General features: G+C 71.2%; 57 protein-coding genes, 2 tRNA genes and 1 pseudogene (2 of these 60 running past the window's edge). 30 read left to right on the top strand and 30 right to left on the bottom strand.

The features are described from left to right. Together mutS and AC6RUA_RS13300 are read left to right on the top strand one after the other, a co-directional pair. A protein-coding gene (mutS, locus tag AC6RUA_RS13305) for a DNA mismatch repair protein MutS (protein WP_499813486.1) crosses the window boundary here: on the top strand, positions 1-1435 show its 3' portion. It extends 1322 nt beyond the left edge of the window; the window shows 1435 of its 2757 coding nt (coding positions 1323-2757); the start codon falls outside the window, past its left edge; the stop codon is at positions 1433-1435. Then, a complete protein-coding gene (locus tag AC6RUA_RS13300) occupies positions 1428-1841 on the top strand; it encodes an NUDIX hydrolase (protein ID WP_499813485.1) in 414 nt (137 codons plus the stop codon). Before mutS ends, AC6RUA_RS13300 begins: the two co-directional genes overlap by 8 nt. A 73-nt stretch (positions 1842-1914) precedes the next feature. Here AC6RUA_RS13300 and AC6RUA_RS13295 read toward each other — a convergent pair whose 3' ends face one another. Beyond that, the gene (locus AC6RUA_RS13295) at positions 1915-2865 is read right to left on the bottom strand and encodes a TSUP family transporter (RefSeq protein WP_499813484.1); all 951 of its coding nucleotides are present in this window, start codon (positions 2863-2865) and stop codon (positions 1915-1917) included. Positions 2866-3098: 233 nt separating this feature from the next. Between AC6RUA_RS13295 and mutL the strand changes: the two genes are divergently transcribed. The 4 genes and pseudogenes from mutL to AC6RUA_RS13275 all read left to right on the top strand — a co-directional run bounded on the left by mutL (position 3099) and on the right by AC6RUA_RS13275 (position 7934). Further along, positions 3099-4874 carry a DNA mismatch repair endonuclease MutL gene (gene mutL, locus AC6RUA_RS13290; protein ID WP_499813483.1) on the top strand — a complete coding sequence of 592 codons (1776 nt, stop codon included), beginning with the start codon at positions 3099-3101 and terminating at the stop codon, positions 4872-4874. After that, positions 4765-5427, top strand: a pseudogene (locus tag AC6RUA_RS13285) (DNA mismatch repair MutL family protein); the annotation flags it as partial. The gene mutL and the pseudogene AC6RUA_RS13285, both read left to right, overlap by 110 nt. Before the next feature lie 82 nt (positions 5428-5509). Next, entirely contained in the window at positions 5510-6463 is a 954-nt protein-coding gene (kdgK1, locus tag AC6RUA_RS13280; protein WP_499813482.1) for a bifunctional 2-dehydro-3-deoxygluconokinase/2-dehydro-3-deoxygalactonokinase, read from the top strand. Between the two features lie 151 nt (positions 6464-6614). Further along, positions 6615-7934 (top strand): hypothetical protein, encoded by a 1320-nt coding sequence (locus tag AC6RUA_RS13275; RefSeq protein ID WP_499813481.1) that lies wholly within the window; start codon positions 6615-6617, stop codon positions 7932-7934. On the opposite strand, the gene AC6RUA_RS13270 is transcribed toward AC6RUA_RS13275, so the two are convergent. Beyond that, positions 7817-8431 carry a J domain-containing protein gene (locus AC6RUA_RS13270; protein ID WP_499813480.1) on the bottom strand — a complete coding sequence of 205 codons (615 nt, stop codon included), beginning with the start codon at positions 8429-8431 and terminating at the stop codon, positions 7817-7819. The two genes, AC6RUA_RS13275 and AC6RUA_RS13270, sit on opposite strands and share 118 nt — an antisense overlap. Positions 8432-8507: 76 nt before the next feature. On the opposite strand from AC6RUA_RS13270, the gene AC6RUA_RS13265 reads away from it, so the two are divergent. Next, the gene (locus AC6RUA_RS13265; RefSeq protein ID WP_499813479.1) at positions 8508-8756 is read left to right on the top strand and encodes a DUF8075 family protein; all 249 of its coding nucleotides are present in this window, start codon (positions 8508-8510) and stop codon (positions 8754-8756) included. 128 nt (positions 8757-8884) lie between these two features. Here AC6RUA_RS13265 and AC6RUA_RS13260 read toward each other — a convergent pair whose 3' ends face one another. Beyond that, a complete protein-coding gene (locus AC6RUA_RS13260) occupies positions 8885-9148 on the bottom strand; it encodes an MTH865 family protein (protein WP_499813478.1) in 264 nt (87 codons plus the stop codon). Between the two features lie 143 nt (positions 9149-9291). Between AC6RUA_RS13260 and AC6RUA_RS13255 the strand changes: the two genes are divergently transcribed. The 3 genes from AC6RUA_RS13255 (at position 9292) to AC6RUA_RS13245 (ending at position 12414) form a co-directional block, all read left to right on the top strand. Beyond that, positions 9292-10347 carry a M42 family metallopeptidase gene (locus tag AC6RUA_RS13255; protein ID WP_499813477.1) on the top strand — a complete coding sequence of 352 codons (1056 nt, stop codon included), beginning with the start codon at positions 9292-9294 and terminating at the stop codon, positions 10345-10347. A gap of 519 nt (positions 10348-10866) precedes the next feature. Further along, positions 10867-11226 (top strand): plastocyanin/azurin family copper-binding protein, encoded by a 360-nt coding sequence (locus AC6RUA_RS13250; RefSeq protein WP_499813476.1) that lies wholly within the window; start codon positions 10867-10869, stop codon positions 11224-11226. 225 nt (positions 11227-11451) lie between these two features. Next, positions 11452-12414, top strand: a complete 963-nt coding sequence (locus tag AC6RUA_RS13245; RefSeq protein ID WP_499813475.1) for a patatin-like phospholipase family protein — start codon at positions 11452-11454, stop codon at positions 12412-12414. A 431-nt stretch (positions 12415-12845) separates the two neighbouring features. Here the strand turns inward: AC6RUA_RS13245 and AC6RUA_RS13240 are convergent, their stop codons facing one another. Continuing rightward, positions 12846-13907: a glycosyltransferase gene (locus AC6RUA_RS13240; RefSeq protein ID WP_499813474.1), complete on the bottom strand. Its 1062-nt coding sequence runs from the start codon at positions 13905-13907 to the stop codon at positions 12846-12848. Positions 13908-14027: 120 nt separating this feature from the next. Between AC6RUA_RS13240 and AC6RUA_RS13235 the strand changes: the two genes are divergently transcribed. After that, a complete protein-coding gene (locus AC6RUA_RS13235; RefSeq protein WP_499813473.1) occupies positions 14028-15851 on the top strand; it encodes a S9 family peptidase in 1824 nt (607 codons plus the stop codon). 118 nt (positions 15852-15969) lie between these two features. Continuing rightward, positions 15970-17196, top strand: a complete 1227-nt coding sequence (locus tag AC6RUA_RS13230; RefSeq protein WP_499813472.1) for a GAF domain-containing protein — start codon at positions 15970-15972, stop codon at positions 17194-17196. 102 nt (positions 17197-17298) lie between these two features. On the opposite strand, the gene AC6RUA_RS13225 is transcribed toward AC6RUA_RS13230, so the two are convergent. After that, positions 17299-17793, bottom strand: coding sequence for an RDD family protein (locus AC6RUA_RS13225; protein WP_499813471.1), 495 nt, complete (start codon positions 17791-17793; stop codon positions 17299-17301). A 59-nt stretch (positions 17794-17852) separates the two neighbouring features. After that, on the bottom strand, positions 17853-18311 hold the full coding sequence (locus AC6RUA_RS13220; protein WP_499813470.1) for an RDD family protein: 459 nt from the start codon (positions 18309-18311) through the stop codon (positions 17853-17855). A gap of 193 nt (positions 18312-18504) precedes the next feature. On the opposite strand from AC6RUA_RS13220, the gene AC6RUA_RS13215 reads away from it, so the two are divergent. The 3 genes from AC6RUA_RS13215 to AC6RUA_RS13205 all read left to right on the top strand — a co-directional run bounded on the left by AC6RUA_RS13215 (position 18505) and on the right by AC6RUA_RS13205 (position 21154). Continuing rightward, on the top strand, positions 18505-18927 hold the full coding sequence (locus AC6RUA_RS13215) for a cobalamin B12-binding domain-containing protein (RefSeq protein ID WP_499813469.1): 423 nt from the start codon (positions 18505-18507) through the stop codon (positions 18925-18927). Beyond that, positions 18924-20039, top strand: a complete 1116-nt coding sequence (gene meaB, locus AC6RUA_RS13210; protein WP_499813468.1) for a methylmalonyl Co-A mutase-associated GTPase MeaB — start codon at positions 18924-18926, stop codon at positions 20037-20039. Before AC6RUA_RS13215 ends, meaB begins: the two co-directional genes overlap by 4 nt. A 146-nt stretch (positions 20040-20185) precedes the next feature. After that, positions 20186-21154 carry an alpha/beta fold hydrolase gene (locus AC6RUA_RS13205; protein ID WP_499813467.1) on the top strand — a complete coding sequence of 323 codons (969 nt, stop codon included), beginning with the start codon at positions 20186-20188 and terminating at the stop codon, positions 21152-21154. A 90-nt stretch (positions 21155-21244) separates the two neighbouring features. Here the strand turns inward: AC6RUA_RS13205 and AC6RUA_RS13200 are convergent, their stop codons facing one another. The 6 genes from AC6RUA_RS13200 to AC6RUA_RS13175 form a co-directional block, all read right to left on the bottom strand. Beyond that, positions 21245-21655 carry a Zn-ribbon domain-containing OB-fold protein gene (locus AC6RUA_RS13200; RefSeq protein ID WP_499813466.1) on the bottom strand — a complete coding sequence of 137 codons (411 nt, stop codon included), beginning with the start codon at positions 21653-21655 and terminating at the stop codon, positions 21245-21247. Then, positions 21652-22818: a thiolase domain-containing protein gene (locus AC6RUA_RS13195; protein ID WP_499813465.1), complete on the bottom strand. Its 1167-nt coding sequence runs from the start codon at positions 22816-22818 to the stop codon at positions 21652-21654. The genes AC6RUA_RS13200 and AC6RUA_RS13195 overlap by 4 nt, the downstream gene beginning before the upstream one ends. An 88-nt stretch (positions 22819-22906) precedes the next feature. After that, a complete protein-coding gene (locus AC6RUA_RS13190) occupies positions 22907-23437 on the bottom strand; it encodes a 50S ribosomal protein L16 (protein ID WP_499813464.1) in 531 nt (176 codons plus the stop codon). Positions 23438-23499: 62 nt separating this feature from the next. After that, positions 23500-24273, bottom strand: a complete 774-nt coding sequence (nucS, locus tag AC6RUA_RS13185; RefSeq protein ID WP_499813463.1) for an endonuclease NucS — start codon at positions 24271-24273, stop codon at positions 23500-23502. 176 nt (positions 24274-24449) lie between these two features. Next, the gene (locus AC6RUA_RS13180) at positions 24450-24644 is read right to left on the bottom strand and encodes a cold-shock protein (protein ID WP_499813462.1); all 195 of its coding nucleotides are present in this window, start codon (positions 24642-24644) and stop codon (positions 24450-24452) included. Between the two features lie 152 nt (positions 24645-24796). Beyond that, positions 24797-25060, bottom strand: coding sequence for a hypothetical protein (locus AC6RUA_RS13175; protein ID WP_499813461.1), 264 nt, complete (start codon positions 25058-25060; stop codon positions 24797-24799). 312 nt (positions 25061-25372) lie between these two features. On the opposite strand from AC6RUA_RS13175, the gene AC6RUA_RS13170 reads away from it, so the two are divergent. Next, positions 25373-26881 carry an eCIS core domain-containing protein gene (locus AC6RUA_RS13170; protein ID WP_499813460.1) on the top strand — a complete coding sequence of 503 codons (1509 nt, stop codon included), beginning with the start codon at positions 25373-25375 and terminating at the stop codon, positions 26879-26881. 188 nt (positions 26882-27069) lie between these two features. Here AC6RUA_RS13170 and AC6RUA_RS13165 read toward each other — a convergent pair. Continuing rightward, positions 27070-27143: transfer RNA gene (locus AC6RUA_RS13165), tRNA-Phe, on the bottom strand. A gap of 53 nt (positions 27144-27196) precedes the next feature. Continuing rightward, on the bottom strand, positions 27197-27799 hold the full coding sequence (locus AC6RUA_RS13160; protein WP_499813459.1) for a hypothetical protein: 603 nt from the start codon (positions 27797-27799) through the stop codon (positions 27197-27199). Between the two features lie 136 nt (positions 27800-27935). Here AC6RUA_RS13160 and AC6RUA_RS13155 point away from each other — a divergent pair, with 136 nt between their 5' ends. Continuing rightward, positions 27936-28895 (top strand): DUF7351 domain-containing protein, encoded by a 960-nt coding sequence (locus AC6RUA_RS13155; RefSeq protein WP_499813458.1) that lies wholly within the window; start codon positions 27936-27938, stop codon positions 28893-28895. A 160-nt stretch (positions 28896-29055) separates the two neighbouring features. Here AC6RUA_RS13155 and AC6RUA_RS13150 read toward each other — a convergent pair. Continuing rightward, positions 29056-29128: transfer RNA gene (locus tag AC6RUA_RS13150), tRNA-Val, on the bottom strand. 95 nt (positions 29129-29223) lie between these two features. Here AC6RUA_RS13150 and AC6RUA_RS13145 point away from each other — a divergent pair. From AC6RUA_RS13145 to AC6RUA_RS13130, 4 genes are all read left to right on the top strand, one after another. Beyond that, on the top strand, positions 29224-29709 hold the full coding sequence (locus AC6RUA_RS13145) for a DUF192 domain-containing protein (protein ID WP_499813457.1): 486 nt from the start codon (positions 29224-29226) through the stop codon (positions 29707-29709). A 99-nt stretch (positions 29710-29808) separates the two neighbouring features. Next, entirely contained in the window at positions 29809-31767 is a 1959-nt protein-coding gene (locus AC6RUA_RS13140) for an ABC transporter ATP-binding protein (protein WP_499813456.1), read from the top strand. A 56-nt stretch (positions 31768-31823) separates the two neighbouring features. Then, complete coding sequence (locus AC6RUA_RS13135) at positions 31824-33059, top strand: phosphoglycerate kinase (protein ID WP_499813455.1); 1236 nt, start codon at positions 31824-31826, stop codon at positions 33057-33059. 232 nt (positions 33060-33291) lie between these two features. After that, positions 33292-33750 carry a hypothetical protein gene (locus tag AC6RUA_RS13130; RefSeq protein ID WP_499813454.1) on the top strand — a complete coding sequence of 153 codons (459 nt, stop codon included), beginning with the start codon at positions 33292-33294 and terminating at the stop codon, positions 33748-33750. Positions 33751-33797: 47 nt separating this feature from the next. Here the strand turns inward: AC6RUA_RS13130 and AC6RUA_RS13125 are convergent, their stop codons facing one another. Continuing rightward, complete coding sequence (locus AC6RUA_RS13125) at positions 33798-34589, bottom strand: YihY/virulence factor BrkB family protein (protein WP_499813453.1); 792 nt, start codon at positions 34587-34589, stop codon at positions 33798-33800. A gap of 180 nt (positions 34590-34769) precedes the next feature. Between AC6RUA_RS13125 and AC6RUA_RS13120 the strand changes: the two genes are divergently transcribed. Beyond that, the gene (locus AC6RUA_RS13120) at positions 34770-35258 is read left to right on the top strand and encodes a metallophosphoesterase (protein WP_499813452.1); all 489 of its coding nucleotides are present in this window, start codon (positions 34770-34772) and stop codon (positions 35256-35258) included. Between the two features lie 45 nt (positions 35259-35303). Here AC6RUA_RS13120 and AC6RUA_RS13115 read toward each other — a convergent pair whose 3' ends face one another. Further along, entirely contained in the window at positions 35304-36377 is a 1074-nt protein-coding gene (locus AC6RUA_RS13115) for a type II glyceraldehyde-3-phosphate dehydrogenase (protein WP_499813451.1), read from the bottom strand. A gap of 143 nt (positions 36378-36520) precedes the next feature. Between AC6RUA_RS13115 and AC6RUA_RS13110 the strand changes: the two genes are divergently transcribed. Continuing rightward, entirely contained in the window at positions 36521-37468 is a 948-nt protein-coding gene (locus AC6RUA_RS13110; RefSeq protein ID WP_499813450.1) for an aminopeptidase, read from the top strand. A gap of 145 nt (positions 37469-37613) precedes the next feature. Here AC6RUA_RS13110 and AC6RUA_RS13105 read toward each other — a convergent pair whose 3' ends face one another. From AC6RUA_RS13105 to AC6RUA_RS13095, 3 genes are all read right to left on the bottom strand, one after another. Continuing rightward, positions 37614-38081: a DUF6653 family protein gene (locus tag AC6RUA_RS13105; protein ID WP_499813449.1), complete on the bottom strand. Its 468-nt coding sequence runs from the start codon at positions 38079-38081 to the stop codon at positions 37614-37616. A 76-nt stretch (positions 38082-38157) separates the two neighbouring features. Continuing rightward, the gene (locus tag AC6RUA_RS13100; RefSeq protein WP_499813448.1) at positions 38158-38793 is read right to left on the bottom strand and encodes a hypothetical protein; all 636 of its coding nucleotides are present in this window, start codon (positions 38791-38793) and stop codon (positions 38158-38160) included. Continuing rightward, entirely contained in the window at positions 38790-39512 is a 723-nt protein-coding gene (locus AC6RUA_RS13095; RefSeq protein WP_499813447.1) for a DsbA family protein, read from the bottom strand. Before AC6RUA_RS13095 ends, AC6RUA_RS13100 begins: the two co-directional genes overlap by 4 nt. A gap of 135 nt (positions 39513-39647) precedes the next feature. On the opposite strand from AC6RUA_RS13095, the gene AC6RUA_RS13090 reads away from it, so the two are divergent. Further along, positions 39648-40454, top strand: a complete 807-nt coding sequence (locus AC6RUA_RS13090; RefSeq protein ID WP_499813446.1) for a sugar phosphate isomerase/epimerase family protein — start codon at positions 39648-39650, stop codon at positions 40452-40454. Here the strand turns inward: AC6RUA_RS13090 and AC6RUA_RS13085 are convergent. From AC6RUA_RS13085 to AC6RUA_RS13070, 4 genes are all read right to left on the bottom strand, one after another. After that, the gene (locus tag AC6RUA_RS13085) at positions 40445-41380 is read right to left on the bottom strand and encodes a branched-chain amino acid transaminase (protein WP_499813445.1); all 936 of its coding nucleotides are present in this window, start codon (positions 41378-41380) and stop codon (positions 40445-40447) included. The genes AC6RUA_RS13090 and AC6RUA_RS13085 overlap by 10 nt on opposite strands. A gap of 99 nt (positions 41381-41479) precedes the next feature. Then, complete coding sequence (locus AC6RUA_RS13080) at positions 41480-42001, bottom strand: hypothetical protein (protein WP_499813444.1); 522 nt, start codon at positions 41999-42001, stop codon at positions 41480-41482. A gap of 168 nt (positions 42002-42169) precedes the next feature. After that, a complete protein-coding gene (gene ribB / locus AC6RUA_RS13075; RefSeq protein ID WP_499813443.1) occupies positions 42170-42850 on the bottom strand; it encodes a 3,4-dihydroxy-2-butanone-4-phosphate synthase in 681 nt (226 codons plus the stop codon). Continuing rightward, complete coding sequence (locus tag AC6RUA_RS13070) at positions 42847-43584, bottom strand: DUF120 domain-containing protein (protein WP_499813442.1); 738 nt, start codon at positions 43582-43584, stop codon at positions 42847-42849. The genes ribB and AC6RUA_RS13070 overlap by 4 nt, the downstream gene beginning before the upstream one ends. Positions 43585-43827: 243 nt before the next feature. Here AC6RUA_RS13070 and AC6RUA_RS13065 point away from each other — a divergent pair, with 243 nt between their 5' ends. Next, complete coding sequence (locus AC6RUA_RS13065) at positions 43828-44313, top strand: hypothetical protein (RefSeq protein ID WP_499813441.1); 486 nt, start codon at positions 43828-43830, stop codon at positions 44311-44313. Between the two features lie 135 nt (positions 44314-44448). Then, entirely contained in the window at positions 44449-46212 is a 1764-nt protein-coding gene (gene argS / locus AC6RUA_RS13060) for an arginine--tRNA ligase (RefSeq protein ID WP_499813440.1), read from the top strand. A 27-nt stretch (positions 46213-46239) separates the two neighbouring features. On the opposite strand, the gene AC6RUA_RS13055 is transcribed toward argS, so the two are convergent. Both AC6RUA_RS13055 and AC6RUA_RS13050 read right to left on the bottom strand, forming a co-directional pair. Continuing rightward, positions 46240-46386 carry a hypothetical protein gene (locus AC6RUA_RS13055; protein WP_499813439.1) on the bottom strand — a complete coding sequence of 49 codons (147 nt, stop codon included), beginning with the start codon at positions 46384-46386 and terminating at the stop codon, positions 46240-46242. A 73-nt stretch (positions 46387-46459) separates the two neighbouring features. Further along, complete coding sequence (locus AC6RUA_RS13050; RefSeq protein ID WP_499813438.1) at positions 46460-47671, bottom strand: P-loop NTPase; 1212 nt, start codon at positions 47669-47671, stop codon at positions 46460-46462. A 159-nt stretch (positions 47672-47830) separates the two neighbouring features. Here AC6RUA_RS13050 and prf1 point away from each other — a divergent pair, with 159 nt between their 5' ends. Continuing rightward, on the top strand, positions 47831-49087 hold the full coding sequence (gene prf1 / locus AC6RUA_RS13045) for a peptide chain release factor aRF-1 (RefSeq protein ID WP_499813437.1): 1257 nt from the start codon (positions 47831-47833) through the stop codon (positions 49085-49087). Positions 49088-49172: 85 nt separating this feature from the next. Then, entirely contained in the window at positions 49173-49646 is a 474-nt protein-coding gene (locus AC6RUA_RS13040) for an SHOCT domain-containing protein (RefSeq protein WP_499813436.1), read from the top strand. Positions 49647-49683: 37 nt separating this feature from the next. Here the strand turns inward: AC6RUA_RS13040 and AC6RUA_RS13035 are convergent, their stop codons facing one another. Together AC6RUA_RS13035 and AC6RUA_RS13030 are read right to left on the bottom strand one after the other, a co-directional pair. Beyond that, complete coding sequence (locus tag AC6RUA_RS13035; protein WP_499813435.1) at positions 49684-50568, bottom strand: DMT family transporter; 885 nt, start codon at positions 50566-50568, stop codon at positions 49684-49686. A 129-nt stretch (positions 50569-50697) separates the two neighbouring features. Next, positions 50698-51114 carry a DUF6276 family protein gene (locus AC6RUA_RS13030; protein WP_499813434.1) on the bottom strand — a complete coding sequence of 139 codons (417 nt, stop codon included), beginning with the start codon at positions 51112-51114 and terminating at the stop codon, positions 50698-50700. 162 nt (positions 51115-51276) lie between these two features. Between AC6RUA_RS13030 and AC6RUA_RS13025 the strand changes: the two genes are divergently transcribed. Further along, on the top strand, positions 51277-52140 hold the full coding sequence (locus AC6RUA_RS13025; RefSeq protein WP_499813433.1) for a GNAT family N-acetyltransferase: 864 nt from the start codon (positions 51277-51279) through the stop codon (positions 52138-52140). Between the two features lie 80 nt (positions 52141-52220). On the opposite strand, the gene AC6RUA_RS13020 is transcribed toward AC6RUA_RS13025, so the two are convergent. Beyond that, positions 52221-52922, bottom strand: coding sequence for a V-type ATP synthase subunit D (locus AC6RUA_RS13020; RefSeq protein WP_499813432.1), 702 nt, complete (start codon positions 52920-52922; stop codon positions 52221-52223). A gap of 114 nt (positions 52923-53036) precedes the next feature. On the opposite strand from AC6RUA_RS13020, the gene AC6RUA_RS13015 reads away from it, so the two are divergent. After that, a complete protein-coding gene (locus AC6RUA_RS13015; RefSeq protein WP_499813431.1) occupies positions 53037-54284 on the top strand; it encodes a bifunctional metallophosphatase/5'-nucleotidase in 1248 nt (415 codons plus the stop codon). 128 nt (positions 54285-54412) lie between these two features. On the opposite strand, the gene AC6RUA_RS13010 is transcribed toward AC6RUA_RS13015, so the two are convergent. Next, on the bottom strand, positions 54413-54488 hold the 3' portion of the coding sequence (locus AC6RUA_RS13010) for an ATP synthase subunit B (protein WP_499813430.1). The gene runs 1370 nt beyond the window's last position; the window shows 76 of its 1446 coding nt (coding positions 1371-1446); its start codon lies beyond the right edge, outside the window — the gene reads right to left on this strand; it ends in the stop codon at positions 54413-54415.

Here is a 54488-nt window from a genome sequence, read left to right as displayed (position 1 = left end):
GCGCGAGTGGCTGGACACGCTCGCCGAACGGGAGAAGCGCCGCCACGGTCTCTCGCACGTCACTGTCGACCGGAACAAGACCGACGGCTACTACGTGCAGGTGGGCAAGTCCGCCGCCGACGGCGTCCCCGAGGGCTACCGCGAGATAAAGACGCTGAAGAACTCCAAGCGGTTCGTCACCGACGAACTCCAGGAGCGCGAGCGGCAGGTGTTGCGACTGGAGGAGTCGCGCGGCGAACTGGAGTCCGAACTGTTCCGCGACCTGCGCGAGGCGGTCGCCGACCGGTCGGAACTCCTCCAGGACGTGGGACGGGCGCTCGCGGAACTCGACGCGCTCGCGTCGCTCGCCGACCACGCCGCCGCCAACGACTGGGTCCGGCCCGAGGTGGTCGAGGAGGGCGACCTCTCCATCGAGGCGGGCCGCCACCCGGTCGTCGAGCGCACGACCGACTTCGTGCCGAACGACCTCCGGATGGACGACGAGCGGGGGTTCCTGCTCGTCACCGGCCCGAACATGAGCGGGAAGTCGACGTACATGCGCCAGTGCGCGCTCGTGGTCCTGCTGGCGCAGGCGGGGAGTTTCGTCCCCGCGGACGCCGCGACCGTCCCCCTCGTCGACGGCATCTACACCCGCGTCGGCGCGCTCGACGAACTCGCGCAGGGCCGCTCCACGTTCATGGTCGAGATGCAGGAGTTGAGCAACATCCTCCACTCCGCGACGGAGGACTCGCTCGTCATCCTCGACGAGGTGGGGCGGGGGACGGCGACGTACGACGGCATCTCCATCGCGTGGGCGGCGACGGAGTACGTCCACAACGAGGTGCGCGCGCGGACGCTCTTCGCGACGCACTACCACGAACTCACGGCGCTCGCGGACCACCTCCCGCGGGTCGCCAACGTCCACGTCGCCGCGGAGGAACGCGACGGCGAGGTGACGTTCCTCCGGCGGGTCCGCGACGGCCCGACCGACCGCTCGTACGGCGTCCACGTCGCCGACCTCGCCGGGGTTCCCCGCCCCGTCGTCGACCGGGCGGGCGAGGTACTCGACCGCCTGCGCGACGAGAAGGCCATCGAGGCGCGCGGGGCGCGCGGCGGGGCGAGCAGCGGCGGGGGAACCACGCAGGCCGTGTTCGACCTCTCGGCGGGCGAGTTCGCCGCCGGCACCGGCGACGGTTCGACCCCTTCGAACGGCGCTCGACGAACCGGTAACGGCGACACTGACCGGGGCGAACGCGCGGGCACCGACGCGGGCGCGGCGACGGTCGAGCGGGAGCGCGAGGAGGGACCCCCGTCCGCCGCGGACGACGCGCTCCCGCCCGCCGTCGAGGCGGTGGTAGCGGAGGTACGGGAGGCGGACGTGAACGGCACTTCGCCGCTGGAACTCGCCGGGAAGGTGCGCGAGTGGCAGGAGCGGCTGGAGGCCGACGATGACTGACCGGCCGCTCCGCGCGACGGTGAGCCAGCGGGGCGTCCTGTTCGGCCCGCGCGGGGAGGTGCTCGTCGTCCGCCGCGCGACCGACGGCGGGTGGGAACTCCCCGGAGGCCGCCTCGGCGCCGAGGAGAACGCGGTCGTCGGTCTCCGCCGAGAGGTCGAAGAGGAGACGGGGCTGGTCCCCGAGGTCGCCGGCGCGGTCCACGCGTTCGCGTGGCGAAACGACGACGACGACGGCCGGTTCGCGGTGTACTACGCCTGCTGGGCCGACAGCCGGTCGGTGGCGCTGAGCCACGAACACACCGAGTACGAGTGGCTCCCCGCCGACACCGCCGTCGAGCGGTTGAGCGGCCCGCAGGGCGACGCGGTCGAACGCGCGCTCGACGACGACCCCGCGCCCGGTCCCTGAGTCGGGTGAGAACGGGGAAGAGCGGGGGGAGAAGAGAGAAGCGCGGGTCGGGGGCGAGCGCGACCCCGCCGTCTCAGTGCGCCGTGCCGAACAGGAGCGTCCGCGCGACGACGAACAGTCCGACGAGGAGGTACGCGCTCATCAGCATCTTCATCACCGCCCCTTCGGAGAGCCGGCTGTTGAGGAACGCGCCCATCTGCCCGCCGAACAGGCAGCCCACGGCGACGAAGATTCCGACCCCGAACGGGACGGTGAACCCCTCGCCCGCGACGGCCGGCGCGAACCGGAGCAGCGCGAGGTTCGCCACCAGCGCCGCGACGATGGTGAGGTGGAGGACGAACGCGCTGGTCCCGGTCGAGACGCGGATGGAGACCTGCTTGCGCACGGTGAGCATCGTCTGCGTGAGTTCGCCGACCGCGATACCGACGAGACCGGCGAGCAGACCGCCGACGCCCGCGAGCGCGGTGTCGAGCGGTTCGAGGTCGAACTCGCGGGTCCCGGCGCCAGGCTCGCCACCGTCCGCGAGGAGGCGCGTCCGCGGTTCGTACTCGTCGGGGAGCGCGTCGACCAGTCCGAGCACGGGCTTCTCGCCGAGCGTCTCGACGAGCGAGGGTCCGTGTTCGTGCGACTCGTAGAGTACGAGCGAGAGCGCCACGAGCAGACCCCCGAACGCCAGCATCAGGACGTTCGAGGGGACGTAGTACGACCCCGCGCGGGCGACGACGGCGACCGGGACGGTGACGGCGAGCACCTGCTTCGCGACGTGGAAGTCGATCTGGTGGCGGAACCAGTAGGCGGCGACGCTGGAGGAGTACCCGAACAGTTCCACGAACAGCGCCAGGCCGATTGCGGCGTTCACCCCGACGGCGGGGAACCCGGGGACCACCCGGGGGAACACGAACAGGAACGCGGGCGTGAACAGCACGGCCGCCTCCATGGCGAACGTGTTGACCGTCGTGGCGATGGTGAACCCGAGCAGGACGAGCAACACCAACCCGAGCGGCGGGACCCCCGTGCCGAACATCAGTGGTCCCTCCCGGACCGGGCGAACGGTACACGGTCGGCTCTCGTCGTGCGGTCTCCGGAGAACGGGTGTGGCACGCTACGTGCACCGAGTCCGGACTCGACGGTTGAAAATCCTGCCGCCTTCGGGTGATTCCGACGAAAGTTCGTCCACGATTCCCCGGCAGCGGTCCCGGCTCCCGCGGGACGCGGGATTGATACATTGATACGACCGGCCGCCGTGCGTACGCACAGATGACCGACGGGCGCCGCGACATCCGCTCGCTGGACGACCGGACCGTCCGCGAAATCGCCGCGGGCGAGGTGGTCGAACGGCCCGCGAGCGTGGTGAAGGAACTGGTAGAGAACGCGTTCGACGCCGACGCCTCCCGCGTGGCCGTCGCCGTCGAACGCGGCGGCATCGACGGGGTACGGGTGCGCGACGACGGCCACGGGATGACCCCGGACCAACTGCCCCGAGCGGTGGCGAGACACGCGACGAGCAAACTCGACGGGATGGCCGACCTCGACGCGGGCGTCGGGACGCTCGGCTTCCGCGGGGAGGCGCTCCACACGGTGGGCGCGGTGGCCGAACTCACGCTCCGCTCGCGGCCCGCGGGCGCGGAGACGGGCGCGGAGTTGACCGTCGACCACGGCGCGGAGGGGTCGGTCCGACGGGTGGGCTGTCCGACGGGGACGACAGTCACCGTCCGCGACCTGTTCGGCGAGACGCCGGCGCGCCGGAAGTTCCTCAAGACGCCCGCGACCGAGTTCGACCGCGTCAACGCGGTGGTCTCGGCGTACGCGCTCGCCAATCCGGGCGTGGCCGTCTCGCTGGAACACGACGGCAGGGAGGTGTTCGCCTCGAACGGCGACGGCGACCTGCGCTCGGCCGTCCTCGCGGTGTACGGCCGGGAGGTGGCCGAGTCGATGGTGACCGTCGGAGCGACCGGGGAGAGCGCCGACGCGAGCGGGAGTGTCGAGAGCGTCGAGAGCACTCCGAGCACGACCGCGGACAGTGACGGCGAGTCGGACGGGGGTTCGGGCGACAGGACGGAGGTCGAGAGCGACGACGCGGACGAGGTGTCGGTCTCCGGGCTGGTCTCGCACCCCGAGACGACGCGCGCGGGTCGGGAGTACCTCACCACGTTCGTGAACGGCCGGTGGGTGCGCGACGGCGACCTGCGTTCGGCGGTCGTGTCGGCGTACGACGGACAACTCGCGCCCGACCGCTACCCGTTCGCGGTCCTGTTCGTCGACGTGCCCGCCGGCGCGGTCGACGTGAACGTCCACCCCCGAAAGACCGAGGTCCGGTTCGACGACGACGCCGGAGTCGTCGGGACGGTCCGGGAGTCGGTCCGGACCGCGCTGCTCGACCACGGACTCGTCCGCTCGTCGGCCCCGCGGGGCCGCTCCGCGCCCGCGGAGACGGACGTCGACCCCGAAGTCGTCGGCGGCGCGGGTACTGACCACGAACGCGCCGCGAGCGCCCGACGGGGTACCGGCGGGGAAGACGCCGCGAACGACGGCGCGACGGCGGAGAACGAGACCACCGCTTCCGTCCTCGACGCGTGGAGTGGGTCGGTGGCGTCCGACCCCGAGTCGACCGGGTCGCCCGCCGCGGGCACGGGAGCGTCCGACGGCTCCGAGACGAGCGACGGAGCGGCGGGAGCCGACGACACGGGGGGACAGGCGACTCGGACCCGGCGGACGCCGGAGCCGAGAGAGCGAGACGGTGGGCGCGGCGACGCCGGACGAGTCGGCCCCGGCGGAGGACGACGACCGGCCGACGGACCACCCGCCGCGGCGTGGCGCGCACAGCGACGCGTGGAGCGGTCGGCCGTCGCCCCGCGGCTGGCAGGTCGACGGGTCGGACGCGAGCGAGGAGCGCGAGGGGACGAGTCGCTGGAGCGCGCCCGCCCAGTCCACGCTCTCGGGCGGGGCGACAGACGAGCGGACCGAGCGGGCGTCGCTCCCGGCGATGCGCGTACTCGGTCAGTACGACGAGACGTACGTGGTCTGCGAGACTGACGCGGGGCTGGTGCTGGTCGACCAGCACGCGGCCGACGAGCGGGTGAACTACGAGCGCCTCCGGGGAGCGGTCGGCCGCGACGCACCAGTCCAGACGCTCGCCGCGCCGGTCGACATCGAACTCACGGCGCGGGAAGCGGCGCTGTTCGACTCGTTCCGCGAGGCGCTCGCGGACGCCGGCTTCCGGGCCGAGCGGGCGGGCGAACGGACCGTCTCCGTGACGGCGGTGCCGGCGGTGTTCGACGCGACGCTCGACCCCGACCTGCTCCGGGACGTGCTGGCGGCGCTCGCGGACGACGTGGCGGCCGACGACCGCCCGGTCGCGGAGGTGGTCGACGCGCTCCTCGCCGACCTGGCGTGTTACCCCTCCATCACCGGGAACACGGCACTGACCGAGGGGTCGGTGACCGACCTGCTCGACGCGCTCGACGGCTGTGAGAACCCGTACGCCTGTCCGCACGGGCGGCCGGTGGTGGTCGAATTCGGCCGCGAGGAGATCGCCGACCGGTTCGAGCGCGACTACCCGGGTCACGCCGGCCGACGCGAAGAGTGAGGCGCGGCGAAGGAAGACGGAAGCGAAGAAGGGGGAAGGAGCTTTCGCGGCTTACTTGTGCTCCGCCGCCGCACGGCGGGACATGACAGACCTCGTCACGTTCGGAGAGACGATGCTCCGGTTCTCGCCGCCCGAAGGGACGCGGCTGGAGACGGCCGACGAGTTCGACGTCCGCCTCGGCGGCGCAGAGAGCAACGTCGCCGTCGCGGCCGGTTCGCTGGGACTCGACTCCGTCTGGCTCTCGAAACTCGCTCGAACGCCACTCGGCAGGCGCGTCGTCCGGGGACTCCGCTCGCACGGCGTCGACCCGCGAGTCGCGTGGACGGACGACGCCCGCGTCGGCACGTACTACCTCGAACCCGGCGGTGACCCCCGCGGGACGCAGGTGATATACGACCGGGCGGACGCCGCCATCACGACGGTCGGCATCGAAGAACTCCCGACGGACGCCCTCTCCGAGGCCGAGTACGTCTACACCAGCGGCATCACGCCCGCGCTGTCGGACGCCGCCGCGGAGACGACCGCCGCGCTCCTCGACCGGGCGAGCGACGCGGGCGCGACGACCACGTTCGACCTGAACTACCGGTCGAAGCTCTGGGGACCCGACGCCGCCGCCGCCGCCTACGAACGGCTGTTCCCCGACGTGGACGTCCTCGTCGCCGCCCGGCGGGACGCGGCGACGGTGCTCGGGCGCGACGACGACCCCGAAGCGGTCGCCCGTGGGCTGGCGGCCGACTTCGGTTTCGAGACGGTCGTCATCACCCGAGGCGAGCACGGCGCGCTCGCGCTCCACGGCGACGACGCGTACGACCAGCCGGCGTACGAGGCGGATACGCTCGACCCCATCGGGACCGGCGACGCCTTCGTCGGAGGCTTTCTCGCCCGGCGGTGTCGCGGCGGCGACGTGCCCGACGCGCTGGCGTGGGGCGCGGCGACCGCGGCGCTCAAGCGGACGACCGCCGGCGACCTCGCGGTCGTGACGCCCGAGGAGGTAGAGCGCGTCGTCGCCGAGCGGGGCGGCGGCATCTCGCGGTGACGACGGCGCGACACGTCTCGACGTACCGAGACGGGACGGGGCGTCGACTGGACCGCGCACCGCCGGCAGGACTGGACGAACCGGCCGCCGGCGTCGAGTCCGGCACAATCGCGTCGCTACGGAGACGCTCCGCGACGACGTTCTAGCGTGTATGAAACGCGGGTTCGTCGCTCCCGTGGTAGTGTTGCTCGCGCTCGCGACGGTGGCCGACGCCGGTGGAGCGCTCGCGGCGGCGGCGGGAGGCGGCGGAGCCGCGGCGGCGCAGGCGACGCAGTCGTTCGCCGGCGCGCACCTCTCCGTCGACGTGGGACCGCGCGCGCTGACCGGGTACGCCGTGGAGGGTGTGCCCGCGGTCGACTCCCTCCGAGTGCAGTCGCGTGAAGCGGTCGACGCGAACCGCTCCGACGGACCGCTCGAGAGCGTGGTCGACTTCCGGGGGAGCGACACCACCGTCCGCCAGCGGCTGCCGACGCGGCTGACCGTCGAGACGGCCAGCGGCGCGGTACTGGAGGCGCACGACAACCGCCACGGCGTCCTCGTGGTCGCGGCCGACCGCGCGGCCCAGTACGTCGGCGCGACGCTGCCGGCCGGCGCGTCCGCCGCGGCGGAGGGCGAGTCGGTCGTCGTCGCCGGCGACGGCTGGACCGGCGCGTTCCTCGTCGTGGGCGACGGGCGGGTCGTCGTCAACGACGACGGCGGCGTCACCGCGCGGCTGGCGCGCGGCGACCTGCTCGTGTCCCGTGTCTACCCCGACGGGAACAGGACCGGCGCCGACCGGGCGGGCGAACGGCTCGTCGCCGACGGGGTCGTCGCCGCCGAGGTGTACCTGACCGAACGCGGGGAGACGTTCGTGTCCGACACCGTCGCGTACGCCCCGCGCCTCACGGTCGACGTGACGCAGGGGTCGCAGGACGCCGTCGTGATGACCGTCGACCGCCCGGACGGTCGTGGCGGCGTCGTCGTCGTCTCCGCCTCCGAACGGGTGTTCTCTGACCACGAGCGGCTGTCGGTCACCGTCGACGAGAGGGCCGCGACCGAGGTGGACTCCGTCGACGCGCTCGCGGCCGCCGGGACCGACCGCTCGGCGTACCTCGCCCGGGACCCCGCGACGAGGGGGCTGAGCGCCGAGGTGCTGGTCACGGTGAACCGCTTCCCCGCGAGCGAGGTCACGGTTCGGGTCGAGAACGAGCGGGCACCCTGGTTCGGTTGTCGCGGTCGGAGCGCTCGCGCTCCTGGTCGGCGTGGCGCTCGTCGTGCTATTCGTGTGGCGACCGAAGCGGTAGGAGGCGGAGACGGAAAAGACGGGAACACGGGAGAGCGAGAGCGAGAGCGGGGGAGCGCTCCCTCTGCGTGCTACGCTCGTCCCTCCTCGGCGGAGTTCAGGGCGGTCGCGTACGCCTCGCGGACGCGGGTGAACTCCTCGCGGCTCCCCCCCTGGTCGGGGTGGACCCGCTTCACCCGCTCGCGGTAGGCCCGCTCCACGTCCTCCTCGTCGGCGCCCGGCGGGAGTCCGAGCGCCTCGAACGCGGCGACCGTCGGGTCCGGCCTCCGGTCGGGACCGAGGTGGACGTCCGGCACGTCGAACGGGAGCCGTCGACCGAGCTGGTGGCCGGGCATCTCGTGTTCACAGAGGACGACGAACGGGCCGTCGGCCGCGTTCTTCAGCCGGAAGTACGCCCGCGCGTCGAACGTGATGGCGACGTGTCGCTCGGGCAGGTAGAACGCGACCCGGACGCCGTCGAGGTCGTACTCCTCGGCGTAGCGCTCGTCGATGCGCCGGAGGTAGTCGCGTATCTCGGCCTGCCGGCGGACGGTGCCGTCGACCCGCGCGCCGCTCTCGGTCGGCGGGTCCGGGAACCACCGGTTCGCCGCGAGGAAGACCACGGCCACGCCGAACGAGGCGACCGCCCCCAGCGCGACCCCGACGACGAGCCACCCCGGGAGGGCGGCGAACCACTCCTCGAACACGGCAGGGGTTGGCGTCGGGTGGCCTTGAACCCCTCGCCACCCCACCTGCTAAGCGGGTGGCGGCCCACGCTCCGGCGTGCCCATCATCCGGTTCGAAGCCGCCGACACCGACGACCTGACCGCCATCGGAGAGGGACTGACGCGACCCGCCCGCGAGGCCGGACGGCTGGCCGTCGGCACCGACGTCGGGAAGTACGCGCTCCGCCACGACGGCGGCTGTGCGGTGTGTGGCGACCCGGTTCGCGCCGGCGACCCGTTCTATCTCGACTCCGAGGCGGGCGAGGTACTGTGTGCCGAACACGGCGCGGAACGACGCGGGGAGTGACCGAGCGACGGCTCTCGGGCGGAGCAACGCCCGACGAGGTGGCCTCCGGGACGCTCGGGAGGTTCGACCCCCTGGCGGACGTGAAAAGGGCGACCGAGGCGCGGCGCTTCGCGCCGAGGGAGGGCCTCTCAGAGCATCCCTTCCGCCTTCAACCCCGTCATGATGTCGTCGACGAGGCTGTCGACGTCGTCGTACGGGAACTCCTGGTGCGAGCCGAGTTTCGCCGCCATCTCCATCGCGGTGAAGGAGGTATCGCCGGCCTCGAAGCGCGTGCCCGGCCCGTTCGGGAGCGCGGGGACGAGGTCCATCTGGTTCGAGACGGGGTAGTCCGCGTTCTCGAACGCCTCGGTGAGTTGCGCGCGGAGTTCGGCTTCGACGTCGTCGTCGGCCATGTCAGTCCACCCGGCCGTCGGTCGCAAAAGCGTTCCGGAACGGCCGAAAACGCCGGCGGAGTTCTCGCTCGCTGGGTCGCGCACCTATCGGCGGGAGCGGCCGGGACGGTGGGGATTAACAGCCGCGGCCCGGTAGGTCGAGCATGGCGTTCAACTTCGACTTCGAGCTACTGCGGGAACTCACCGAGGCGAGCGGGGTACCGGGGTACGAGGACGAGGTTCGCGCGGTGGCTCGTCGGGAACTGGAGGCGGCGACCGACGAGGTGTACGCCGACGCGATGGGCAACGTCGTCGGCACCGTGGAGGGGCAGTCCGACTACGCCGTCGCGGTCGCGGCGCACATGGACGAGATCGGGTTCATGGTGAAACACGTCGACGAGGACGGGTTCCTACGGGTCGACGCCCTCGGCGGGTGGGACCCGCGCGTGCTGCGCGCACAGCGCGTCACCGTCCACACCGACGACGGCGACCTGACGGGCGTCATCGGCTCCGTCCCGCCCCACACCCTCGACGAGGAGGACAGGGAGAAGGACGACAGCGTCGAGGACACCGTCGTCGACCTCGGGACGACCGACGCCGCGACGGTCGCGGAGCGGGTGTCGGTCGGCGACCTCGTGACGATGAGTCAGTCGACGGTGGAGATGGGCGACTCGGTCACCGGGAAGGCGCTCGACGACCGGGTCTGCCTGTTCGCCATGCTGGAGGCCGCCCGCCGCCTCGAGGACCCCGAGGCGACCGTCCACTTCTGCGCGACGACCCAGGAGGAGGTCGGGCTGCGCGGCGCGGAGGCGCTCGGGGTCGACATCGACCCGGACCTCGCCGTCGCGCTCGACGTGACCATCGCGAGCGACGTGCCCGACGTCGACGAGGACAGGCAGGTGACCCGCCTCGGGGAGGGGACCGCCATCAAACTCAAGGACTCCTCGGTCATCACCAACCCGAAGGTCCACCGCCGGATGCGCACGGTCGCCGAGGAGGAGGGCATCGACCACCAGTTCGAGGTGCTCCCGTCGGGCGGCACCGACACGGCGGGGTTCCAGAACACGCACGGCGCCAAGCCCGTCGGCGCCATCTCCGTTCCGACGCGCTACCTCCACACGGTCACCGAGACGGCGAACGGCGACGACATCGCGGCGACCATCGACCTGCTGACCGCGTTCCTCGACACCGAGACCGGCGAACACGACTACACGCTGTAGACCGGGGGAGTCGGCGGACCGGGGACGGTCGATGACGGCCGGCGACGACCGGAGGCGGACGGGGCGGGCGGTCCCGCCGCACCCGGATACCCGCCCTGACGCGTCGTTCGAGCACCCGTCGCCGCGGCCGAGAATCGAGAGCGGCGGGCCGCGTCCAATCGACGGATTCACCTTGGGGCGTCGCCAACCGCGAGCCATGAGCGATGGCATGAGCCGTCGGACGTTCCTCCGCGGCGCTGCCGGCGCGACGGCGCTGGGTGCGGGCGCGGGCGCGGCGGCCGCCCAGGAGGGCACCGGGACGGCCACCGGTACTCCGACCGGAACCGGCACCGGAAACGCGACCGGCACCGGTGGCGGAACGGGGACCGGAACGCGACCGGCACCGGAAACGCGACCGGAACGGGCGGCTCCGGCGGCGGTGGCGGCGGCGGGAGCGCGACGGTCACCGTCGGGCCGAACGGCGACTACGTCTACTCACCCGGCACGGACGAACCGCTGTACATCACGCCCGGAACCACGGTGACGTTCGAGTGGGCGTCGGACAACCACAACGTGGTCCCCGACAGCCAGCCCGAGGGTGCGGGCTGGTCCGGACACGAGACCATCGAGAACACGGGGTTCACGTTCTCGTCCACGTTCGAGACGCTCGGCGTCTACGAGTACTACTGCCAGCCCCACCAGTCACAGGGGATGGTCGGCACCATCGAGGTGGTCGAGTCGACCCCGACGGCGACGCCGGCGCCGTCCGGCCCGCCGGAAGTGCCCGACGCCGCGAAGAGCCTCGGCGTCGCGTCGTTCATCGCGATGTGTGCGACGCTCGGGCTCGCGTTCTTCTTCACCAAGTACGGCGGCGACTACGAACCGCCCGAAGAGGAGTAGCGCGCCGGTCGCCGCACGCCGACCGGCGCGTCCCGACGCGTCGTCGTTCCTGCGCGCCCCGTTCGCCGCGACGCGCGTGGGGCCGCGTCGCTTGCGCGTCGCTTGTCGCCAGCCGACGTTTCCTGTCGCGTTCGTTCGACCGAGCTGTCGAGTTCGACACGGGGAACCGACGTGTTGCCCGACGGACGGGAACACTCACCTCCGCGGGGCACGCCGTCGACGACGATGACCGACGCCGACGCGACGACGGTCGCGGTCGCCTGTCAGGGCGGCGGGAGCCACACGGCGTTCACCGCGGGTGCGCTCGCCGAAATCGTCCGGAGCCGTCCGGACGAGTACGACGTCGTCGCGCTGAGCGGTTCCTCCGGCGGGGCGATGTGTGCGGCGCTCGCGTGGGACGGCCTGCGCCGGGGCGACGAGACGGCCGCGGTCGACAACCTCCGCGGGTTCTGGAACGCCGTCGCGGCGGACGCCCCGTGGGACCGGTTCGTCAACGACTGGACGCTGTGGGCGGGACGGGCGACGAACGAGGTCGGGTCGTTCGGCGTGAGTCCGTACCGCACCTCGGCGGCGGCGGCCGCGCGCGAACGGCTTCGGACGGCGCTCGACCGGTTCGTCCGGTTCGACGACGACGCGCCGCGGGCGCCACCACACCTGTTCGTGGGCGCCGTCGACGTCGAGTCCGGGTCGTTCGAGGTGTTCGCCGACGGCGAGTACGGGACTGCCGCCCTGCTTGCGTCGGCGGCCGTTCCGACCCTCTTTCGCGCCGTCGACGTGGGAGGGACCCGCTACTGGGACGGACTGTTCTCGCAGAACCCGCCGATTCGCCACTTCACGAGCGAGGTCCCGCCGGACCAGAAGCCCGACGAGATATGGGTGATTCGCATCAATCCGAGTGCGACGGCCGGGACGCCCCGGTCGCTCGGCGGGATAGCGGACCGGCGCAACGAACTCGCCGGGAACCTCTCGCTCGAGCAGGAGAAACACATGATTCGGTCGGTCAACGACCTCATCGACGAGGGCGTCGTCGACGACGAGCGGTACAAGCGCATCGAGTTGCGAGAGATCGAACTCGGGGGTGACCTGGACCACCACTCGAAACTCGACCGGCGTCGGTCGTTCCTGGACGAGTTGGTAGAGCGCGGCGCGGCGACGGCGAGCGAGTTCTGGACGACGGACGGCGGCTGACCCGCCGGGGGACGGCCACACGGCGTCTCGACGGTTGTCGACCGGAGCGGTCGGTGGGGGTACCCACGCGAAGAGGACCGGACCGAGAGCGGGTCGACACTCGGCAGAGAGGCGCCCACCGCGTCAAAGGCCCGATAACGGGGACCAGCCGGGTCGATTCGGGTGTGTGTCATATCCGGAACCGACCGGATTGAACGTGACCGGGCTCGGGTAAATGCTTTCTGCACGAATTCACGCTCAGAAATTAGCGACGAACGTCGTACCCACGACTCCCGGCGGAACGCTCGTCCGACCGGTCGGCTGCGCGAGTCCGTCGGGAACGCCGTGCCACCGGATATCGGCGACGGGACCGCGTCGCCCGGGAGCAGTCGCCCCCGGACGTGCAGGGAGCGAAAACGGGGGCGTTCCCCGCCGAATCCGCGCGGAGGTCGTCAGAACAGGCCGTACGCGTCCACGGCGTCGCGGTAGAGTCGCTCGTACTCGGCGAGGACCTGGTCGTGGTCGTAGTCGGCGAAGCGGTCGTCGGTCGTCCGGCGCTCCAGACCGCCGCAGGCGGCGATCTCCTCCGCGAGTTCGCCCGGGCTGGTGACGAGGCGGCCACGGTCGAGTCCCTCGACGAGTTCGTGCGCGCTCGACCCGGCCTGGTACTCGACGATGCCGACGCACCCGCACGCGAGCGCCCACAGCAGCCCCGTGGCGAACGGTTCGTCCGTCGCCGTCTGGGCGAACACGTGCGCGCCCTTCAGCAGGGGGACGAACTCGGCGGGCGGCAGGTCGCCGAGGAACGTCACCCGGTCCTCGATGCGGAGGTCGCGCGCCGTCCGCTCGGCGTCCGCGCGGGCGGGACCGTCGCCGACGACGGCCGCCGTCCAGTCGCGCCCCCGGAGTTCCGCCAGCGCGAGCAGGAACGTCTCGACGTTCGCGTCCGCGTCGAGGTCCCGGGCGTACACCACGTCGACGCTCGCGTCCGCCTCGGCCGTCAGAACCAGGTCGAAGTCGACGCTCTCCGGGAGGACGTGGACGTCTGCCGCGTCCGGGCCACGCTCGCGCACGTCGGTCTTCACCGTCTCGGACGGGACGACGACGCCGTCGGCTCGCGTCGCCGCCTTCCGGTACTGGTAGGGGGTTCCGCGGTCCGGGTCCGCCCGCCACCAGTCGACGAACACCGGTGCCCGGAGGAGGCGCCCGGCGGTCTTCGCGGTCGCGGCGTGCGTCGGCGGCACGCAGACCGCCTGAACCACCGCCGGGGCGACCTTCCTGAGCGCGAACGGGAACCACGACCGGAACGACCCGGCCGCCGGCTCCGCCGTCACGGCCCGGTACTCGACCCCGCCGCGGTCGAACCGGTCGAGTTCCCCCTCCCACCACCGCGCGCAGAGCCAGACGACGTCGTGGCCGCGCGCCGCCAGCCCGGTGGCGACCCGTTCGGCGCGCCGGAGCGCCGGGGTGTCCCGGTGGTCCGTCGTGTACATCGAGACGAACGCGACGCGCATCGGTGGGTCGGTCGCGTGCGGGTGACAAAAATCAGGGTGGTGCGCGGACGAAACGGACGCTCCCGGCGAGCGGTCCGGGCACCCGAACGCTTTACGCCGGACCGGGACGCGTGTTCACACATGACCGACGAGCGAGCGGACGGGGAGCGCGGGTACGACATCGAGCGGTACCTCAACATCCGGAGCGCGCACACCGCGGACTTCGCGCCGGACGGGACGCTCGCGTTCCTGATGGACACCACCGGGACGCCGCAGGTGTGGAGCCTCGCGGAGCCGGGGGCGTGGCCGGAACAGCACACCTTCTACGAGGAGCGAATCACGTTCGTCGACTGGTCGCCCGAGCGGCGCGAACTCGCGTTCGGGATGGACGAGGGCGGCAACGAACGGGCGCAGCTCTACCGGCTGAATCCCGACGCGGGCCGGGTGACCGAGTGGACCGCGATGCCCGACGCGAAACACCGCTGGGGCGGCTGGAGCCACGACGGCGAGCGGTTCGCGTTCGCGTCGAACCGCCGCGACGAGGCGGTGTTCGACGTGTACGTCCAGCACCGCGAGGCGACGGGCGAGGACGCCCGGCTGGTCCACGAGGGCGACGGCTGGCTCAGCGTCGCCGGATGGAGCCCGGACGACGGACGCCTGCTCGTCCACGAGGCCCACTCCAGTTTCGACCACGACCTGTACGCGCTCGACGTGGAGTCGGGCGACTTCGACCACCTCACCCCCCACGAGGGGAACGCCCGCTTCTCCAGCCCGCAGTGGAGTCCGGACGGCGAGGGGGTCTACGCCTGTACCGACCACGACTCCGACACGCTCCAACTGGAGCGGCTGGACGTCGCCTCGGGCGAGTTCTGGGTCGTCGAGGGGGGCGGCGAGTGGAACGTCGACGGCGTCGCCCTCGACGAGGAGAGCGAGCGTCTGGTGTACTCGCGCAACGTCGACGGCTACACGGAGTTCACCGCGGGCGAACTCGCGGCCGCCGACCGGGTCGAGGAGTTCCCGGACCCGGACCTCCCCGAGAGCGTCGCGGGCGGCGTCTCGTTCACCGACGACGGCGAGCGCTACGCCGTCACGGTGACCGGGAGCACGGTCAACACGAACGTCTACGTCGTCGACGCGGAGACGGGCGAGAGCGAGCGCTGGACGTACGCCGCGACGGCCGGCATCCCCGCCGACACGTTCGTCGAACCGGAACTCATCCACTACCCCACGTTCGACGGGCGGGACATCCCCGCGTTCTTCTCGACGCCCGACGACGCGCCCGAGGGCGGGACGCCCGTCGTCGTCGACATCCACGGCGGACCGGAGGGCCAGCGCCGTCCCTCGTTCAACGGCGTCAAGCAGTACCTCCTCTCGCACGGCTACGCCGTGTTCGAGCCGAACGTCCGCGGCTCCTCCGGCTACGGGAAGGCGTACAGCCACCTCGACGACGTGGAGAACCGGATGGACTCCGTGGCCGACATCGAGGCGGGCGTGGAGTGGCTCCACGACCACCCGGTCGTCGACCCCGACCGCATCGTCGCCATGGGCGGGTCGTACGGCGGGTTCATGGTGCTCGCGGCGCTCACGGAGTACCCGGACCTCTGGGCGGCAGGCGTCGACATCGTCGGCATCGCCAACTTCGTCACGTTCCTCGAGAACACCGGCGACTGGCGGCGCGAACTCCGCGAGGCCGAGTACGGCTCGCTGGAGGAGGACCGCGAGTTCCTCGAGTCCATCTCCCCCATCAACAACATCGACGCCATCGCCGCCCCGCTGTTCGTCCTCCACGGGGCGAACGACCCTCGAGTGCCCGTCGGCGAGGCCGAGCAGATAGTCGAGGAGGCCGACGAACACGTTCCGACGCGGAAGCTCGTCTTCGACGACGAGGGCCACGGCTTCTCGAAACTGGAGAACCGCATCGCCGCCTACCGGGCCGTCGTCGAGTTCCTCGAGGAGTACGTGTAACCGCTCGACACCGCCTCCGCCGGGTTATTTCGTGTTATTTGCTCACACAGAGATATCGGGCCAATAATGCGGGTGGCCGAATGAACTATGCGGACGTAGAGGGAGGTTCCGGGAAGTGATGGCGGACCGGTTTCCGGAGGCTCGCGTGCTCGTCGCGGCCGTATCCGATACCAACGAGAACAGGGGACGTGAGTCGGACCCGACCGACGAATCCGACGAGGCGTCCCAGGTGGCGGCCGAGGTCCGCGCGCGACTCGGGGCCGAAACCGTGGTGAAGCGGGGCGTCACGGCGCTCGACTACCTCCGCGAGTTCGCTCCGCTCCTCGACTGCGTGGTCTGTCTCGCCGACGGGGACGCCTGCCTCGCGGCGCTCACCGACGTCGAGTCGGAGGTGCCGCTCGTGGTCTACGGCGACGAGATTCCCGACTCCCCCGTCGACGGCGTGGTGCCGCGCGGGAACGGGACTGACGCCCTGCTCGCGCGCGTCGCCGACAGAATCGAGCGCAACCGGGAGCGGGACCGACTCGACGAGGCGAACGCGAAGCTCACGGCGCTCAACACGTACACACAGGATATCACGGCCTGCGAGACGCGCGCGGAGGTCGTCGACAGGGTCGTCGACGCGGTCACGGAGGCGCTCGCGTACGAGCAGTGCGTGCTGGGGCTCGTAGAGGACGGGAGGCTCGTCCCGTACGGCAACACGCTCCCGGAGATGGACGTGGAGGTGCTCTCCGTCGACGAGGGCGTCGCGGGCCGGACGTACCGGACCGGGGAGACGGCCATCACCGACGACTACCACACCGACCCCGCGCATCGCCGCGAGGACGCCCGGGTCCAGTCGCTGGTGAGCGTCGCCGTCGGCGACCACGGCGTGTTGCAGATAACCGCCCCCGAGACGGGAGCGTTCGACGAGGGCGACGCCGAGTTCCTCGAAATCGTCGCCTCCCACGCCCGCGAGGCGCTCGCGCGACTCGAACGCGAGTCCACCCTCCGGACCGAACGCGACCGCCTGCACGCGTTCTTCGACGGACTGCCCGCGCCGACGGTGTACGTCGAGTCGAAGACCGACGAGCCGCCGGCGTTGCGCGAGGCGAACCCGGCGTACGAGTGCACGTTCCCGTCGACCCCCCTCGGCGACCCGGTCGACTCCGCGTTCCCGACGCCCGCCGAACGACGACTGTTCGGCGAGTCCATCCGGACGACCGACCCCGTCACCGAGTGTATCCGTCGCGACACCGCCGACGCGACCGACGTGCCGCTGAGCGTCACGCTCGTCCCGGTCCGAACCACCGGGCTGGCGGCGGCCGGGTTCGGCGTCTACGTGAGCGACGTCACCCTCCCGTAGCTCTCGTCGCGACGGCCTCGGAGGACGGGCGTGCCGACGGTCGTGAGCGCCGAGTTGGCGCCCGGCACCGCGCCGACGGCGGGTACGTGGACGGGACGCGGACTACGGCGTCGCCTCGTCGGCGGGGTCCGCGACCGGGTCGCCGGCCCCCTCGGAGGCGCTCGCGTCGGACGCGGGGGCGCGGACGACCCGGGTTCCCGCGACGCGGTCGCCCACCCGGCGGCCGTCCCCGCCGGCCGCGACGACGGCCGCACCGAGCAGGTACCCCGCGGGGAGCCAGTCGACGACGCGGGCGAGCGTCCGGACGCACGCTGTCGCCGCGTCCGGCCGACCGCCGCGTTCGGTGACGACGACCAGTCCGAGCAGTCGCTTCCCCGCCGTCCGACCCGCGAGCGCCTCCAGGCCGGCGAAGTAGCAGAACCAGACGGCGGTTCCGACGCCGGCGAGCAGCGACGGCTCGACGCGCGCGAACACCGCGAGCGGCACGAGCGCGACCGAGGCGAGGAGGACGACGAGCGCGTGGTCGACGACGGCCGCGAGGGTGCGACGGCCGAGCACGCGCAGGTCCGCGCCGGACGCGAGGGAGGGACTCCGCATGCGCTCACGGTCGGGCGCGCGCGAGAAAAGTTCTCCGGGGACTCCGGGTCCCTCGGCGGTTACTCCGCCCGCACGACGACCGTGTCCGCGACCAAGTCGCCGATTCGCTGGTTCCGGTCGGTGACGAAGATGACGATGAGTCCGACGAGGTACGGGATGATGAACCCGAGCTGGTCGACGATGCGCAGCAGGGTCCGGACGGTCGCGTCGGTGTAGTCGCAGGGGCTCCCGTCCTCCTTCACCACCACGATGTCCATCAGTCGCTTGCCGAGCGTCTGGCCGGTGTTTCCCTCGAAGTAGATGAAGTAGCCGAACGTGAGCACGAACACGAGGAGTCCGACGACGGCGAACCCGACGCCGAACACCCCGCGACTTCCTACCCCTGCCCCGAGCAGTGCGACGGGAACCATCAGGGCGATGGAGACGATGGCGAGCAGTATCTGGTCGACGATGTACGCGACGATACGTGCGCCGAGCACGTCCCCCTCTGTACCCATTCGTGGCTGTGGTCGTGCCATGACAAATCGGTTAGCGGATGGTCTCAAAAACGTTGCGCCGCGTCAGACGGACGTACGTCGGTGGTAACACGGACTCACGGGGACCCGCTCGTTCGGGCGCGTTCGGGAGGAGCGTGTCGAACCCGAACCCGTCGACCCCGCTCGGACACGAACGTCCGTTAGAGTCAAACGCGCGCCGGCCGAATTCGGGGGCATGAGCACACAGGAGCGTGAGGAGCGGACGATCCGCTGTCTCATCGCCAAGGTGGGTCTCGACGGCCACGACCGGGGGGCGCACGTCATCTCGCGGGCGTTCCGCGACGCCGGGTTCGAGGTCATCTACTCGGGGCTCCACCGCGCGCCCGAGGAGATCGTGCAGGCGGCGGTCCAGGAGGACGTGGACGTGCTCGGCGTCTCCATCCTGTCGGGCGCGCACAACACGCTGGTCCCCAAGATCGTCGACGGGCTGAAGGAGTACGACGCGTTCGACGACACGCTCGTCCTCGTCGGCGGCATCGTCCCGGACGACGACCGGGAGGACCTGCTGGAGATGGGCGTCGCGGCCGTGTTCGGACCCGGAACGCCGATGCGCGAGACGGTCGAGTTCGTCCGCGAGAACGTCCGCGAGCGACGATGACCGCGGCGGACTCGGACGGGGGGACGGTCGAGTCCGCCCTCGTCGCGGACCTCCTCGACGGCAAGCACCGGGCGCTGGCGCGCGTCATCTCGAAGATAGAGGACCGCGCGCCGGGGTACCGCGACATCGTCTCGCGGCTCCACGACCACACGGGCCACGCGTCCATCGTCGGCGTGACCGGGTCGCCCGGCGCGGGCAAGTCGACGCTGGTCGACAAACTGGCGAGGGCGTACCGCGACCGCGGGGAGACCGTGGGCGTCATCGCCGTCGACCCCTCCTCGCCGTACACCGGCGGCGCGGTGCTGGGCGACCGCATCCGGATGGCGTCGAACGTGGGCGACATGGACGTGTTCTTCCGGTCGATGTCGACCCGCGGGACGCTCGGCGGCCTCTCGACGGCGACGGCGGACGCCGTGAAGGCGCTCGACGCGTTCGGCAAAGACCGAATCATCGTCGAGACGGTCGGTGCGGGGCAGAACGAGATAGAGGTCGTCCGCACCGCCGACACGGTGGCGGTGCTCGTTCAGCCCGGGTCGGGCGACGACGTCCAGATGCTGAAGGCGGGCATCCTCGAGATCGGCGACGTGTTCGTGGTGAACAAGGCCGACATGGACGGCGCGGCCCGCACCGTCGCGGACGTCGAGGAGATGCTCCACATGCGCGAGAACCCGACCGCGACGCCCGGAACCGGGCACCACGGTCCCGACGCGTCGGGTCGAACCGGACCGACGGGCGCGGCGTCGACCGACGGGACGGCGGGAGGCGACGAGGGGGGCGAGCGCGTCGACGCCGGAGCCTGGGAGCCCGAAGTGGTCGAGACGGTGGCGACCGACGGCGAAGGCGTCGCGGACCTGGTGTCCGTACTCGACGCCCACCGGACGTGGCTCGAAGAGTCGGGGCGGCTCGAAGAGAAGGCGCGCACCCGCTACGCGGCCGAGATACGCCAGCTCCTCCGGAACGACACCGCGGCCCTGATAGAGGAGGAACTCGCTGCGCGCGGCGGAGTCGACGCGCTCGCCGACCGCGTGCTCGCCCGCGAGACGGACCCGTACACGGTCGCGGACGACCTGCTCGGGCCGATAGCCGACTGCGTGCGCGAACGACGCGAGTGAACGGGTCGGCGGGGACGACGCGGGCCGGCGCGACGGGTCGGTCGGCGGCACGCCGTGGGACGGACGACCCGGAACAGAAGTACGTCTCCGACGGTCCCGGTAGCCGCCGCCACCCGAACTAAGTCGCTCGGGGGCGAACCCGGCGTATGGGACTGAAGACAGCACTCAAAGCGACCGCCGCGGCCACCGCGGCGGGCGCCGTCGGAACGGTCGCGGCGACGCGCGCGCTCCGCCGGAAGGCCGGCTACCTCGAGGCCCCGCTCCGGGGGCGACAGGAGGCGTACCGCTGGCGCGGGATGGAGGTGGCGTACGCCGAGGCGGGCGACGCAGACGCGGAGACGCTGGTGTTGCTCCACGGCATGAACGCCGCCGGGTCGTCCGGGGAGTGGCGCGAGGTGTTCTCCGACCTCGCGGAGGAGTACCACGTCGTCGCGCCGGACTTCCCGGGGTTCGGCCGCTCCGACCGGCCGCCGCTGCGCTACTCGGCGGCGCTGTACGAGGACTTCGTCCGCGACTTCCTCTCGGGGTTCGACCGCCCGCACGTCGTCGCATCCTCGCTCACGAGCGCGTACGTCGCCGGCGTCGCGGACGAGGTCGACCTCTCTGCGCTCACGCTCGTCTGTCCGACGGCCAGCGGCGGCCCCGACCCGCCGAAACCGTGGCTCCGCGAGTTGCTCCGCGCGCCCGTCGCGGGCGACGCCGTCTTCGGCCTGCTCACGACCCGCGCCGCCATCCGCTACTTCAACGCCGACCACGGCTACTGGGACCCCGAGAAGGCCGGCGACGACTGGCCCGACTACGAGTGGCGGACGACCCACCAGGAGAACGCCCGATTTGCACCGGCTTCCTTCGTCTCGGGCTACCTCAACAGCGACGTCGACCTCGCGAGCGCGCTGTCGGGCCTCGACGCGCCCGTCACCGTCGTCTGGGGCCGCGAGGCCGACCTGCCGCCGCTCTCGGAGGGGCGCGACCTCGCGGAGGCGGTCGACGCGAGACTCGTCGTCTTCGACGACGCGATGCTCCTGCCGCACGTGGAGTTCGGCTCCCAGTTCGCGGCTCTCTTGAAGGGAGAGGGGTCCGACGACTCCTCGGTGACGGTCGAACAGGAGTCGTAACGTAACGGGTCGAAAGAGCCGAAAGGGAGCCGCAGGGGTCGTAACCCGTCGAGCGCCTGCCGCCGAGCGCCCGAGTCGCCGGGTCGCCGATTACGCGGGGGCGAAGACCACGAGCGGCTTCCCGGTCGTCCCGTTCTCCACCACGCCGACTTCGACCGGCGTCCCCACCTCGACCGCCTCGGAGTCGACGCCGCGGACGACGCCGGTGAGCCTGACCGGGTCGAACGCCGCTATCGCGGTCACGTACGGCGTCTCGGCGTCGAAGTCGGGCGCGGCAACGTGTACCTCGGAGAACGTGACGAGTTCCCCCGTCTCCGGGAGCGGTTCCGCCGAGAGGTCGCGCGACCCGCACTCGGGGCAGACCCGGCGCGGCGGGAGCGAGCCGTGCCCGTTCGCACACTCGACGTAGAACCCGCCGTCCCCGAGCGCGTCGACCCACTCGTCGTACCCCGTATCGGCCGGCGGGTCGGGCCGGTCGTCGGTCGAGCGGTCGTCGCTCACTCGGCCACCTCCAGCACGTGGACGACGGCGCTGGCGACCGTCCCGCCCGCGTTGTGCGTCACCCCGACCGTGGCGTCCGGGACGGCGTCGCTGTTGGGGTGGTCGCCGCGCAACAGCCGCGTCAACTCGGCGAGTTGCGAGCCGCCGGTCGCGCCGACCGGGTGCCCCTTCGCCTTCAGCCCGCCCGAGAGGTTCACCGGCAGGTCTCCGTCCCGCGTCGTCTCGCCGCGCCGCGCCGCACCGACCGCCTCGCCGGGGTCGTAGAACCCGAGCGACTCGAGCGCCAGCACCTCCGCGACGGTGAAACAGTCGTGCACCTCGGCGACGTCCACGTCCGCGGGGCCGACGCCCGCGTCAGCGTACGCCGCCGCGGCGGCGTCGTCCGCGGCGGGCGTCCGGGCCAACTCCGCGCGGTCCTGGAGGGCCGCGCGGTCGCCGCCCTGTCCCGTCCCGGTGACCGCGACGGGCGCGTCGAGACCGTTCTCGTCGGCGTACGACTCCGAGACGAGCACGAGCGCGCTCGCCCCGTCGGTGATGGGGCAGGCGTCGTACAGCGAGAGCGGCGAGGCGACCGTCGGCGAGTCGAGCGCCTGCCCGACGGTTATCTCGCGCTGGTACTGGGCGTACTCGTTCGGGACGGCGTTCGCGTGGTTCTTCACGGCGACGTGCGCGAGGTCCTCCTTCGTCCCGCCGTACGCCTCGAAGTACGCCCGCGCCATCAGCGCGTACGCGCCGGGGAACGTGACGCCGGCGCGCACCTCGAACAGTTCGTCGGCGGCGACCGCGAGCGACTCCGTGACCGCGGGCGTCGAGAGGTTCGTCATCCGCTCCATCCCGCCCGCGAGTAGCACGTCCGCCTGCCCCGAGCGGACGGTCCGGACCGCCTCCCGCGCGGCGACGCCCGCCGAAGCGCACGCCTCCTCGTATCGGGTGGCCGGACAGCGCAGGCCCGCCGCCTCGGCGACGAGGGGGGCCTGGTGGCCCTGCCGCTCCGCGAGTGCGCCCATGAAGTTGCCGTAGTTGAGGTGTTCCACGTCGTCCGCGGGGACCCCAGCGTCGTCGAGGGCGGCGAGCGCCGCCTCGGCGAACAGGTCGCGGCCGGTGCGACCCTCGTGTGCGCCGAACGGCGTCAACCCGACGCCCGCCACTCGTACACCGGTCATGCTACCCGTTGGTCGGCGGCGGGTGAAATGCCTGCCGGCGCGCCGCTGGCGGGACGAGAAGCGGGGGAGAAGAACGCGTTCGGCGGCGTTACTGGACGAGGAGGTCCTCGCCGCGTTCCACGACGATGCGGCACGGCGGCGACATCTTGTTGTACGCGCGGCGGAACGCCTCCTTCACCGTCTCGGCGTCCTCGACGTTCACGTACGCCGTGAAGATGTTGTCGCCGGCGCCCACGCGGGCGGCGGTGCCGACGGGCTTGCCGAACGCCTGGCGCATCCCGTCGGAGACGCGGTCCGCGCCCGCGCCGGTCGCCTGCTTGTTCTCGCGGAGCACCTGGTGGGGGAACTTCCGGAGCACCATCTTGTAGCCGTCCTCACCGATCTCCTTCAGGAGGTGGCGGTTCGCCGAGAGGCGCGCCGACTCCAGCGAACCGTGCCGGATCTGGAGCGCCTCCTCGGTCCGCAGCGAGATCTGGACGGGGTAGTCGTCGGGGTCCGCCTTGAGGTCGCCCATGTTGTGCTGTGCGATCTTCGACCCCGGGATACCCGTGATGTACTCGCGGCGGGTGTACGACGGTTTGTCGATGTCCCGGTACATAGAGGCGGGTTTGTCGGCCATGGTTACTTAGCGGGAGAAGGGTAGTGGCGCGAATAAAGCCTGCGCTTTACGCGTCGGCTGCGTCACCCCGATTCGTCCGGCGAGTCGCCCGGGAGCGTGCTGGCGTCCGAAGCGCCGTCGTCTGGGGGGTCGACCGCGACGTGTCCGAGACCCTCCTCGTCGAGCAGGTCGCGCGCCCGGTCGGTGACGGACGGCGCCACGAGGATTCCCCGGACGGCGACGCCCTCGGGCTCCTCCCGCTCGACCGCACCGACGTACCGGGCGAGTTGGCCGACGGCGTCCGGGCCGACCCGACGGCGCTTCAGTTCGACCACGAGCGGCCGCCCCTCCGCGTCCGTGCCGAACACGTCGACGGGGCCGGCGGCCGTCTCCCGTTCGGTCGCCGTCGGCTCGAAGCCGGGTTCGACGAGCGACGGCCGGTCGAGGACGCGCGCTTTCAGGTCCGCCTCGCTGCCCACCACCTCGACGCCCCGCCCACCGGTCACGGGGTAGGCGGCGAGGTGCGACACCGAGGAGAAACGCACGTCGAGCGTCTCGGCTGGCGACGTCCGGACGCTCCGCACCCGGAGGCGGCCGTCGCGGACGGCGGCCCGGTGCTCAGACCCCGGCGGCTGCCAGTTCACCGGCGTCCGCCCCTCGTCCGTGTGCACGAGCGCGGACCCGTCGGGTTTCAACACGAGCAGGCGCGCGCCCTCGTCGAGCGAGGAGGCCGCCCGGCCGTCGTACTCGACGGTGCACGTCCCGAAGACGGTCACCATGTCGCCGCGGTCGAACGCCGCTTCCAGTTCCCACAGCGTCTCGCGGTGACTCGGGTCGTGGAGGGTGACCGGACTCACGCCCGTCGGTTCGGTGCCGTCGGGGATAAGGACCCCGCCCCCGACCCGACGGGCGTGGCCCGGTGGCTCGGGAGCGCCCGGCGGTCGATCGGCGCGGTCCGAATCGCGCAGCCACCGCTCGGGGGCGTGAAAAACGGGAGAACTGTGTAGTGACGTCGCGCTGACGCGCGGCCGCCTTACAGGCGCTCGAGGTTCGTCGCGCGCGGGCCCTTCGGGGCCTGCTCGATGTCGAACTCGACTTCCTGTCCCTCTTCGAGGTCCGGACCGCCGATGTCCTCCATGTGGAAGAAGACGTCGTCGTCCGCGTCTTCAGTGCTGATAAAGCCGTAACCGCCGGTGTCGTTGAAGAAGTCAACTTTCCCAGTTGCCATACCGGTCAGAGCGGACGCCGCCGTATAACGCTTCCGAGACCGGACGCGACGCGTGAAGCGTTGCCACGGAGCGGCCGCCCGCATCGCGGACGGACCGAGCGTCCCCCGGCCCGTGATCGTCGCTCGGGCCTCGTCGTTCGGTCGTGACCCGGTTACAGCGAGGAGAAGCCCTTCCGGACCTTCCGAACGAGGTCCTTCTGTTGGAGGTAGTCCGCCGCCGTCAGCAGCGTCGGCGCCCACAGGCCCGTGAAGATGCCGTACTCCCTGTCTCCCTTCACGTAGAACTGGTACCACGAGAACAGCACCGACCCCGCGGCCAGGACCGCGACCGGGTCGCCGAGCGACGTCGGGATGTTTTCTGCGCTCTCCATCGCCTCGTCTGTGGCGTCGGAATCGCCGCTCTGGAACAGTGCCACGGCGCCCCCGCTACGGACTCGAGGTGTCTCCATCTGCCCCCTGCATCTGCAGGCCGTCACCGACGAGCGTTTTCATCGTCCGGTCGGGATGCCGTCCCGTACCAGCCAGACCCAACCTCGTGTTCCCGTGAGGGCGCGAGGACGCCGTCCGCCCCGGTTCGCAATCGAGTCGGATACGGTTATCGTCGTTTCCGGCGTACACGACACATGGAGTTCACACGCGGGGGCGCCGGGAGAGTGACGCCGGACGAGCCGCGACCACCGTCGACCGGGGGAGCTATCGCCTCGCCGTCGAGGCAGGAGGGATAGCTGATGAGCGGGCGCTTCCTCCCCCTCCGGTGGGACCAGGCGAGGCGGACGTCGAAGTCGCGGCCCCGGACGACGAAACCCACCGACTCGTCGAACGAGCACCCACTCCGGCAGCTACAGCGCCGCGTCGGCAACCGACGAACCGGTCGCCTCCTCGAGTCCGGTCGCCTGCGACTCGGCCACCCCCACGAGGCCAGCGAGCGAGAAGCGGTCCGAATCGCCCACCAGTTCGGAGGGAGCCGACGGGACCACGGCCGGGACGACCGGGCGGAACTCGGTCGAAACGGGAGCGAACCGTCGGGACGGCGAGACACCGGCACCGACGGGCAGTCGGATCGGTCGCTCTCGCCGCCGGTTCGGGCGGCGTTCGAGTCGCGGTTCGGCCGCGACTTCGGCGACGTTCGGGTCCACACGGACGGGTCCGCGGCGCACCTCGCGCGACTCTTCGGCGCCCGCGCGTTCACCGTCGGGTCCGACGTCTTCTTCGGCGACGGCGAGTACGCTCCCGACGAGCCGGACGGCCGACGGCTCCTGGCGCACGAACTGGCGCACGTCGTTCAGGCGGAACCGGTCGTCGCGCGCGCGCCTGCCGAGGGCACCGTTCCCGCCCCCGAACTGGAGACCCGGGGACCGGGGTGGGAGCGGATTCGGGACTATCGACCGGCGCTGCCGGCCCGGACGCCGCGCGCCCCGCCGCGGGCAGGCTGGGAGTTCCGGGTCACGGCGGCGATGTCGAGACCGACGTCGGAGGAGCGCGACCGCGCGTACCTCCAACTCGTCAACGAGGCGCTGGCTCCCGACTACAACCGGTTCTCGGACCCGGCGCTCGTCTTCCCCGTGACGGCCATCCGCGCGAAGTCCGAAGCGGAGCACCTGGGCGTCCACTACGCGGCCGGAAGCGGCGTCCGCCCCGGGCAGGGAGGAGTCAGCCGGGCGGCCACGGAGACCGAGACCGACGGCGGGCGCACCCGTGTGTTCGTCGTCCTGGGTCCGGCCGCGCTGCACCCGACGGCTGGACCCGACTTCACGCGGCGCGCACTCCACCACGAGTACGTCCACGTCCGCCAGATACTGCGCGGGGAGTTCACCGACAGGCCGACCCAGCGGGCGACGTGGCAGGGGAGACCCATCGGCGGGAACCCGACCCGGGAGGCCATCGCCACCTCGACGACGTTCGTCCGCTTCTTCCCCGCGTGGGCGGACAGGACGGCCCCGACCACGACCGACTTCCCCGACCACGTCAAGGAGGACCTCGCACTCTTCTCGGCGTACTTCCCGCTCGCCGACGAGGCCGTCCGCGAGCGCGCGGTCGCGCAGATTGCGGCGACGGTGCGGGGCGACCAGTCGCGGCGCGAACTCCTGCGTCGGCTCCTCGTCCACGTCCAGTCGTGGCGGACGCCGACGTTCGGCGGAAGCGAGGCGGACGACGCGCTCGCGCGCATCGCGACGGTCGCCGGGATACCGCTCGAACGGGACCGGCGACTCCCTCCCGTTCCGGGGCGCCGCCCGTGAAGTCGAGTCGGCCCGCGTCGGACCGAGTCGGCGCTGGCGTCGCTCGCGAGGAGACGGTCGGAGAGTGCGAGTGCCGCCACCCGATTCGAACTCGCCGAGACGGTCGCCCTCGCCCCGGTCGGTCGCTGCGACCCGTCCGCTCGAACCGGCTCGGGAGCGTTTTCACTGCTCGTTCGGTCGCGTGAGAATGCCGCCTCCCCGATTTGAACGGGGGACAGCTCGATCTTCAGTCGAGTGCTCTCCCAGTCTGAGCTAAGGCGGCGCGTCTCGAAGAACCCCGGCGGACGAAAAAAGGATTTCGAAACCGCGGTGCCGTCAGACGACGTCGCGCCGTTCGGTGAACGTGCGCGTCACGTCCGCCGAGGTGACCGTCGTCCGAATCGTTATCCAGCCGTCGTTCTGCTGGACCCTGAGTGCACCCGTGAACGAGAGGCTGACGCGTTTCGTGGCCGTCGTCGTCCCCTTCGGCTCCATCGAACCGACCGCCTCTTCGCCCTGCCAGATGCGGGCGCCCGACTCGGTCGTGTTGCCCGCGAAGATGCTCGTGGTCACCACGACGTCCCGCGCGGTCTGGTTGCGGTTGTTGGTCAACTCGACGGTCACGTCGCGGCAGGTCCGGCCGCAGTTCGTTATCTCCGTGACGGCGAACGTGTACGGTGGGAGGTCGGCACCGCCCCCACCACCGCCGTTCCCGCCACCGGAACCGCCTCCGCCACCGCCGTTCCCGCCCCCACCACCGCCGCCGTTCGACGGCGACGGCGTCGCGGTGGGAACTTCACCGTCGGGCCCGCCGAACGGGCCGACCCCGGCGGCGAACGCGACGCCGCCGACGATAACGAGCAGCAGGACGATACCGACCGCGGCGGCGGCGAGGCGGCTCGAACCCACCTCGGGAACTCCTCCGCTCTCATCACCCATCGTCGTCGCGTTCGCCTCCCGCGGGCAAAGGTCTGCTGTCCCGGAGCCGCAGCCGCGGCGAACCGCGACGGCGGAAGCGACGTGCCACCGTGGTATCGGTCCCTATCCTTATATCCGTCCGCCGTGCATTCATCCCATGGCCGAGACACCACCGGACCTAGACCCGGTATCGGTGTTCTCGCTCCTCGGCGACGAGACGCGTCTCTCCATCATACAGGTCCTCTACGACGAGACGCGGGGTCGGGGGACCGGTCGGGGTGCGGTCGCGTACTCGACGCTCCGCGAGGCGGTGGGAGAACCGGACAGCGGGAAGTTCAACTACCACCTCTCGAAGCTGACGGGCCACTTCGTCGAGAAACTCCGGGGCGGGTACGCCCTCCGGGAACCGGGCAAGGAGGTGGTTCGCGTCCTCCGGAGCGGAGCGTTGACGAGAACCCCGTCGCTCGACCCGGTGGAGACGGACGAGTCGTGTCCGCGGTGCGGCGGTACGGTCAGCGTCTCGTACGCGGACGACCACGTGTTCGCCCACTGCGCCGACTGCGTCGGCCTGATGGAGTTCGAGTACATCCCCGACGGCACGCTCCTGGGGGTCTCGTTCCCGCCCGCCGGTGCGACCGCTCGCGAGACGGCGGCGCTGCTCGAACCGGCGGCACTCGGCTTCGAGCACTGGGTCCAGTTGATGGCGCGGGACCGCTGCCCGGAGTGCGGCGGCCCGGTTCGGTCGACGTTGCGCGCGTGTGAGGGCCACAGTCACACGCAGTCGACGACCTGCGACAAGTGTCACACTGCCTACAGGGTGCTGGCCGACTTCTCGTGTGAGTCCTGCGAGCGCCACCGCGTCACCCCGCCGGCGTTCGCGTGCACCGACCGGCGCCCGGTCCAGAACGCGCTCGCCGCCGCCGACGCCGACGCGAGCGCGTGGGACCGGTACGCGGAGATCGCGGGCTGGTCGGTGAGCGTGCGGAACGAGGGGGACGGCTGTGAAGTGGCGTACGAGCCGAGCGCCGGGCCGTCGCGAATCGTCATCGACGACGACCTCACCGTCCGCCGAGTCCGGCAACGGCCGGAGCGGATGAGCGTGCGACTGGACGAGTGAGCGCGGAGCGCGAGCGCCTGCTCCCCCGACGGGGCAGCGTCAGAAGTGGGCTCGGGCGGAGTTGAACCACGCCGACTTCGCTCGTTGCGCTCGCTCGTCGTCTACTTCGAATCCGCTTCGCAGAACCGTCTCGGCCCTCGCTATCGCTCGGGCACTCGACTGGGCTCGGGCGGATTTGAACCACCGGCCTCTTCCTTGTAAGGGAAGCGTCATAACCACTAGACCACGAGCCCGTACCCGTCCGAACCGCCCCCGGTCGAATAACGCTTTTCGTTCCCGTCGGCTCCCGTCCCGACACCCTTTCGGTGACAGACGCCCACTCTCCGCCGTGAACCCGCGCCGGGTCGTCTCGCTGCTGGTCGCTCTCGCCCTCGTCGTCGCGGGGGTGTACGCGCTCGCCCCGGGCGTCTTCGGGACGGACGAGTACGACCGCACGACCGTCAGGGTGTACGACGAGGACGGCGCGTCGCTCGCCGCCGTCGAGGTCCGCGTCGCGGACACCTACTCGAAGCGCTACACCGGCCTCTCGGACACGGAGTCGCTCGCGGCCGGTCAGGGGATGCTGTTCGTCCACTCCTCGGAGGGTCACCACACGTACGTGATGCGGCGGATGGACTTCCCGCTCGACATCGTCTTCGTGGCCGCCGACGGGACCATTACCCGCATCCACCACGCCGAACTCCCGCCGGAGGGCGCGGACGACCTGCGGCCGTACCCCGGGCGCGGGAAGTACGTCCTCGAAGTGCCGTACGGCTACACGAACCGCACCGGCATCGACGTCGGCGACGAACTGGTCGTCGCGGGCGACTACTGAGCCGCGCGACCCGACCGACCACCGCGCTCGCCCCGTCGAACCGGCGTGTTTCGATTCGAAGCGAACCCTTTAGGACGCGCATCTCGTCTCGTGATGTCAATGAGTCACCCCGCTGAAGAAGACGACCCCTTCGAGGACGTCCGTGAGAAGACGGACAACCCGATGCGACGGCTCTTCTCCGAGTACGGCAGCGACAACTCCTTCCAGTTCGTCGTCGGTCTGCTCGCGAGCGTCGTGGCGCGCGTTCTCGACCTCATGCCGCCGCTCGTGCTCGGCGTCGCCATCGACGCGCTGTTCAACGAGGGAGCGAGCCTGACGTTCGCCGAGGCGGCCGCCCAGACCATTCCACTGGTGACCCCCGCGATGTTGACCGGCGTGATACCGGCGACGCGTGAGAGCCAGTTCTACCTCGCAATCGGCCTCATCGCGCTCGGGTTCTTCGGCGGGTCGGCGTTCCACTGGACGCGCAACTGGGGCTGGAACTCCTTCGCACAGAACATCCAGCACGACATCCGCGTCGACACGTACAACAAGATGCAACGGCTGAACATGGACTTCTTCGCCGACAAGCAGACCGGCGAGATGATGTCCATCCTCTCGAACGACGTGAACCGGCTGGAGCGGTTCCTCAACGACGGGATGAACTCCTTCTTCCGCCTGTCGGTGATGGTCGTCGCCATCGCGGCCATCCTCTTCTCGATGAACTGGCAACTCGCGCTCGTCGCGCTGGTTCCCGTCCCGCTCATCGCCTTCTTCACGTGGAAGTTCATCGAGATCATCCAGCCCAAGTACGCCGACGTGCGCTCGTCGGTCGGGCAGATGAACTCCCGGCTGGAGAACAACCTCGGCGGCATCTCCGTCATCAAGACGTTCAACACGGAGAACTACGAGTCCGACCGGGTCGACGACGTGTCGATGGAGTACTTCGACGCCAACTGGGACGCCATCGGGACGCGCATCAAGTTCTTCCCCGGCCTGCGCGTCATCGCGGGTATCGGTTTCGTGCTCACGTTCTTCGTCGGCGGGCTGTGGGTGTTCAGCGGGCCGCCGTGGATGTTCTCGGGGAGCCTCGAACTCGGGCAGTTCGTCATCTTCATCACGCTCACCCAGCGGTTCATCTGGCCGATGGCGCAGTTCGGGCAGATAATCAACATGTACCAGCGCGCCCGCGCCTCCTCGGCGCGCATCTTCGGGCTGATGGACGAACCCTCGCGCATCGCGGAGGACCCCGACGCCGACGAACTGGTCGTGGAGGAGGGCGAGGTGGAGTACGACGACGTGACGTTCGGCTACGACGAGGAGGAGACCATCGTCGAGGACGTTGACTTCACCGTCGCGGGCGGCGAGACGCTCGCGCTCGTCGGCCCGACCGGCGCGGGCAAGTCGACGGTCCTGAAGCTCCTCCTCCGGATGTACGACGTCGACGAGGGCGAGATCACCATCGACGGACAGGACCTCCGGGACGTGACCATCCCGAGCCTCCGGCGGCAGGTGGGGTACGTCTCGCAGGACACCTTCATGTTCTACGGGACGGTCAAGGACAACATCGCCTACGGCACCTTCGACGCCGACGACGAGGACATCGTCGAGGCGGCGAAGGCCGCCGAGGCGCACGAGTTCATCACGAACCTCCCCGAGGGGTACGACACCGAAATCGGCGAGCGGGGGGTGAAGCTCTCGGGCGGCCAGCGCCAGCGGCTCTCCATCGCCCGCGCGGTGCTGAAAGACCCCGAGATACTCATCCTCGACGAGGCGACATCCGACGTGGACACGGAGACGGAGATGCTCATCCAGCGTTCGCTCGACCAACTCACCGCCGACCGGACGACGTTCGCCATCGCGCACCGCCTGTCGACCATCCGGGACGCCGACCAGATAATCGTGCTGGAGGACGGCCGCGTGGTCGAACGCGGCGAGCACGACGACCTGCTGACGGAGGACGGCCTCTACGCACACCTCTGGGGCGTGCAGGCCGGCGAGATAGACGAACTCCCCCAGGAGTTCATCGAGCGGGCGACGCGGCGGGCCTCGCGGACGAGCGCGGAGAGCGACGACTGAGGACCGACGACCCGCGGCCTCACCTTCTAAGTAGCAGTCGGCCGACCCCCCGCCCGATGACGACCTCGTCCTTCCGCACGCTCGACGACCTCGCACCCGAACAGCGCGTCCTCGCGCGCCTCGACCTGAACTCCCCGGTCGAGGACGGCGAGGTGCGGGACAACCGCCGGTTCGCGCGCCACGCCGAGACGGTAGCGGAACTGGCCGGCGCGGACCACCGCGTCGCGCTCATGGCCCACCAGGGTCGACCCGGGGGCGACACGTTCGTCTCGCTCGACCAGCACGCCGACATCCTCGCCGAACACGCGGGCGTGGACGTCGGGTTCGTCCCCGACACGTTCGGCGAGGCGGCGCTGGCGGCCGTCCGCGACCTGGACCCGGGCGACGTGCTCCTCTTGGAGAACACGCGGATGACCGACGACGAACTCCCCGAGAAGGAACCCGAGGAACACGCCGCGAGCGGGTTCGTCCGGACGCTCGCGCCCGAGTTCGACGCGTACGTGAACGACGCCTACTCCGCGGCCCACCGGAGACACGCCTCGCTCGTCGGGTTCCCGCTCGAACTGCCGAGCTACGCGGGCCGGGTGATGGAGACGGAGTACGAGGCGAACACCGCCATCGCCTCCCGGGAGTTCGACGGCGACGTGACGATGGTCGTCGGCGGGACGAAAGCGACGGACGTCGTCGGCGTGATGGAGGCGCTCGACCGGAAGGTCGACACGTTCTGTCTGGGCGGCGTCGCGGGCGAACTGTTCCTCCGCGCGGCGGGCCACCCGGTGGGGCGCGACGTGGAGACGGACCTGTTCGACGAGCAGTGGGCCGAGAACGAGGACACCATCCGCGGCGTACTCGACGCGCGGGAAGAACAGGTACGGCTGGCGTCGGACCTCGCGTACGAGGGCGACGACGGCGAGCGGGCGGAGGTGGCCGTCGACGACATCGAGGAGAAGGACCGCGCGTTCCTCGACGTGGGCGGCGAGACGGTCGAAGCGTACGACGGCGTGATACGGGACTCGGAGGCGGTGTTCGTGAAGGGCGCGCTCGGCGTCTTCGAGGACGAACGGTTCAAGGACGGCACCGTCGGCGTGCTCTCGGCCATCGCGGAGACGGACTGCTTCTCGGTCGTCGGGGGCGGCGACACCTCGCGCGCCATCGAGATGTACGGACTGGACGAAGACGACTTCTCGCACGTCTCCATCGCCGGCGGGGCGTACATCCGCGCGCTGACGGGCGACCCGCTCCCGGCGGTGGAGCTACTGGAACGGAACGCCGCCGGCGAGTTCGACGGCTGAGAGGGCCTCAGGCGCCTCGTCGCTCTCGTTCCCGTCCCCGCCGGGGTCGAAACCACGCCCTCGTCGGCCACGTCGTCGGAGTCGTTCTCGCCCGCAACCACCCTGCGGACGGCCGCGAGTGTGCCGTTCAGCAAGGCACGCGCCGTCGCTCCACTTCCGACAGGACGGGTCTCGTCGCGCGCCGGGCGCTCGCGGACCGAAGGGATATACCGGATGACGCGTGTCGAGACACATGGACGGGACGCTGGCGAGCGTCCTCGCTACCCCGTTTTCCGTCTCCCACGTGCTCGCGCTGGCTCTCGTCGGATACTGGGTCCACCTCGACGCGCGCGAACGGGGGAGCGACTCCGACCTGCTCTGGGCGCTCGGGTGCGTCCTCGTGCCGCCGCTGACGCTCGGCTACCTGCTCTACCGGAGCGAGATAGGCGGGCGGACGGACCCCGCGGGGGCGACCGAACGGGCCGTCGGTACGTTCGTCGTCGGGCACCTCCTGGCGGCGCAACTCCGGTTCGCCCTCTCGGTCGTCGAGGCGTTCCCGTTCGGCGACCCGGGACTCGAGTGGCCGACCTACGTCACCCTGCTCGCGGCGGGACTCGTGCCGAGGTACTGGCTGGTCTGGCGGCGGGGGTGGGCGCGCCTCCGCCGGGCGCTGGGGTGGGTCCACGAGTCGGAGCGGCCGGTCGGGGGCTGAACTCGGGGCGACCTGGGACGGAGTCGAGGCGTCGGGAACCGCCGGTGTCACCGCTTGCGCGGGAGCGTGGCGAGCGGCGTCGGGCGGTCGAGGACGACGTTGACGACCGCGCCGACGAGGAGGACGATGCCCGCGAAGTAGAGGAACAGCACGAACAGCAGGACGGCCCCGAAGATGCCGTACGCCTGGTACCGGCTGGCGTTGCTCACGTAGAAGACGAAGAAGACCTGCAGGACGACCCACGCGACGGCGGCGAACGCCGTCCCGGGGAGGACGTGGCGCACCGTCACGGGGACCGGCGGCAGGACGTAGTACAGCGGGAGGAACGCGACGAAGAGGACCACCACCGCGATGGCGTTCCCCACGAGCCGCGGGAACGGTATCCTGAACGACCCGTACGTCAGCGCGAGGCCCGTCCCCGCGAGCAGTGCGAACGCGAGGAGGATGAGACCGAGGACGATGATTCCGTCTTCGATTTCCTGCACCAGCGAGGGCGTGTCGCCCGTGTCGTACACCTCGGAGAACGCGACCGAGAGCCCGCGGAACACCTTCATACCGCTCCACAGCGAGAGGAGCAAGCCGGCGACGCTCGCGCCGGCGCGGCCGGTCTGGGCGGTCAGGACGCGCTCTATCAACTGGGCGTTGTTCGACGAGAGATTCGCCTCCACCAGTCGCATGACCGCCCCCGACAGACCGAGATACGAGAGGACCGCGACCACGAGTATCGTCAGCGGGATGATGGAGGCGAGCGCGTAGTGGGCGAAACTCGCCGCCATGAAGGTAATGTCCCGGTCGCGGAACGTGTCGACCACGCGCCGCGCGTCGCTCGAGAGCGTCACCGCGTCTCACCTGGCATGGCCCCCACTCCTCGCGCCTGTAACATCAGAGTTGTCGCCGATTCGGCGGCTCGACGACGCGCGGACCCTTGATTTTACTCGCGTCCCGCCGTATCTACCGGTACTCGGTCCGGCAGGTCCCCCCGTCCGGGCCTTGATGGTCCCGGCGTCCGAACGGCGGCCATGCGAATCGGCGTCGTCTCCGACACCCACGACAACGCACAGTACGTCGAGAGCGCGGTCGAACTGTTCGACGGAACCGCCGACGCGGTGGTCCACTGCGGCGACGTGGTGGCGCCGTTCTCGGCGACGCCGTTCGACGCGGGGTTCGACTTCTACGCGGTCCGCGGGAACAACGACGGCGAGTGGGCGCTCTCGGACGCCGTCGAGGAGTTCGGCACGTACCTCGGCGAGATGGGCGAACTCGCGTTCGACGGCGTCGACGTCGCCGTCTACCACGGGACGAGCGAGCCCATCGTGGACGCACTGTGCGCGTGCGGGTCGTACGACTACGTCCTCCGCGGGCACACCCACGAACGGGTCCGCGAGGAGCGCGACGGGACGGTCCACCTCAACCCGGGCGGCGTCCCCATTCCCGGACAGGAGGAGGAACCGGCGGGGATACTCGTGGACACGGAGACGGACGAGGTGACGGTCGAACCGCTGGCGTGAACGCGGAGCGCGGCGTTGGACGGTCGGTCCGGACCGCCGTCGGCGTCAGTCGCCGGTCCCGCGCGGCACCACCCGCTGGCGCGCGCCGCCGAACAGCGACTCCAGCCCCACGCCGAGCGTCTCGTCGGTGGTCGCCACGCTGGTCGCCTTGTCCTCGCGGTCCAGCAGCGCGCGGACCGCGTCGATGTTCTCCGGGATGACGTCGGACTCCTGGTGGATGGACTGGAACAGGTAGAGGTCGGAGCCCTCGACGGACAGCGAGTCCGCCCAGATGCAGTTCTCCCAGAGGTCGCCCCGCGGGCGGCCGGTGTCCATGGCGAACTCCTTCAGCTTCCCGGTCCCGTCGATGCCCGCCGCGCCGGGGACGAGGAACAGCCGCGACTCCGCCGACAGCAGGTCGCGGACCTCCTCCAAGTCCGGTTCCGCGCCGAGCGTCACGTTCACCGAGTGGAGGTGCATCAGCGTCGCGGGCACCTTCACGCCGAGGGTGTCGATGTCCACGTCCGGGAGGATGGTGTTCACGTCCGGGCCGTGGTGGGAGGGGACCGTCACGGGGTCCGGGAGGATGTCGTTGATGGGGCCGCGCGACGTCTGACCGGGGTCGCCGCCGCGGCGGACGAGCGTCACGCGGGCCTTCTCGACGCCGTACTCCTCGTCGAGGGGCGCGAGCAGGCGCGACAGCCCGGTCGTGTTACACGAGACGACCCGGACGTACGCCACGTCGTCGGCCGTCGCGAGGTCGTAGTTCGCGCGGGCGTTGAAGCTCGCGTCGGCCACGTCGGCGTCCTCGCCCCCCTGGAAGATGGCGGGAGTGTCGTACCGCTCGTACAGCGCGCGGTTGTCCGCGCCGATACCCGAAGGGGTGGTGTCGACGACCACGTCCGCCTTCATCACCATGTCCTCCACTTCGCCCGCGAGGTCGATGCCGGCGTCGTGGAACCGCTGTGCCCGTTCGGGGATGGCGGCGTACAGGGGGTACCCCTTCCTGACGGCCGCCTCGGCCTCGTAGTTCGGGCGGGTCTTCGCCACGCCCGTGAGTTCCATGTCCGGCTGGGCGGCAACCGCGTCGGCGACGCGCTTGCCGATGGTGCCGTACCCGTTCACGCCGACCTGGATCATTGGGAGAGAGTCTCCCGGCCGACCGGTTAATAGTTGCGTGCCTACTGAGGAAGGAATAATACGGTTCCGAGTAACTCGCGCGGGGTATCCGGCGCTTACGCGCGAAAGGAAGACATAACGTCCGGGCGGCCGAGCCGAGGAGCGTGGACGACGACCTCCGCACCGCGGCCGAGACGGCGGTCGAACAGTGCCTCGCGCTCGGGTCCGACGAGTCGCTGCTCGTCGTGACGGACGACGAACGCGAACCCATCGGCGAGGCGCTCTACGCCGTCGGACGGGACGTGACCGACGACGCGAGTATCGTGCGCTACCCGCCGGGCGACCAGCACGGCGAGGAACCGCCCGCACCGGTCGCGGCGGCGATGAAGGCGGCCGACGCGTTTCTGGCGCCGACGACGAAGAGCCTGAGTCACACCCGCGCCCGCGGGGCCGCCTGCGACGCCGGCGCGCGCGGCGCGACCCTGCCGGGTATCACCCGAGAGGTGTTCACGACCGGACTGGACGCCGACTACGACGCCATCGCGCGCCACTGCGAGGAGGTCCTCGCACAGGTTGGGGACGCCGAGACGGTTCGCGTGACCACCGAGGCGGGCACCGACGTCACGTTCGAACCGGGAGCGCGCGAGTGGCGTTCGGACACCGGCGACGTGAGCGAGGCGGGGGCGTTCTCGAACCTCCCCGCGGGCGAGGTGTTCGTCAGTCCCGAGACGGCGAACGGGACGTACGTCGTCGACGGGACGATGATGCCGTACGGCCTGCTGTCGGACGACCAGCGGCTCAGGTTCGAGGTGGAGGACGGCTACGTCACCGACATCTCCGACGACGAGGTGCGCGCGCAGGTCGAGACCGGCGCGGAGGAGGTGGGCGAGGACGCGTACAACCTCGCGGAACTCGGTATCGGCACGAACGTCGGCGTCGAGGAACTGGTCGGGTCGGTGTTGCTCGACGAGAAGGCGGCCGGCACGGTCCACGTCGCCATCGGCGACGACGCGGGTATCGGCGGCGACACCGACGCGCCGCTCCACCTCGACGGCATCGTCCGGGACCCGACCGTGTACGCGGACGGCGAGGTAGTGGAACTACCGCGGTGAGCGAGCGGCGACGGAGGAGCCGCGAGCAGGGGAGGTCGTAGACCTCCCGACTGTCGAGCGAAGGGACCGCGGGACGGGGAGGATGTGGGACTCCCCGGACAGCGAGCGACCCCTCTCGGTCGACGGACGGTGAGACCGCGAGCCGTCAGGCGCGTTCGGACCGCTCGCTCCGGGTCCCGGTCCCGCTCGCGGCGCGGTGCCGCCGGACGAGTCCCGCGACGAACGCGAGCTTCAGCGCCATCGAGGCGAGACCGGCGAGCGCCGCGCGGAGCGGCCGTCGGCGGTAGGCGGCGAACAGCGCGTACGCGAAGAACGGGGCGCTCGCCCGGTTCAGCCGCTCGTACTCGCCCGGGGTGACCTCGCCGCGGAGCCACGCACGCTCCGCGTCCACCACGCGGGTCATCCACTCCGGGTCGGCGTCGCGGTCCACGCGGGGGAACACGACCGGGTTCACCATCGTCCACGCCAGCGCCAGCGCGAGCAGTCTCCGGTTCCGACCGTAGACGGCCCACAGGAGCAGCGGCGTCGTCAGCACCCGCGACCACCCGCTCTTGGGGTTGGCGTGTCGTTCCCAGAAGGCGTCGGCGTCGGCGAACCGCGTCCGCAGGCTCATACACCTCGTACGCACCCCCGACCCTAAACCTCCACTCGGCCGCCCGGGAGGAACGCTGGCCGGCGTGGACGGTGCCTCAGATGTCGACCGGACAGCCGCGTATCTCCCCGCCGCGCATCCCCTCGGCCAGCCAGAACAGCGACAGCGACAGCGGGACGAGCGCGAGCAGGGTGAACTCCAGTCCCTCGAACGGCAACAGGAGGAGGAGCCCCGACCCGCCGACGAGCGAGAGCAGGCCGACGAGCACCGCCGACCCGCAGGCGGCACAGCCCGCCCCGAGTGCGCCGAGCAGGACGCCCACCGCGCTCCCCGCGCCCCCGGCACCGCCGTCGCGGAGCGAGACGCCGTGCTCGCGCAGGTGATACGCCGCGACGGCGGCGTTCGTCCCGGTCAGCGCCGCGACGAACAGGAGCATCGCGCCCGCGTCGGGACCGTACCCCGTCCCGACGAACGGGTACTGCTCGACGAAGATGGTCACGCGGGCGTCGAGCGGGAGGTTCCCGCCGACGACGGTGTCGGCGACCAGCGCGACGTTCTGCGACAGGACGAACGCCGAGAGCGCGAGGGCCGCCGCGAGGAGCGCGAGCGTGCCGTACGCCGGGACGCCGAGCACGAGGCGGACGGTCCGCGCTACCAGGCGTGCGTCCCGGCGGGAGGTCGGGAGTCGCGGGAGCGAGAACCGACGCCGGAGGGCCGTCACGCGCCCGCTCACAGTTCCAGCGCGGCCGCGATAGTCTCGTAGCTCACGCTCCCCGCGGCGCGCGTCCGGTACGTCCCGTCGCGGAACATGAACAGCGTGGGAGTCCGGTTCGCGCCGGCGGCCTCGCCCGCGTCCAGGTCGGCCCGCACCCGGTCGTCGTACGCCTCCGCCTCGGCGTCCGCGACGACCGCGTCCGCGTCGAGGTCGGTCTCCGCGGCCAGCCACGACCGGGTCCGGTCGAGCACGTTCCCGGCGTCGAACGCGTCCTGTTCGGCGAAGTAGTGGTCGAACAGTCCCCAGAACGCCTCGGCATCGCGGGCGAACGTCGCCTCCAGCGCCTGCGTCGCCGGCTCACCCCACGGGTAGACGACCGGGTACGTCCGAACGACGAACGCGAGGCGGCCGTCGGCGACCGGTCCGTCCCTGAGCGTCGCGCCCGCGTTGCGCTCGAACGACCGGCACGTCGGGCACGACGGGTCCTCGAACGCGACCAGCGTCGCCGGCGCGTCGGGGTCACCCAACCGGGGCTGGGCGCGCCAGTCGCGCGCCGCGGGGTGGGTGTCGAGCGAGGCGGTTCCCCGCCCCTCCTGGTCCGCCCGACTCGACGCCGTCCCGTCGGGGCTGTCGGTCGCGTCGCTCGCCTCCGCGGCGCCGCCGAGGCAGCCCGCGAGACCGACCAGTCCGCCCGCCGCGGCGGCCGCGGCGAGGCAGTCGCGGCGTGTCAGCTCCATGGAGATACGAGGGCCGCCCGGGGGAGGGATATTTCCCGGTGTGGCGTGGTGTGCGCACGACCGCCCGAGCGCAGGCGCGTCGAGGGTCGACACGCGACCGGAACGCCCATGCCCGGCGTCTCCGACCGACGGGCCATGACCGACGGCATCCGACAGGGGTTCATGGTCGACAACGGCGCGGACGCGGAGCGGTGTTTCGCGCTCGCGGCGGACGCCGGATTCGACTACCTGGAACTCAACGCCGACCACCAGTTCGACCGGTCGCGGACCGACCCCGACGCGGTCCGAGCGCTCGCGGGGGAGTACGACCTCGCGCTGGTCTGTCACCTCCCGTACCGCCTCGACGCCTGCTCGCCGCGCGAACGCGTCCGCGAGGGCGGCGTCCGCGAACTGGAGGCGGCCGTCGACCACGCCGCCGCGATGGGGGCGGAGAAAGGGGTGTTCCACCTCCAGACGCTCGTGGACGGTCACAAGTGGACGACGGAGGAGGTCCGACCGGGGATGTACGAGACGGCCGCCCACCTGACCGACTACGCCGCAGAGCGGGGGGTGACCGCCGTCGCGGAGAACCTCAAGTCGCCGTTCTTCGACGCGGGCGACTTCCCCGACCTGTTCGCCGAGACGGGGGCGACGGCCTGTCTCGACACCGGCCACGCCTGGGTCACGGGTCAGGACGCCGACGCGCAAGCGGCGCTGTTGCGCGAGCACGGCGACAGAGTCGGCCACGTCCACTTCAACGACACGCGCGTCGACGACGACGACGAACACCTGCCGGTCGGGCTCGGGAAACTCGACTTCGGCGCCATCGCGGACGCGATGCGCGAGACGGGCTGGACGGGGACGTGCACCCACGAACTGTTCGCGTTCGACCGCTCGTACGCGGTCCACGGAAAGGAGCGGTTCGACGCGTTACTGGGCGGAGGGGGCGGGACTCAGACGTAGGTGAACCACTCGTCGTGGTCGTCGGTCCGCCGCTCGACCAGGTCGAAGAACGCCGACTGGAGTTCCTCGGTGACGGGGCCGCGCGAGCCGTTCCCGATGACGACGTTGTCCACCTTCCGGATGGGGGTCACCTCGGCGGCCGACCCGGTGAAGAACAGTTCGTCGGCGGTGTTGAGTTCCCCGCGCGAGATGCTCGTGGTGTCGTTCACCTCGTAGCCGCGCTCCTCGGCGAGCGTGATGACCGTGTTGCGCGTGATGCCGTCGAGGATGCTCTCGGAGAGGCCGGGCGTGTAGATGGTGTCGTCGCGCACGAGGAAGAGGTTCTCGCCGGGGCCTTCGGCGACGTTCCCCTCCTTGTTGAGGACGATGGCCTCGGCGTAGCCGTTCCGGCGGGCCTCCTCGCCCGCGAGCAGCGAGTTGACGTACAGTCCGGTCGTCTTCGCGTTGGTCGGAATCTGGCTGGAGGCGTGCTTGCGCCACGAGGAGACCATCACCTCGATGCCGTTCTCCAGCGCGTCCTCGCCGAGGTACGCCCCCCACGGCCACGCCGCGACGACCACGTCGGTCGGGCAGTCGCGGGGCGAGACGCCGAGGCTGTTGTACCCGTAGTACGCGATGGGGCGGACGTAGGCGGACTCGAGGTCGTTCCGGCGCACCGTCTCCAGTGCCGCCTCGGTGAGTTCTTCCCGGTCGTAGCCGATGTCCATGTCGTACGGCTTGGCCGACTGGTAGAAGCGGTCGAGGTGCTCGTCCCACCGGAAGACGGCCGTCCCCTCCTCGGTGTCGTACGCGCGGACGCCCTCGAAGATGCCGGTGCCGTAGTGGAGACCGTGGGTGAGCACGTGCGTCGTCGCGTCGGCCCAGTCGACGAACTCCCCGTTCTGCCAGATGACACCATCCTCCGCCATGTCCTCGAAGACGGTCATGCGCGGGAGGTGGGTCGGTCGGGACTTAAATCATGAGAAAGGTCGACAGCCGGTGTCACACTCGGCTCGCGCCGGAGGAGCACCGTGCCGGTCAGGTCGCTACCGGCACTCGACCGTCTCCAGTTCGTTCTCCACGACCCACTCGCCGTTCGCGTTTCTCACGAGCGTGAAGTAGGACTTGAAGACGGCGTTGGGGGCCGGCCCCCGGGTCACGATCGGCTGTGTCGCGGTGAGTTTGACTATCTCGGTCGAGAGTTCGCGGATGCTCAACGAGACGGTCCCCAGCCCGTAGTAGGTCATGCCGCTGTCCACCCCGACGGCCACCAGACCGCGGATGTGCTGGTGGAACGAGAAGTGCGAGCCACCGCTCCCGTCGACGTGTTCGTGTATCACGATGACGAGAGACCCCTGTGTCGCCTCGACGTACTCGTCGGTGCAGGGGTTGAACAGTTGCGTCCCCGTGACGTCCTCCGTGATTCGCTGGGCGCCGTCCCCCTCCGCCGTCGCGGTGCGAGCGAGAGCGGGTAGACCGAGGGCGACGGCGGCCGAACCCGCGGCGACGCGCTTCAGTATCCCTCGACGCGACGTGAACGCGTCGACTGTACCGCTGTCTGGGTGCATGTTCGGCCCGTCTATTGACCGCTCGACACGATAATGATGTCTCGTGAAACTATTTCATCCTCCGTGTCCGCCCTCCGCCGACGAGCGTCCCACGACCTGTTCGGCGAGTCCGCACTACCCGAGGAGGGGGGGACACCCGAGACCGAGGACGCCGGAGTCGGAGAGTGGTCAACCGAGCGCCGCGACCAGGTCCTCGCCCTCGACGTACGGGAACCCGTTGCGGCGGGCGTACTCGCGGGCCGCGTCGGGCGCGAGCGCCCGGCCCGTCTCGTCGTCGAGCATCTCACAGACCACGACCGCCGGCGGACGGTCGGTCGCCGCCGCGAGCGCGAGACCGAGTTCCGTGTGGCCCGCCCGGTCGGCGAGTCCCGCCGGGGCGCCCCGGAGGACGTTCACGTGGCCCGGCGAGCGGAACTCGGCGGCGAACTCGGCGGGTCCGTACTCGACGCCCGCCTCGACCGCCGACGCCGCCGACGAGAGTTCGGTGATGGTGCGCGCGCGGTCCTCGTCGGTGACGCCGGTGAAGGTGTCGCGGTGGTTCACCGGGAGCGAGAACGACGAGCGGTCGTCGTACGCCAGGTCGTGGTCGCCGGCCGCCGGGTGCGAGAGTTCGGACTCGAGGAACGGGAGACCCAGCGCGTCGGCGACGGCGTCCGAGAGCGCCACGCAGACCAGCCCGCCGGCGTCGTTGCGCATCCGCGCCACCGCGGCGGGCGCCACCGCGTCGGCCGGGTACACGAGGTCGGTCTCCCCCTCGCGGTCGTCGAAGTCGTGAACGAGAACCGGCCCACCCTCGCGGAACGCCGCGAGCGCGCGGTCCAGCCCCCCGACCTGCGACCGGCGGCTCACGCCTCCTCCGCGGGCGCGTCCTCGTCCGGACCGTGCGTCGCGTCCTCGACCCGAACGGTCACGTCGTCGCCGTCTTCCAGTTCCAGCGCGTCGCGGAGCTTCGCGGGCGCGATGACCTCCAGTTGCGCTTCGTCGTGGTGGGTCCGCTCGGGGACGATGACGTGCGCCGTCTCGACCGACCGGTCACCCGCCCGCACGCTGGCCGCGTAGCAGGTCGCCGGCCCGAACGTACGCTCGTCGTCCTCCCAGCCGTCGATGGGGACGCCGTCGACCGAGTCGAGACCCGCGCGAGCGCGCACGCTCGCCTCCGAGAGTTCCACGTTGAGCGTGCCCGGAAACGGCTCGTACTCGAGGCGCTCGACGAACTGCTCGTGGTAGCCGGGGAGCTGGATGTAGTGGCGGCCCTCGCCCATCCCGCTGGTGACGGTGCCAGACAGCGAGAGACCCGCCTCGCCCTCGAACAACCGACGGTAGTCGGCGTACTCCCCGCGCAGGCGCCGCTCGCCCGCGCCCGTGACCGACACCCACTGGCCGTCGCTCACCACGTCGCGCTCGATGAGTCCGGCCGCTTCGAGCCGCTGGAGCCGTCGGGAGGCGGTCTGACTCGACGCGCCGAGGCGGTCGCCGAGCGCCGCACACGACACCTTCACCGGCTCTGCGAATCCGCCGCGGAGCGCGACCGTCTTGAGCGCCGCCACCTCGTCGTGACCGACGGTCGATGCGCTGGTTGCCATTGGTCCACACTGCGGTCGCCGGCGTGAAAAGCGTAGCGAATACGGGACGCATCCCAGAATCGGGATGCAGTCCCGAGCGCATCCCGCCCCCGGAACGCGCCCGTCACTCCGAATCGGGGGCGTGCGGCGGGAAAAGGCGTCGGTTCCGGCACCCGGCGGGACACGGCGGCGCGAGATGGGTTACGTCAAACGCCTCTTTGACCGTAAGCCACGTTCATCCGTCTACGCGAAAACAGGTCGAGTATGGACCGCAGAACGTTCGTTGCCGCCCTCGCCTGTCTCCCGGTGATGGGGTGTGTGGGTCGGTCGACGCCGGGCGGGACGGACGAGGAGTCCACTGCCGAACGGACGACGCGGACGCCGACCGCCGACCAACCCACCGACGACCCCGCGCTCACGGCGTGGGAACGCTCGACCGACTGCGAGGAGGAACGCGACGGCATGTACGACAGCGTCGTCAGGGTCGAACGGGTCACGACCGACCTCGCGAGCGAGTACGCGCCGGTCGGCTTCTCGGACCTCTCGGACGAGGAGAGGGACATCCTCGCGGTCGTCACCGAGGAGGGCGGGTACGGGACGTGCGACGCCTCGGAGGCGTTCCGCCGGTTCGTCGAACGGGTCGCCGAACACCGGGAAGAGCAGGGCGGAGACATGCACGTGTATCTCGAACGCGACGGCACCTACTACGGTCTGTACGTCGAGGTGTTGGACCAAGTGTACGCCTACTGACCGCCAGAGTCCGGGAACGAGTACTCGCTCCGAGACACGCCAGTGCGCGTCTCTCGTCGGCAGAGAACCGGAGGAGCCTCGGACGGCCCGTCCCGTTCGGAAACCCCTTTATCGGCGGCGGGGGAACCCCCGCGCATGTTCAGGCAGTTCCGGTCGAACGTCGAGGCGGCGCTGACCGACGCGCTCGCCGCACTCGGCTATCCGACCGACGACCTCGGAATCGAGGAACCGCCGGACGGGGTGGACGCGACGCTGGCCTCCAGCGTCGCGTTCCGCCTCGCCGGCGAGGCGGGCGCGCCGCCGCCGCAGGTGGCCGCGGAGGTGGCCGACGAACTCGACGTCGGCGGGACCGATTACCTCGCGCGCGTCGACACCAGCGGCCCGTACGTGAACTTCTTCACCGACGACGCGTACCTCGCGGACACGCTCGACGCGGCCGGCGACTCCGGATACGGGCGCCTCCCGGACGCGAGCGAGTCCGTCGTCGTCGAACACACCTCCGCGAACCCGACCGGCCCGATTCACGTGGGCCGGGCGCGCAACCCCATCGTCGGCGACGCGGTGGCGAACGTACTGGAGTACGCGGGCTACGACGTCGACCGCCACTACTACGTCAACGACGCCGGGCGACAGATGGCGGTGTTCACGTGGGCGTACGAGACGTTCGACGAGGCCGACCTCCCCGACCCGGAGCGCGACCGCGTCGAGTACGACCTCGTGCGCTACTACCGGAAGGGGAACGAGTACCTCGAGGAGGCCGACGCGGCGGACGCCGCGGAGGCCGAGACCGAAATCGAGGCCATCCTCCAGGGACTGGAGGAGGGCGACGAGGAGACGTTCGAGCGCGTCACCGAGGTGGTCGACCAGGTGCTCGCGGGGATGCGCGAGTGCCTGCTCCGCCTGCCCGCCGAGTTCGACGAGTTCGTCCGCGAGACGCGGTTCATGCGCGACGGGTCGACCGACGAGGTGGTCGAGCGCCTGCAGTCGTTCGACGAGGCGGTGTACGAGGAGGACGCGTGGCAACTCGACCTCTCCGAGCACGGCATCGAGAAGAACCTGGTCTTCCTCCGGTCGGACGGCACCTCGCTGTACACCACCCGCGACCTGGCGCACCACGAGTGGAAGTTCGACAGCTACGACCGCGCGGTGACCGTCCTCGGGGAGGACCACAAACTCCAGGCCGACCAGTTGCGGGTCGCGCTGGAGTTGCTCGGCAACGACACCTCGAAGCTGGAGTCGGTCATCTACTCGTACGTCAACCTCCCCGAGGGGAAGATGTCGACCCGCGCGGGCACCGGGGTCGACCTGGACGACCTGCTCGACGAGGCCATCGACCGCGCGCGCGACGAGGTGACCGACCGCCTCGACGACCGCATCCGCGACGACGACCTGGACGACGACGACGTCGAGCGCATCGCCCACCAGGTGGGCATCGGCGCGGTCCGCTACGACATCGTCTCGAAACAGCCGACGAAGGCCATCACGTTCGAGTGGGACCGCGCGCTCGACTTCGAGGCGCAGTCGGCCCCGTACGTCCAGTACGTCCACGCCCGCTGTTGCGGCATCCTCGACGAGGCGGAGAGAACGGACGAGGCGGTCGCGGGCGGCGATGCGGACGCCTCGCTGCTCGACGCGCCCGAGGAGCGCGACCTGGTGCGCGAAATCGCCCGCTTCCCGGCCGTCGTCGAGGAGGCGGCCGACGACCTCGAACCCCACCAGGTCGCCACCTACACCCGCTCGTTCGCGGAGACGTTCAACGCGTTCTACCGCGAGTGTCCGGTTCTGACGGCCGACGACCCGGAGACGCGCGCGGCCCGTCTCGCGCTCGTGGCGGCGGCGCGCCACACGGTCGCGAACGCGCTCGACGTGCTCGGCGTCGCCGCTCCCGAGTCGATGTGAGCGCCGGGGAGACGGGAGAACCGCCGGTCAGACCGCGAGCGGGAGGAGGACGCCGCCGGCGTTGACGAGCGACCCGCCGGCCGAGAGGACCGCGAACGCGCCCAGCCCCAGCGCGAGAACGACGAAGACGAGAATCCACCACAGCGGGACGGAACTGCGCTCTGTTTGACTCATGTCCGGTTGTGCGACCGCGCGCGTAGAAGAAAGTCTCGATTGCCGAGTGCGACCGGCGGGACCCGACCGGCGGTCAGCGGAACAGCCGGCCGAAGAGGCCGCCGTTCCGCCCTCGCTCGCCGTCGCCGCGGCCGTCGGCGCGCCGCTCGGCCGACTCACCCTGCTCCTCGGACCGCTCCGCGAACGGGACGGCGTCGTCCCCGGACTCGACCGACTCCTCGACCTCGGTCTCGCCGAACCCGGCCGAGCCGTCGACCACCTCGCCGAGGACGGTCCGCGGCGCGTCGACCGCGTCGGCGTCGCCGTCCATCGGGTCGGCCTCGACGACGGCGACGGGGTCGTCGACGCGGGTTATCGCCGGTTCCGCGTCGTCGGCGAGCGGACGTGGCGTCGGCGAGCGGTCGGTCCCGTCGGCCCCGGACGCGGCGTCGGGTCCGGGGACAGCGTCACCGCTCGCGGCGTCGGCCGCTTCCGCTTCGGGGTCGGCGTTCGGGGCGACGGCGCCGGGTGCGGCGTCGCTCGTGGCGTCGGTCTCGTCGACGGTCGCCGACTCCGGGTCGGCGGTGTCGTCGGCGAGCGCGGACGCGAGCGCGCGGTAGGCCGCGGCCACCTCGGTCTCGGGTGCGAACGACGAGAGCGGCTCGCCCGCCGCGGCGGCCGCCGAGGCGACCGAACTCTCCGGGACGCGACCGAGCAGCGGCGCGTCGACGGCCGCGGTGTCGATACCCCCGGTCGCGGCCGCCGTGAGCGCGTCGGCGTCCCCGCCCGTGCGGGTGAGCACCAGCCCGGCGACCGTCCCGCCGAGTCGCTCGGCGAGGTCGAGCGTCCGACGGGTGTCCCCGAGCGCGTCGCGCGTCGGCGTCGAGACGAGCAGCACCTCGTCCGCGAGCGAGAGCGGCAGGACGCTCTCGTGGGTCACCCCGGCGCCCGTGTCCATCACGACGTACTCCGCGCCGGTGACCGCGTTCACCACCTCCCCGACGCGCGCCGGGTCGGCCGCGCGGAACGCGTCGAGCGTCTGTCCCCCCGGGACGACGGCGAGCCCGTGCGGGCCGGCGTACGTCGCCTCGACGGGGTCGGCCTCGCCCGCGAGCACGTCGTGGAGCGTCGCGCCCCCCTCGGGGACCTCGACCCCGAGCGTCGTGGCGAGGTTCGGCGTCCCGATGTCGCCGTCCACGGCGACCGTCTCGTGACCGGCGGCCGCGAGTGCGGCCGCGAGGTTCGCGGCCGTCGTCGTCTTCCCGACTCCCCCCTTCGCGCTCGCGACGGCGTATGTGGTCGGCATCTGGCGAGAGTGTGTCACTCTCCGGTATAAGACTGGCTCTCGAACACTCAGATTTGAGTTTTGGCGGCGGAGGCAGGGAGACGGAACGGTACCGGTGGCGTGTCACGCCGGCGCAGTATTCAACAGGTACTTACACGCTGGCCGGCGAATTACCCCATAATGAGTAGCGACGCCGAGGAGGCGGCCCCGTCGGAGGACCGCCGAAAGTACGAGTTCCGGAAAGTCCTCGAGGAACTCGACCAGTTCGAGGGCTCGGGCACCCAGCTCGTCACCATCTACATCCCGGAGGACAAGCAGATATCCGACGTGGTGGCGCACGTGACCCAGGAGCACAGCGAGGCGTCCAACATCAAGTCGAAGCAGACGCGGACGAACGTCCAGGACGCGCTCACCAGCATCAAGGACCGGCTGCGCTACTACGACACGTTCCCGCCGGAGCGGGGGATAGTCATCTTCTCCGGTGCGGTGGACAGCGGCGGCGGCCAGACGGAGATGGTGACGCGCGTGCTCGAGTCGCCGCCCGACCCGGTGCAGTCGTTCCGGTACCACTGCGACTCCAACTTCCTGACCGGGCCGCTGGAGGACATGATGGCCGACAAGGGCCTGTTCGGGCTCATCGTCCTCGACCGGCGCGAGGCGAACGTCGGCTGGCTGAAGGGCAAGCGGGTCGAACCGGTGAAGTCCGCCTCCTCGCTCGTCCCCGGCAAGCAGCGCAAGGGTGGTCAGTCAGCACAGCGGTTCGCCCGCCTGCGACTCGAGGCCATCGACAACTTCTATCAGGAGGTCGCCGAGATGGCGAACGACCTGTTCGTCCCCGAGCGGCACGACCTCGACGGCATCCTCGTCGGCGGCCCCTCGCCGACCAAAGACGAGTTCCTCGACGGCGACTACCTCCACCACGAGATTCAGGACAAGGTGCTCGGCAAGTTCGACGTGGCGTACACCGACGAGTCGGGGCTGTACGACCTCGTCGACGCCGGCCAGGAGGCGCTGGCCGACCAGGAGGTCATCAAGGACAAACAGCAGATGGAGGAGTTCTTCGAGAAACTCCACACCGGCGAGGAGGCCACCTACGGCTTCGACCAGACCCGCCGGAACCTCGTGATGGGGTCGGTCGACCGCCTCCTGCTCTCGGAGGACCTCCACCACGACGTGGTCGTGTTCGAGTGTCCGAACGGCCACGAGGAGTTCGAGGTGGTCGAGCGCCGACACGCCACGCCCGACCACGAGTGCAGCGAGTGCGGCGAGTCGGTCGAACCGGGCGAGCGCGAGGACGTCGTCGAACACCTCATGAACATCGCGGACCAGCGCGGCACCGAGACGAAGTTCATCTCGACCGACTTCGAGAAGGGCGAACAGCTCATGGACGCGTTCGGCGGCATCGCGGGCATCCTCCGCTACTCGACCGGCGTGTGAGCGGGCGAGCCGGGTCCGGTCGGTGGCCCGGACGGACCCCGACTCACCGAAAGGTTTGAGACGACCGTGGGGCGAACTGGTTGACATGTCCCCGGACACCGCCAGTCCTCTGGGCGCCCTCGCCAGATACACCCCCGACAGCCGCCGGTGGCGGCGGCGGGTCGCCGTCGCGGCCGCCGCCGCCGCGCCGCTCGCGCTGTGGGCGGCAGTCGCCGTCGCGTCCGGCGTGAAGAGCGGGGTGGTGTACGACCTACTCGTCGCCGTCTTCGGCGCGCTCGCGCTCCTCCTCCCGGCGCTCGCGGCGGCGGCGCTGCTCGCCCCGGAGTCGGGGCTGGCCCGGGCGGGGCCGTCCGACGACCCGGACGCCGTGGAGACGCTGAAGCGGCGGTACGCCGCCGGCGAGATAGACCGCGAGGAGTTCGAACTGCGGCTCGACGACCTGGTCGGTACCCCGGCGGAGACCGCGGTCCGACGGACGAGCGGGGTCGGTCAGCGGGACGGCGACCGCGGCGGCGAGCGGACGACGCGCGAGGAGGAACTCGACCCGACCGGGTGGTAACCGGAGCCGGCGCGGCAGCGAGAGGCGGGCGGACGTCTCACTCGGCCGTCTGCACCAGCACCACGCCGCCCAGGATGAGTCCGCCCCCGACGAGCATCGCGGGCGTCACCGGTTCGTCGAGGAACGCCGCGCCGAGCGCCACCGCCGTCCCCGCCTCGACGGTCGAGAGCACGCCCGCGCGGCTCGCGCCGACCCGCTTCAGCCCGGCGAAGAACGCGAACATCCCGACGCCCGTGGCGACGACGCCGAGCGCGACGACCGCCCCCCAGCCCGTGGCGCTCGTCGGGAGTGAGAGCGACCCGGTCGCCCAGCCGACGAGCGCGAGCGAGGCGGCCGTCGCCGGCACGACGTACGCCGTGAGCGTGCGCTCGTCGGTCGAGTCGAGCGCGACCCGCCCGACGGTGATGTAGACGGCGTAACACACCGCCGCCCCGAGCGTCGCGACGGCGCCCACCGGGTCGAACGCGGCCGCGCCGGTCCACGAGACGAGCGCCACCCCCGAGAGCGTCAGCGCGGCCGCGGCGAGCGTCCGCGGGCCGACCCGCTCGTCGAGGAACGCGGCCGCGAGCGCCACGACGAACAGCGGGTACGTGTAGAGGAGCACCGCCGCCAGTCCGGCCGACATCCGCTCGACGCCGACGAAGAAGCCGAGACTCAGCCCCGCGTAACCGACCGCGCCCATCGCGACGGCGACGGCGGCGTCGCGGGCGGGGAGACGCACCCGGGGGCGCGAGTCCGGCTCGGCCGCGCGTGCGAGCGTCAGTCCGCCCCAGACGACGACGGTCCCGACCGCGAACCGGAGCGCGAGCGTCGACGGGATGGACAGCCCCGCCCGGAACGCCACCTCGCCGAGGACGCCGAGCGTCCCGAAGCAGACGGCCGAACAGAGCACGAACACCACCCCGAGCGTCCGGCGGTTCATCTCACCGACCCGCGGCGTCGACGCCCTCCGGCGGCGCCGTGAGGGCGGTAGTCGGTCGACACCGACCCGGTCGCCGGGGGCCGGCGCGAACGACGCGGACCGACACGACTCGGCGTCTGCGTCGCACGCTCACTCGAGGAGCGCGTCCGCCTGCGCGGCGCGCCGGTCGAGGTCGAAGTGCGGGTCGACCCCCGGTGCGTCGGCGAGCCTGTCGAGCGCGAGCGCCACGTCTACCCCGTCGCGTTCGGCGGCGTCCCGGAGGCGACGGACCGCCTCCTTCTCCAGCGTCACCGCCGGGAGTTTCCCGAGCAGGAGCGCGAACGCGACGCCGCCCGCGCCGCGCGGGAACCGCTCGTGGACGCGCGAGAACGGCGGGTCGTCGGACTCCCCATCGTCCGCGTCGCCCGCGTCGAAGTCGGCGGCAGTCCCGACGGCGAGACAGCGGGGGCACAGCGCCGCGACCGCCGCTCGCTCGGGCGCGTCGGCCCGGCGGTCCGGCGGGACCGCGAAGACGACCGGGTCGGTACCGCAGCGAGGACACGACATGTCCCGACCTGGACGGCGCGGCGGCAAAGGCGCATCGACACGACGCGCGACCCGTCGGTCCCGACCGACGACCGGTCGGCGGCCGCGGAACCGCCCGCCGGACGCGGCGCCGGCCAGCAACCAGCCACCACATTCAATCGGGGGCCGAACGAACGCCGACCGATGACTGACGAGCCAGCCGTCCGAACGGCCGAATCGGCCGACGGCGACCGGGTTCGGGAACTCGCCGAGAGCGCGATGACCGTCTCGTACGCCCGCAGCCCGGCCGAAATCGAGACGCTGGTCGAGACGGAGTTCAGCGAGGACGCGTGGGCCGAGAAGGTCGAGGCGTCCGACACCGTCCTGCTCGTCGCGGAACTCGACGACCTGCTCGCGGGCGTCGTCGAGGGCGTCGTCGAGGACGGCGAGGCCACGATTCGCCGACTCCACGTCGACCCCGAGCACCGCGGCCAGGGTATCGGGACGGCACTCATGGAGCGAATCGTCTCGGAACTCCACGGCCGAGACGTCGACCCGGTCCGGGCGGTCGTCATCGCGGACGACACGGAGAGCGGCGACTTCCTCGCGCGGTTCGGCTTCGGCAAGACGGGCGACCGCGAGGTGGACGTCGGCGGCATCGAACTCGTCGAACACGTCTACACCGAGGGGGTCGAGGAGGACGACGACGAGGGCCGGGCCGACCGGAGCGGGGAGGCCGCAGGGGGCGAGCCCGCCTCCGACATGTCGGAGGACGCCTCGGGAGACGAGGGCACGGCCGTGTCGCTCGACCCGGACGAACTCCCGGACACCGCGGACGACGACGGCGTGGAGGTGTTCGTCGGCGAGGACCGGGAGGACCTCCTCTCGGGCACCGAGGGCGCGTTCGCCCAGACGTACGGCGACGTCGCTCGGACCGAGGCGTACGGCTACTACTGCGCAAACTGCGGGTCGACGGACGTCTCCGTCGACAGCATGGACCGGCTGGCGTGCGCGGAGTGTGGCAACACGCACAAGGCCGACGAAGAGTACGACAGCTCCTATCTGTAGCGCACCCGTCGAACCGTACGCCGGGAGAGTTCGAATTCGGGAGAGAAAACCCGCGCGCCGCCGTCGGGGCGGACCGTGTGTCAGTCGTCGGCCGAGACCCGGTTCTGCTCGCCGAGTTGCGCCTCCTCGCGGGCCTCCTCGGCCTCGGCCTTCTCCTCTTCTTCCTTCTTCGCCTTGATCTTCTTGAGCCGGAATATCTCCTCTCGCTCCTGCTCTTCGAGTTTCTGCTCGATGAACTCCTGGTTCTCTCGGAGGTCGGGCAGGAGTTTGAACTCCAGCGCGTTGACCCGTCGCTTCGTCGTCTCGATCTCCGTGAGCATCTTCTTCATCGCCGTCTCCACCTCGGCGGCGAGGATGATGGAGTCGAGCAGGTCCTCGTAGGCGTCGGCGGCCTCGTCGATGCGCGCCGAGGACCCGAGCAGTCCGTACCCTCGCTCGTCGAGGTCCTTTCGTACCTTCGAGGACTCGATCTGCGGGACGACGACGCCCATGATGTTCTTCGACTGGGTCGTTATCTCGGGGTGCTCCTTCAGCGCCGCCGCCGCGCCGCGCACCGCCATGTCCCCCTCCATCGCGCGGGCCTTGTTGATCTTCGTCTGCGCCTCCTCGTAGTTACCCTCCACCTCGTCGCGAACGTCCTGCGCCTGGTCGAGGATGTCCATGAACTCCATGATGAGGCCGTCGCGCTTCTGTTCGAGCGTGTCGTGGCCCCGCTCGGAGAGTTCGATGCGGTCCTCGATCTCCATCAGGTTCTTGCGGGTCGGTTTGACGTCCTCGGCCATTCTCTTGGGGGAGGTTGACGGCGGAGGATGTTAATGCTTGTTAGTCTCCCCCCGCCGGGGTGTGGGCGGTGGGCAACGCTTACCTCCAGCGAGAGACGTTCTCTGGGCGACGCTGTGTCCGACCCGCCCTCCCTCCTCGTCGTCAACGACGTGGAGACCGCCTACGACGACCCCGACCGAATCGGCCGCCTCGCCGGCCTGCTGGACGACCTGCGTGGCGAGCGCGGCGAGTGCCTGCTCCTCGACGCCGGCGACGCCACCGCGCTCGGTGCGCTCGCGTTCGCCACCGACGAGGGACGCGCGCACGCGCTGCCGTTCTTCGAGGCGGTCGCCCCGGACGCGCACGTCCCGGGCAACCACGACTTCGACGAGGGAGTCGACGCGGTCCGCGAGCGCGCGGACCGGTCGCCGGGCGCCTGGCTCGCCGCGAACGTCCCCGACCTGGGGTTCCCCGGCTCGACGGTGCTCGACGCCGGCGACGAGCGGGTCGGCGTCGTCGGTGTCTGTCACCCCGAGACGGGCGACATCTGTGCGGCCGCAGCGGACCTGACGTTCACCGACCCGGTCGTCGCGGCCCGCCGGGGGGTAACGCGGCTCCGCGAGCGAGGCGTCGACCACGCCGTCGTCCTCTCGCACTGCGGGGCGCTCGACGCCGAGGTGGCCCGAGCGACCGACGCCGACGCCGTCCTCGGCGGCCACGACCACGTCCGGACGGTCGAGCGCGTCGCCGACACGCTGGTCGCGCGCGGCGGCGGGACGGGGCGCGAGGTCGTCGCCGTCGACCCGAGCGACCCCCCGAGCGCCGCCGTCCACCCGACGGCCGACGCGTCCCGGGACGAGGCGGTCGCAGCGACGTACCGCGACCGACTCGCCGGCGCGGGCCTCGACGAACGGGTGGCGACGCTCGACGCGTCTCTGTCAGAGCCGGAGACGGCTCGGTTCGTCGCCGGCGCCTACCGCGAGCGCGCGGGGGCCGACGCGGGGGTCGTCGTCGAGGCGTCCGTCCGCGAACCGCTCCCCGCGGCCGTCACGGCCGCCGACCTCGTGGGAACCGTCCCGTTCGGGTCGACGCTCGTCGCGTTCGCCGTGCCGGGCGGGACCCTGCGCGCCGCGCTCGAGGCGTCCCGCGAACCGCTCGACGACACCCACGGGTCGGCCGTGTGGGCGGGCGCGGACCCGGCGGCGCTCACGGTCGGTGGCGAGCGGGTCCGCGACGGGGAGACCTACCGGGTCGCCGGGATGAGTTACCTGGCGAACGTCGACCTGCTGGTGGGACTCGAGACGGGGACGGTCGGAGCGGACCACGGCCCGCAACACGAACACGTCCTCGCGCACGCGCGCGCCGGTGGGCTGTCGGACTGACGGGAGCGGGAGAAGCGAGGGGAGTGAGAGGCGAAGAGCGTCTGGCGGACGGGAAGAGAGAGAGCGAAGCGGCGGCTCCGGAGTCGGTGAGGCGGAGAGAGGAGAGGACCGGACGCGAATCCGGCGGGTCAGTCTGCGGAGACTTCCTCGGTCTCGGTGTCGGCGGACTCCTCGTCGGTCGCGGCCGCGTCCTCGCGGTAGTGC

Source organism: Halorarum sp. SLYT50, from assembly GCF_059821265.1.
Note: the sequence above shows the minus strand (reverse complement) of the source record. Positions and strands in the feature narration are given on the sequence as shown.

Excerpts from the sequence above, each read along its gene's own strand:
- AC6RUA_RS13300 (WP_499813485.1), top strand. The coding sequence starts at position 1,428 with ATGACTGACCGGCCGCTCCGCGCGACGGTGAGCCAGCGGGGCGTCCTG.
- AC6RUA_RS13295 (WP_499813484.1), bottom strand. The coding sequence starts at position 2,865 with ATGTTCGGCACGGGGGTCCCGCCGCTCGGGTTGGTGTTGCTCGTCCTG.
- mutL (WP_499813483.1), top strand. The coding sequence starts at position 3,099 with ATGACCGACGGGCGCCGCGACATCCGCTCGCTGGACGACCGGACCGTC.
- kdgK1 (WP_499813482.1), top strand. The coding sequence starts at position 5,510 with ATGACAGACCTCGTCACGTTCGGAGAGACGATGCTCCGGTTCTCGCCG.
- AC6RUA_RS13275 (WP_499813481.1), top strand. The coding sequence starts at position 6,615 with ATGAAACGCGGGTTCGTCGCTCCCGTGGTAGTGTTGCTCGCGCTCGCG.
- AC6RUA_RS13260 (WP_499813478.1), bottom strand. The coding sequence starts at position 9,148 with ATGGCCGACGACGACGTCGAAGCCGAACTCCGCGCGCAACTCACCGAG.
- AC6RUA_RS13255 (WP_499813477.1), top strand. The coding sequence starts at position 9,292 with ATGGCGTTCAACTTCGACTTCGAGCTACTGCGGGAACTCACCGAGGCG.
- AC6RUA_RS13245 (WP_499813475.1), top strand. The coding sequence starts at position 11,452 with ATGACCGACGCCGACGCGACGACGGTCGCGGTCGCCTGTCAGGGCGGC.
- AC6RUA_RS13240 (WP_499813474.1), bottom strand. The coding sequence starts at position 13,907 with ATGCGCGTCGCGTTCGTCTCGATGTACACGACGGACCACCGGGACACC.
- AC6RUA_RS13235 (WP_499813473.1), top strand. The coding sequence starts at position 14,028 with ATGACCGACGAGCGAGCGGACGGGGAGCGCGGGTACGACATCGAGCGG.
- AC6RUA_RS13230 (WP_499813472.1), top strand. The coding sequence starts at position 15,970 with ATGGCGGACCGGTTTCCGGAGGCTCGCGTGCTCGTCGCGGCCGTATCC.
- AC6RUA_RS13225 (WP_499813471.1), bottom strand. The coding sequence starts at position 17,793 with ATGCGGAGTCCCTCCCTCGCGTCCGGCGCGGACCTGCGCGTGCTCGGC.
- AC6RUA_RS13220 (WP_499813470.1), bottom strand. The coding sequence starts at position 18,311 with ATGGCACGACCACAGCCACGAATGGGTACAGAGGGGGACGTGCTCGGC.
- AC6RUA_RS13215 (WP_499813469.1), top strand. The coding sequence starts at position 18,505 with ATGAGCACACAGGAGCGTGAGGAGCGGACGATCCGCTGTCTCATCGCC.
- meaB (WP_499813468.1), top strand. The coding sequence starts at position 18,924 with ATGACCGCGGCGGACTCGGACGGGGGGACGGTCGAGTCCGCCCTCGTC.
- AC6RUA_RS13205 (WP_499813467.1), top strand. The coding sequence starts at position 20,186 with ATGGGACTGAAGACAGCACTCAAAGCGACCGCCGCGGCCACCGCGGCG.
- AC6RUA_RS13195 (WP_499813465.1), bottom strand. The coding sequence starts at position 22,818 with ATGACCGGTGTACGAGTGGCGGGCGTCGGGTTGACGCCGTTCGGCGCA.
- AC6RUA_RS13190 (WP_499813464.1), bottom strand. The coding sequence starts at position 23,437 with ATGGCCGACAAACCCGCCTCTATGTACCGGGACATCGACAAACCGTCG.
- AC6RUA_RS13180 (WP_499813462.1), bottom strand. The coding sequence starts at position 24,644 with ATGGCAACTGGGAAAGTTGACTTCTTCAACGACACCGGCGGTTACGGC.
- AC6RUA_RS13170 (WP_499813460.1), top strand. The coding sequence starts at position 25,373 with ATGAGCGGGCGCTTCCTCCCCCTCCGGTGGGACCAGGCGAGGCGGACG.
- AC6RUA_RS13160 (WP_499813459.1), bottom strand. The coding sequence starts at position 27,799 with ATGGGTGATGAGAGCGGAGGAGTTCCCGAGGTGGGTTCGAGCCGCCTC.
- AC6RUA_RS13155 (WP_499813458.1), top strand. The coding sequence starts at position 27,936 with ATGGCCGAGACACCACCGGACCTAGACCCGGTATCGGTGTTCTCGCTC.
- AC6RUA_RS13140 (WP_499813456.1), top strand. The coding sequence starts at position 29,809 with ATGAGTCACCCCGCTGAAGAAGACGACCCCTTCGAGGACGTCCGTGAG.
- AC6RUA_RS13135 (WP_499813455.1), top strand. The coding sequence starts at position 31,824 with ATGACGACCTCGTCCTTCCGCACGCTCGACGACCTCGCACCCGAACAG.
- AC6RUA_RS13130 (WP_499813454.1), top strand. The coding sequence starts at position 33,292 with ATGGACGGGACGCTGGCGAGCGTCCTCGCTACCCCGTTTTCCGTCTCC.
- AC6RUA_RS13120 (WP_499813452.1), top strand. The coding sequence starts at position 34,770 with ATGCGAATCGGCGTCGTCTCCGACACCCACGACAACGCACAGTACGTC.
- AC6RUA_RS13115 (WP_499813451.1), bottom strand. The coding sequence starts at position 36,377 with ATGATCCAGGTCGGCGTGAACGGGTACGGCACCATCGGCAAGCGCGTC.
- AC6RUA_RS13105 (WP_499813449.1), bottom strand. The coding sequence starts at position 38,081 with ATGAGCCTGCGGACGCGGTTCGCCGACGCCGACGCCTTCTGGGAACGA.
- AC6RUA_RS13095 (WP_499813447.1), bottom strand. The coding sequence starts at position 39,512 with ATGGAGCTGACACGCCGCGACTGCCTCGCCGCGGCCGCCGCGGCGGGC.
- AC6RUA_RS13090 (WP_499813446.1), top strand. The coding sequence starts at position 39,648 with ATGACCGACGGCATCCGACAGGGGTTCATGGTCGACAACGGCGCGGAC.
- AC6RUA_RS13085 (WP_499813445.1), bottom strand. The coding sequence starts at position 41,380 with ATGACCGTCTTCGAGGACATGGCGGAGGATGGTGTCATCTGGCAGAAC.
- AC6RUA_RS13080 (WP_499813444.1), bottom strand. The coding sequence starts at position 42,001 with ATGCACCCAGACAGCGGTACAGTCGACGCGTTCACGTCGCGTCGAGGG.
- AC6RUA_RS13070 (WP_499813442.1), bottom strand. The coding sequence starts at position 43,584 with ATGGCAACCAGCGCATCGACCGTCGGTCACGACGAGGTGGCGGCGCTC.
- AC6RUA_RS13065 (WP_499813441.1), top strand. The coding sequence starts at position 43,828 with ATGGACCGCAGAACGTTCGTTGCCGCCCTCGCCTGTCTCCCGGTGATG.
- argS (WP_499813440.1), top strand. The coding sequence starts at position 44,449 with ATGTTCAGGCAGTTCCGGTCGAACGTCGAGGCGGCGCTGACCGACGCG.
- AC6RUA_RS13055 (WP_499813439.1), bottom strand. The coding sequence starts at position 46,386 with ATGAGTCAAACAGAGCGCAGTTCCGTCCCGCTGTGGTGGATTCTCGTC.
- AC6RUA_RS13050 (WP_499813438.1), bottom strand. The coding sequence starts at position 47,671 with ATGCCGACCACATACGCCGTCGCGAGCGCGAAGGGGGGAGTCGGGAAG.
- prf1 (WP_499813437.1), top strand. The coding sequence starts at position 47,831 with ATGAGTAGCGACGCCGAGGAGGCGGCCCCGTCGGAGGACCGCCGAAAG.
- AC6RUA_RS13040 (WP_499813436.1), top strand. The coding sequence starts at position 49,173 with ATGTCCCCGGACACCGCCAGTCCTCTGGGCGCCCTCGCCAGATACACC.
- AC6RUA_RS13035 (WP_499813435.1), bottom strand. The coding sequence starts at position 50,568 with ATGAACCGCCGGACGCTCGGGGTGGTGTTCGTGCTCTGTTCGGCCGTC.
- AC6RUA_RS13030 (WP_499813434.1), bottom strand. The coding sequence starts at position 51,114 with ATGTCGTGTCCTCGCTGCGGTACCGACCCGGTCGTCTTCGCGGTCCCG.
- AC6RUA_RS13025 (WP_499813433.1), top strand. The coding sequence starts at position 51,277 with ATGACTGACGAGCCAGCCGTCCGAACGGCCGAATCGGCCGACGGCGAC.
- AC6RUA_RS13020 (WP_499813432.1), bottom strand. The coding sequence starts at position 52,922 with ATGGCCGAGGACGTCAAACCGACCCGCAAGAACCTGATGGAGATCGAG.